Annotated in this window: 40 protein-coding genes, 1 tRNA gene and 1 pseudogene; 13 read left to right on the top strand and 29 right to left on the bottom strand. The window is 39.7% G+C overall.

Annotation, left to right across the window (positions count from 1 at the left end):
• The 5 genes from AN391_RS16770 to AN391_RS16750 all read right to left on the bottom strand — a co-directional run bounded on the left by AN391_RS16770 (position 1) and on the right by AN391_RS16750 (position 4,325).
• A tRNA-Ser gene (locus AN391_RS16770) sits at positions 1 to 87 on the bottom strand.
• A 128-nt stretch (positions 88 to 215) separates the two neighbouring features.
• On the bottom strand, positions 216 to 593 hold the full coding sequence (locus tag AN391_RS16765; protein ID WP_055016461.1) for a hypothetical protein: 378 nt from the start codon (positions 591 to 593) through the stop codon (positions 216 to 218).
• Between the two features lie 204 nt (positions 594 to 797).
• Complete coding sequence (locus AN391_RS16760) at positions 798 to 1,346, bottom strand: NAD(P)H nitroreductase (protein ID WP_055016460.1); 549 nt, start codon at positions 1,344 to 1,346, stop codon at positions 798 to 800.
• A gap of 243 nt (positions 1,347 to 1,589) precedes the next feature.
• Positions 1,590 to 2,273, bottom strand: coding sequence for a DoxX family protein (locus tag AN391_RS16755; RefSeq protein WP_055016459.1), 684 nt, complete (start codon positions 2,271 to 2,273; stop codon positions 1,590 to 1,592).
• Between the two features lie 90 nt (positions 2,274 to 2,363).
• Positions 2,364 to 4,325, bottom strand: coding sequence for an FAD-dependent oxidoreductase (locus tag AN391_RS16750; RefSeq protein WP_055016458.1), 1,962 nt, complete (start codon positions 4,323 to 4,325; stop codon positions 2,364 to 2,366).
• A 219-nt stretch (positions 4,326 to 4,544) separates the two neighbouring features.
• Here AN391_RS16750 and sppA point away from each other — a divergent pair, with 219 nt between their 5' ends.
• Together sppA and ansA are read left to right on the top strand one after the other, a co-directional pair.
• Positions 4,545 to 6,410 carry a signal peptide peptidase SppA gene (gene sppA / locus AN391_RS16745; RefSeq protein WP_055016457.1) on the top strand — a complete coding sequence of 622 codons (1,866 nt, stop codon included), beginning with the start codon at positions 4,545 to 4,547 and terminating at the stop codon, positions 6,408 to 6,410.
• An 81-nt stretch (positions 6,411 to 6,491) separates the two neighbouring features.
• Positions 6,492 to 7,502 (top strand): asparaginase, encoded by a 1,011-nt coding sequence (gene ansA, locus AN391_RS16740; RefSeq protein WP_024034079.1) that lies wholly within the window; start codon positions 6,492 to 6,494, stop codon positions 7,500 to 7,502.
• Between the two features lie 66 nt (positions 7,503 to 7,568).
• Here the strand turns inward: ansA and gndA are convergent, their stop codons facing one another.
• Positions 7,569 to 8,942 (bottom strand): NADP-dependent phosphogluconate dehydrogenase, encoded by a 1,374-nt coding sequence (gene gndA, locus AN391_RS16735; RefSeq protein ID WP_055016456.1) that lies wholly within the window; start codon positions 8,940 to 8,942, stop codon positions 7,569 to 7,571.
• Positions 8,943 to 9,326: 384 nt separating this feature from the next.
• On the opposite strand from gndA, the gene pyk reads away from it, so the two are divergent.
• The gene (gene pyk, locus AN391_RS16730; RefSeq protein WP_055016455.1) at positions 9,327 to 10,763 is read left to right on the top strand and encodes a pyruvate kinase; all 1,437 of its coding nucleotides are present in this window, start codon (positions 9,327 to 9,329) and stop codon (positions 10,761 to 10,763) included.
• 62 nt (positions 10,764 to 10,825) lie between these two features.
• Here pyk and AN391_RS16725 read toward each other — a convergent pair whose 3' ends face one another.
• From AN391_RS16725 to thrS, 10 genes are all read right to left on the bottom strand, one after another.
• Positions 10,826 to 11,650, bottom strand: a complete 825-nt coding sequence (locus AN391_RS16725) for a LytTR family DNA-binding domain-containing protein (protein WP_055016454.1) — start codon at positions 11,648 to 11,650, stop codon at positions 10,826 to 10,828.
• Positions 11,647 to 12,720, bottom strand: coding sequence for a sensor histidine kinase (locus AN391_RS16720; RefSeq protein ID WP_055016463.1), 1,074 nt, complete (start codon positions 12,718 to 12,720; stop codon positions 11,647 to 11,649). The genes AN391_RS16725 and AN391_RS16720 overlap by 4 nt, the downstream gene beginning before the upstream one ends.
• Positions 12,721 to 12,949: 229 nt before the next feature.
• The gene (locus tag AN391_RS16715; protein ID WP_055016453.1) at positions 12,950 to 14,506 is read right to left on the bottom strand and encodes a SulP family inorganic anion transporter; all 1,557 of its coding nucleotides are present in this window, start codon (positions 14,504 to 14,506) and stop codon (positions 12,950 to 12,952) included.
• Positions 14,507 to 14,635: 129 nt separating this feature from the next.
• Positions 14,636 to 15,094 (bottom strand): Lrp/AsnC family transcriptional regulator, encoded by a 459-nt coding sequence (locus AN391_RS16710; RefSeq protein ID WP_002960703.1) that lies wholly within the window; start codon positions 15,092 to 15,094, stop codon positions 14,636 to 14,638.
• Between the two features lie 90 nt (positions 15,095 to 15,184).
• Positions 15,185 to 15,826, bottom strand: a complete 642-nt coding sequence (locus tag AN391_RS16705) for an MBL fold metallo-hydrolase (protein ID WP_055016452.1) — start codon at positions 15,824 to 15,826, stop codon at positions 15,185 to 15,187.
• A 1-nt stretch (position 15,827) separates the two neighbouring features.
• Positions 15,828 to 17,645, bottom strand: coding sequence for a M14 family metallopeptidase (locus AN391_RS16700; protein ID WP_055016451.1), 1,818 nt, complete (start codon positions 17,643 to 17,645; stop codon positions 15,828 to 15,830).
• 334 nt (positions 17,646 to 17,979) lie between these two features.
• Complete coding sequence (gene rplT / locus AN391_RS16695; RefSeq protein ID WP_004587841.1) at positions 17,980 to 18,342, bottom strand: 50S ribosomal protein L20; 363 nt, start codon at positions 18,340 to 18,342, stop codon at positions 17,980 to 17,982.
• 15 nt (positions 18,343 to 18,357) lie between these two features.
• Positions 18,358 to 18,558 (bottom strand): 50S ribosomal protein L35, encoded by a 201-nt coding sequence (rpmI, locus tag AN391_RS16690; RefSeq protein ID WP_004587840.1) that lies wholly within the window; start codon positions 18,556 to 18,558, stop codon positions 18,358 to 18,360.
• A gap of 211 nt (positions 18,559 to 18,769) precedes the next feature.
• Entirely contained in the window at positions 18,770 to 19,330 is a 561-nt protein-coding gene (gene infC / locus AN391_RS16685; protein ID WP_024034072.1) for a translation initiation factor IF-3, read from the bottom strand.
• Between the two features lie 59 nt (positions 19,331 to 19,389).
• Positions 19,390 to 21,300 carry a threonine--tRNA ligase gene (gene thrS, locus AN391_RS16680; protein WP_004587838.1) on the bottom strand — a complete coding sequence of 637 codons (1,911 nt, stop codon included), beginning with the start codon at positions 21,298 to 21,300 and terminating at the stop codon, positions 19,390 to 19,392.
• Between the two features lie 383 nt (positions 21,301 to 21,683).
• Between thrS and AN391_RS16675 the strand changes: the two genes are divergently transcribed.
• Together AN391_RS16675 and AN391_RS16670 are read left to right on the top strand one after the other, a co-directional pair.
• The gene (locus AN391_RS16675) at positions 21,684 to 22,130 is read left to right on the top strand and encodes a DUF3010 family protein (protein WP_004587837.1); all 447 of its coding nucleotides are present in this window, start codon (positions 21,684 to 21,686) and stop codon (positions 22,128 to 22,130) included.
• Positions 22,131 to 22,435: 305 nt separating this feature from the next.
• On the top strand, positions 22,436 to 24,169 hold the full coding sequence (locus tag AN391_RS16670; RefSeq protein WP_055016450.1) for an AMP-binding protein: 1,734 nt from the start codon (positions 22,436 to 22,438) through the stop codon (positions 24,167 to 24,169).
• A gap of 62 nt (positions 24,170 to 24,231) precedes the next feature.
• Here the strand turns inward: AN391_RS16670 and AN391_RS16665 are convergent, their stop codons facing one another.
• The 5 genes from AN391_RS16665 to AN391_RS16645 form a co-directional block, all read right to left on the bottom strand.
• Entirely contained in the window at positions 24,232 to 24,696 is a 465-nt protein-coding gene (locus AN391_RS16665) for a DUF1456 family protein (protein ID WP_055016449.1), read from the bottom strand.
• A 113-nt stretch (positions 24,697 to 24,809) separates the two neighbouring features.
• Positions 24,810 to 26,054, bottom strand: coding sequence for a lipoprotein-releasing ABC transporter permease subunit (locus AN391_RS16660; protein ID WP_055016448.1), 1,245 nt, complete (start codon positions 26,052 to 26,054; stop codon positions 24,810 to 24,812).
• Positions 26,044 to 26,742: a lipoprotein-releasing ABC transporter ATP-binding protein LolD gene (lolD, locus tag AN391_RS16655; protein ID WP_055016447.1), complete on the bottom strand. Its 699-nt coding sequence runs from the start codon at positions 26,740 to 26,742 to the stop codon at positions 26,044 to 26,046. Before lolD ends, AN391_RS16660 begins: the two co-directional genes overlap by 11 nt.
• Positions 26,735 to 27,952 (bottom strand): lipoprotein-releasing ABC transporter permease subunit, encoded by a 1,218-nt coding sequence (locus AN391_RS16650; protein ID WP_055016446.1) that lies wholly within the window; start codon positions 27,950 to 27,952, stop codon positions 26,735 to 26,737. The genes lolD and AN391_RS16650 overlap by 8 nt, the downstream gene beginning before the upstream one ends.
• 125 nt (positions 27,953 to 28,077) lie before the next feature.
• Entirely contained in the window at positions 28,078 to 28,947 is an 870-nt protein-coding gene (locus AN391_RS16645) for a LysR family transcriptional regulator (RefSeq protein ID WP_055016462.1), read from the bottom strand.
• Between the two features lie 131 nt (positions 28,948 to 29,078).
• Between AN391_RS16645 and AN391_RS16640 the strand changes: the two genes are divergently transcribed.
• Together AN391_RS16640 and fghA are read left to right on the top strand one after the other, a co-directional pair.
• Positions 29,079 to 30,200, top strand: a complete 1,122-nt coding sequence (locus tag AN391_RS16640; RefSeq protein ID WP_055016445.1) for an S-(hydroxymethyl)glutathione dehydrogenase/class III alcohol dehydrogenase — start codon at positions 29,079 to 29,081, stop codon at positions 30,198 to 30,200.
• A gap of 68 nt (positions 30,201 to 30,268) precedes the next feature.
• Entirely contained in the window at positions 30,269 to 31,111 is an 843-nt protein-coding gene (fghA, locus tag AN391_RS16635; protein ID WP_055016444.1) for an S-formylglutathione hydrolase, read from the top strand.
• On the opposite strand, the gene AN391_RS16630 is transcribed toward fghA, so the two are convergent.
• A complete protein-coding gene (locus AN391_RS16630; RefSeq protein WP_055016443.1) occupies positions 31,065 to 31,439 on the bottom strand; it encodes a hypothetical protein in 375 nt (124 codons plus the stop codon). The genes fghA and AN391_RS16630 overlap by 47 nt on opposite strands.
• Positions 31,440 to 31,512: 73 nt before the next feature.
• Entirely contained in the window at positions 31,513 to 32,976 is a 1,464-nt protein-coding gene (locus AN391_RS16625; protein WP_235575952.1) for a BCCT family transporter, read from the bottom strand.
• Positions 32,977 to 33,498: 522 nt separating this feature from the next.
• On the opposite strand from AN391_RS16625, the gene AN391_RS16620 reads away from it, so the two are divergent.
• Positions 33,499 to 33,915: an MgtC/SapB family protein gene (locus AN391_RS16620; RefSeq protein WP_055016441.1), complete on the top strand. Its 417-nt coding sequence runs from the start codon at positions 33,499 to 33,501 to the stop codon at positions 33,913 to 33,915.
• A gap of 140 nt (positions 33,916 to 34,055) precedes the next feature.
• Entirely contained in the window at positions 34,056 to 35,240 is a 1,185-nt protein-coding gene (locus AN391_RS16615) for a DUF1624 domain-containing protein (RefSeq protein WP_055016440.1), read from the top strand.
• A 62-nt stretch (positions 35,241 to 35,302) separates the two neighbouring features.
• On the opposite strand, the gene AN391_RS16610 is transcribed toward AN391_RS16615, so the two are convergent.
• Both AN391_RS16610 and AN391_RS16605 read right to left on the bottom strand, forming a co-directional pair.
• Positions 35,303 to 36,328: an energy transducer TonB gene (locus AN391_RS16610; RefSeq protein ID WP_055016439.1), complete on the bottom strand. Its 1,026-nt coding sequence runs from the start codon at positions 36,326 to 36,328 to the stop codon at positions 35,303 to 35,305.
• Positions 36,329 to 36,642: 314 nt separating this feature from the next.
• Positions 36,643 to 38,550, bottom strand: coding sequence for a beta-ketoacyl synthase (locus AN391_RS16605; protein ID WP_055016438.1), 1,908 nt, complete (start codon positions 38,548 to 38,550; stop codon positions 36,643 to 36,645).
• 124 nt (positions 38,551 to 38,674) lie between these two features.
• Between AN391_RS16605 and AN391_RS16600 the strand changes: the two genes are divergently transcribed.
• The 3 genes from AN391_RS16600 to AN391_RS16590 all read left to right on the top strand — a co-directional run bounded on the left by AN391_RS16600 (position 38,675) and on the right by AN391_RS16590 (position 41,218).
• On the top strand, positions 38,675 to 39,685 hold the full coding sequence (locus AN391_RS16600) for a GlxA family transcriptional regulator (RefSeq protein WP_055016437.1): 1,011 nt from the start codon (positions 38,675 to 38,677) through the stop codon (positions 39,683 to 39,685).
• Positions 39,686 to 40,356: 671 nt separating this feature from the next.
• Positions 40,357 to 40,695 (top strand): hypothetical protein, encoded by a 339-nt coding sequence (locus tag AN391_RS16595; RefSeq protein ID WP_055016436.1) that lies wholly within the window; start codon positions 40,357 to 40,359, stop codon positions 40,693 to 40,695.
• On the top strand, positions 40,682 to 41,218 hold the full coding sequence (locus AN391_RS16590) for a hypothetical protein (protein WP_055016435.1): 537 nt from the start codon (positions 40,682 to 40,684) through the stop codon (positions 41,216 to 41,218). Before AN391_RS16595 ends, AN391_RS16590 begins: the two co-directional genes overlap by 14 nt.
• A 128-nt stretch (positions 41,219 to 41,346) precedes the next feature.
• Here AN391_RS16590 and AN391_RS16585 read toward each other — a convergent pair whose 3' ends face one another.
• Both AN391_RS16585 and AN391_RS16580 read right to left on the bottom strand, forming a co-directional pair.
• Positions 41,347 to 41,859 (bottom strand): MgtC/SapB family protein, encoded by a 513-nt coding sequence (locus tag AN391_RS16585; RefSeq protein ID WP_055016434.1) that lies wholly within the window; start codon positions 41,857 to 41,859, stop codon positions 41,347 to 41,349.
• 17 nt (positions 41,860 to 41,876) lie between these two features.
• Positions 41,877 to 42,951, bottom strand: a pseudogene (locus AN391_RS16580) (GNAT family N-acetyltransferase/peptidase C39 family protein); the annotation flags it as partial.
• Positions 42,952 to 43,218: 267 nt separating this feature from the next.
• On the opposite strand from AN391_RS16580, the gene AN391_RS16575 reads away from it, so the two are divergent.
• Positions 43,219 to 43,560 carry a zinc ribbon domain-containing protein YjdM gene (locus AN391_RS16575; protein WP_055016433.1) on the top strand — a complete coding sequence of 114 codons (342 nt, stop codon included), beginning with the start codon at positions 43,219 to 43,221 and terminating at the stop codon, positions 43,558 to 43,560.
• Positions 43,561 to 43,707: 147 nt separating this feature from the next.
• Here AN391_RS16575 and AN391_RS16570 read toward each other — a convergent pair whose 3' ends face one another.
• The gene (locus AN391_RS16570; RefSeq protein ID WP_055016432.1) at positions 43,708 to 44,211 is read right to left on the bottom strand and encodes an REP-associated tyrosine transposase; all 504 of its coding nucleotides are present in this window, start codon (positions 44,209 to 44,211) and stop codon (positions 43,708 to 43,710) included.
• Positions 44,212 to 44,411: 200 nt separating this feature from the next.
• On the bottom strand, positions 44,412 to 44,732 hold the full coding sequence (locus tag AN391_RS16565; protein WP_055016431.1) for a hypothetical protein: 321 nt from the start codon (positions 44,730 to 44,732) through the stop codon (positions 44,412 to 44,414).
• Between the last annotated feature and the right edge of the window lie 195 nt (positions 44,733 to 44,927).

The following is a 44,927-nucleotide window of genomic DNA, read 5'->3' as shown; positions in this document are numbered from 1 at the left end:
GGAGAGATAGGGATTTGAACCCTAGATAGGCTACAAACCTATGCCGGTTTTCAAGACCGGTGCATTCGACCACTCTGCCATCTCTCCGTACGGCGCGAATAATAGGGGGTATTGAGCAACTTGTAAAGAGCTAAATATAAATAATTAGCTAAAAAAGGCATTTGCTTCAAAAAAACACCAAAAACAACTAAAAACCTAGGTTGCTCATTAGTCTATTAGTAGTATTGCTTTGGTCTGCGTGCAATCCACGAGCAAATCAAACACAGTAATAAACTAAGCGCTAAAAATGTAACGCTTTGAAATATTAGATCAAAACGGTTTAAATCATCACTCGGTACAACCACAAATAAAAACGCAGGCAATACACTTAGCAACAACACATAAAAACAAATTTTAAATGCCCGGCCAAAATCGAATCGTTTAGTCTGCTGCATCCACCATGTCAATAAAACAAGCATTCCCATGGCAGAGCCTGCAATAAAATGTGCAGTATTGGTACTCATTGCAACGTACAGTGTAACAAAAGCACCTACTATTCCCCAAATTGACCATGCCAGCCAATTCTCTTTTTCTTGTAAAAATAAATTTCCCATCGTTTTCGTCTTCTTTATCGTTATTTTTATTAAGACTTTCCATACTTTAGCAAAAAACAACCGATTAAAAAACAAACTGAAGAAGAAAAAGTTAACCTAATATTGCTTCCGTGCGCTTCTCACAGCTAAATCAAAAAGGGCGAGCTTAACAGCAGCAACCTTAATGCTATATGACTGCACGAAGCTGCACTAGTTCAATATTAATTACAAATCGGTGAAGTAGTCCTCTGGTTTATGTTTAGCTGGCTTTTTGCACTCAACCTCTGGAGTACCAAGATACAAATACCCTACAATTTCATCTTGTTCGTCTAAATTAAGAGCATTTTTTACAGCAGTGCTTTGGGCAAAATAGCCTGTTCGCCATACACCACCCAAACCTTGTGCAAAAGCGGCTTGCTGCATTGCAAGTACACTGCAACCGGCGCTTTGTACTTGCTCAATACGCGGCACTTTTGGATGGGCTTGATACTTTGCAATAGCAATGATGATCATTGGTGCGCGCAGTACAAGCTCTCTTGCGCGTTTAATCACTTTTTCTTCTTGCTGCTCAGCAACGGCACTTTGATAGTATATTTCTCCAAGCTTTTGGCGAGCATCGCCCTGCACTACAATAAACTCCCAAGGTGCTATACATCCGTGATCAGGCACCCGTAATGCAGCTTGCTTTATAATATCGAGTTGCTCTGAATTTGGCCCTGGGGCAGTTAATTTAGCGTCTGATTGGCGGGTTAGTAAAAGCTCAATAGCATCCATAGCGTACTCTCATAATTCAAAACGTTAGAGTACCATTTATGCCTTTAATAAATAAACTCTGCTTAATTATCAATTTTATTAAAATCATACTACCCCCTTCGTATTAAAGCGCCCTTACTGTGTTAAATGATATTCAGATCCCCCTGTTTAAATACGAGAGAGGCGCTATACACTTAACACGCGTTACAAACAAAAAGGGCGTATAAAAAATATTTATACGCCCTTTTTAAACCAATTTGCTTGCTACTGTTTTACTACTGCACGCCTTAGCCAATAATCAACACTGACGTAGCGACCGCCACCTACAAAAAACAAGCCTAGTAACATGGCAAAATAAATAGCAGAAAATTCGATACCGTTATTTATTATGGAAGGTTTACCTTTTTCATATAAGTAATCTGTAAATCCGTGCTCTTTAACTATGTCCCTAATTTTACTTATACGCTCTTGTACTTCTAGTGAGTTTTCAAGGCTTTCTTTTGCCCCTGGTATCGCTAACCAATCAAGTACTTGAGCCGAGCTGGTCGTAGGGTTTGATGGCGCTATAGCAAACCAACCATTATGCCAATGCACAGTTGTTGCTGCCACAACCATTGTAAACATAAGCGGAATGCTCACTAAGCGAGTAAATAACCCAAATAATAAAAACCATCCGCCTAAAAATTCACTCCACCCAGCCAAAAAAGCCAGTAAATCAGGAAAGGGTAACCCTAAGCCCCATTCACTATTTCCAAACCATTGCACAACACTTGCATCAGCAAGAAAATAGCTAAAAAAGCCGTCAGTTTCTCCACTTAAGGCTAATTTATTGAAGCCCGCAATAATCATTACAGGGGCTAAGATTAAACGAAATAGTAATGCGGGTAATCCGTCGGCATAGGATAGATTACCCATAATTTTATTATACAAAAAAAATAATTTACTCATGTGTGGCCTGCTTTGTCAGTATATTTTGTAATGAACTCTATACTTACCAGACCCGAGACCATTGTAAATTATTTCATTTTATTAACACTGTTAAATAGCTCTGGCCACTTGAAGCGCTTCAAAAATTGCACGCTTGGCATCAATTGCTGCAGCTAATTTTGCGCCACCAATAACATGTACTTTTGCATTTTCGCGATGTTGCTCAAGCACTTCATTATTAGAAACTTGGCCTATACACGCAATAACCGTATCGACAGGTAATACTTGTTTTTCACCTGCAACAGTAATTGTAAGGCCGTTCTTATCAAAACTATGGTATTGGCAATCAGCAATTTGTTTAACACCATGCTGCTTAGCAACCTGACGATGTATCCAACCTGTGGTTTTACCTAGTCCGCTACCAAAGCGCCCTGCACTGCGTTTTAGCATATATAACTGTCGCTCGTCTTTATGTGGCTGTGCCTCGCACTCAATACCCCACTGCTTTTTAAACTCAGGAATAGTTTGCGATTTGTGCTCGCTTAAAAAAGCAACCATATCAAAGCCAATACCGCCGGCGCCTAAAATGGCGATTGATTTACCAAGCTCTACTTCACCGCGAATCACTTCATCATAGGCAAATACGCGTTTATCATCACTGCACTCAATTGATGCTTCACGGGGGCGAACACCTGTAGCAAATACGATGTCATCGTATTTTTGCAACATTGAATCATCGTAGGCTTTTCCAAGCTCAACATTTACGTTAAGCCTTTCAAGTTCATTGGTAAAATAGCTTAGCGTATGATTGAAGTCTTCTTTACCAGGTATTTGCATGGCTAAATTGAATTGGCCACCCATTTGTGTTTTTTGATCGATAAGCGTTACTGTGTGCCCTTTTTGAGCCAAATAACAACTTGCCGAAAGCCCTGCAGGACCCGCACCAACCACAAATACATTTTTAGCTTTAGAAGCTTTATCTAGAGGGTAATCAAGTTCAAAAGCAGCTTGTGGGTTGACTAAACAGGTTGCACGTTTATTTTTGAATACGTGATCTAAACAGCCTTGGTTACAGCCAATACAAATATTTATTTGTTTAGTTTGCTGATTTTGGTATTTGTTAAAAAATTCAGGATCGGCCAATAAAGGACGTGCCATTGAAATTAAATCGGCTTCATCATCGTTTAGAATTTGGTTGGCTATATCCGGTGTATTGATACGGTTTACAGCTATAACAGGTACATTCACTACCGACTTTAATCGTTTTGACGCTTCTTTAAATGCGCCTGGTGGCACCATACTGGCAATTGTCGGCACGCGTGCTTCATGCCACCCAATGCCGGTATTAAAAATATCAACACCAGCTTGCTCAAGTGCTTTAGCCTGAATAGTCACCTCATCAGGGGTTGAGCCATTCGGGATAAGATCCATAACAGATAATCTAAAAATAATTAAAAACGTATCAGATACTTTCGCTCTAACGGCTTTCACTATTTCAAGCGCTAATCGCATTCTATTTTCTAGGCTGCCGCCGAACTCGTCATCTCGCTTATTGGTGTGTGGCGCCATAAACTCGTTAATTAAGTAGCCTTCAGAGCCCATTATTTCCACACCATCGTAACCCGCTTTTTCTGCCATATAAGCAGAGTGAGCAAAGTCTTTTATCGTTTTTTTAATTGAGCTTAACGACATTTGTTTAGGCTTATACGGATTTATAGGCGCTTGGATAGCACTAGGTGCTTGGTTAAACGGGTGATAAGCGTATCGACCAGCGTGTAAAAGCTGCAAACATATTTTTCCACCATGTTTGTGAACGGCGCCTGTGTATGCACGGTGTTTAAATACATCATAATAACTATTAAATGATGAAGAAATAGGCGTTAATTTGCCACGCAAGTTAGGGCTGTACCCACCCGTAATGATCATGGCCGTGCCACCTTTAGCGCGCGCCTCATAAAAGGCACTTAATCTTTTTCGGTTATGCCACCCTTCTTCAAGGCCTGTATGCATTGAGCCCATTACTAAGCGGTTTCGTAATTGTGTGTGTTTTAATTCTAATTGTTGTTCTAACATCCTGTGCCCCGTTAACTGGTCTAACCTGTATACATTAGCTAATTTTGCTTTAATGGCAAGTAATTAGCAATATGTGCCTGCATTTAATTAAAAATACTATTAAAAACGTATATTTATGTAACCTTATAAACACTTCGTTACGATTTAGCAGTTAAAATTATTTTTATTCTAGGCTAAGATGGAACTAATGTATTAGCTGTACCAAATTAAGGAGCTATTTTGATAGCAAAGGTATTTAGAGGTATTTGGGCTGGAATCAACTTTTCTCGTCGTTTAATACTCAACATTTTGTTTTTATTACTGGTTGTTGTGTTTTTTATGTCACTTTCAAATGATGACGATACAATAATTGTAGAAGATGGCTCTGTACTTAGGCTTAATCTTAATGGGCCTATTGTAGAAGAAAAAACATACATAGACCCAGTTGAAGCAGCCATTAACGATGCAACATCAAGTTCAGAAGCACCTAGCGAAATTTTGCTTGATGATGTAGTTAAAGTAATTGATGAAGCCACTCAAGACGAGCGCATCAGCGTTATATTACTTGATTTACAAGAAATGCCTAAAGCCCACTTAAACAAGTTAAAGCGTATTACTAAATCGTTAGATGCCTTTAAGCTAGCGGGTAAAAAAGTGATTGCATCAGGCTACTATTACACTCAATCGCAATATTATATTGCCTCGCACGCCGATGAAATTGCAATGCATCCATATGGTTCGGTAGCTATTGAAGGCTATGGAATGTATCCACTCTACTTTAAAGATGCACTCGAAAAACTTAAAGTAACACAGCATATATTCCGTGTTGGCACATTTAAGTCGGCGGTAGAGCCGTTTATTCGTAACGATATGTCTGATGCAGCTAAAGAAGCTAACCGTGTTTGGCTTGGTGCGTTATGGAGCGAATATAAGCAAGATGTTGCTGCAGTGCGCCCTTTTGATGAATCTAACTTTGACGAAACCATGGATGCTTACCTTGCTAAAATGAAGGCTGCAAATGGCGATGCAGGTAAATATGCCCTCGACCATCAATGGGTCGATTCGCTTAAAACAACTCAGCAAATTCGCCAACAACTCATTGATTTAGTTGGCGCACAAGAAGACGGTAAAACATTTAAGCAAGTGTCTTTTCGGGAGTACTTAAGCTTAGTTAAGCCCCCTATCGAATTTGATAACCCAATTACAGAAAAAGTAGCTGTGGTTGTTGCAAAAGGCACCATAGTTGACGGTGAGCGCAAAGCAGGTGAAATTGGCGGTGACTCAACCGCAGCTTTACTTCGTAAAGCACGCCTTGATGATAAAGTAAAAGCTGTTGTTTTACGTATTGATTCGGGTGGCGGCAGCATGTTTGCCTCTGAGGTTATTCGCGCTGAAGTATTAGCACTTAAAGCCGCAGGTAAACCCGTTATAGCATCAATGAGCTCAGTCGCCGCATCTGGTGGTTATTGGATTGCCTCAGCAGCTAACGAAATTTGGGCAGCTCCAAGCACCATCACCGGCTCTATAGGCGTGTTTGGCACCTTCATGACTTTTGAAGATACGTTATCTGAAATTGGTGTGTACTCAGATGGTGTTGCCACAACAGAAATGGCTGGATTTTCTATTACTCGCCCTCTTAATGAAAAAATGGCGCAAGTTATTCAAATGAGTGTCGAAGAAGCGTATGGGCGCTTTTTAGATGTGGTAGCTGACGCGCGCAATATGACACCAGAGCAAGTTGATAAAATTGCACAGGGGCGTGTATGGATAGCTTCACAAGCACAAGAGCTTGGCCTAGTTGATAAGCTTGGCGATAAACAAGATGCGATTGATGCCGCTGCAGCACTTGCAAAACTAAATCACTACGAAGTGAAAACGATTAAGCAAGACCTGAGCCCACAAGAAAAAATGCTGCAAGATATTTTTGGCAGTGCATCGGTTAAATCTATGCTTGGTTTAAATACAAATACCACCTCGGTGTTAGCCACACAAGCGAACATTAATACGGTGATAAAGCGTCTAAGTAGTGAAGTAGCTGATCTTAAAGATTATAACGATCCGCAAGGTGTATACGCACGTTGTTTAGTGTGTAGCGTTGCACAATAAAAGTGCACGTATTTACATAAGCAGCTGTATTTAAAACAACTTAACGTTATACTAAGCCCAGTTTTTTTACTGGGCTTTTTTATGAAACGTAAACGCATTTATATCGCATACACTGGCGGCACCATAGGGATGAAAAAATCGAGCCGAGGATACATTCCTGCTGAAGGTTTTTTAACAGAAACAGTGGTCAATAACGCAGAATTTAACCGTGAAGAAATGCCTCTTTTTGATATTCACGAATACTGCCCATTAATCGATTCCTCAGATATGTCACCGGCGCACTGGCAACTTATAGCTGATGACATTAAAAGCAAATACCACGATTACGATGGTTTTGTGGTACTGCATGGCACCGATACAATGGCTTATACAGCCTCAGCCCTGTCGTTCATGTTCGAAAACTTAACTAAACCCGTTATTGTTACAGGCTCGCAAATTCCTTTATCGCAATTACGCTCTGATGGCCAAGTTAACTTATTAAACGCCATGTTTTTAGCGGCTAATTACCCGATAGCTGAAGTAAGCTTATTTTTTAATAACCAATTATTTAGAGGTAACCGAGCCACTAAAGCTCATGCTGATGGCTTTAATGCGTTTGCATCGCCTAATCTAGAGCCTTTAGCGTTATCTGGTATAAATATTCAGCTAATTAAAGGTCAACTTAGTCCTTACGTAGAAAACGAACTACAGGTAACCACCATTACACCCCAGCCCATTGGTGTCCTTTATTTATACCCTGGCATTAGCAAAGACGTGGTTAAAAGTTTGGTGAATGATAATATAAAAGCACTGGTATTGCTTAGCTTTGGTGTAGGTAATGCCCCACAAGACCCTGACTTTTTAGACGTACTAAGTGAGGCAAGTAAACGCGGCATGGTTATTGTTAATTTAACGCAGTGTTTAAAAGGCCATGTAAATATGGGCGGCTATGCTACGGGTAACGCGCTATTAAATATTGGTGTAATAAGTGGCTACGACATGACACTAGAGGCGTGTTTAACAAAGCTGCATTATTTGTTTAGCCAAAACCTAGAAATTGAAACGATTCGCCATTTAATGCAAGACAATTTACGCGGTGAATTAAGCCGCTAATTTGTGTTACCAAAGCGCAAAAGGCACGCTAAACAGCGTGCCTTTATTATTTTATAAACGCGGTAATTATCTTACTTTTGCGTCTATGCTCACTAAATCGGTTAAGTGACACACTTCACCTGAGTGAGTTTTAATACCATGCTCACCAAAGTAATCACGCTGAGCTTGCACTAAGTGCCCATTACTTGGTGTAGTTAATGTTGCTAAATACGTTTGAGTGGATGCAAGTACAGGGAACGCTAAACCGGTCATGATTGCTTGCCCAGTTACTTTACGTAGCGCATTGGATTCGTTTTCAAGTGTATCAATGTATTCAACACCTTGAGCAACGCTATCTAAATAATCAGCACGAATAATACAACCAGCACGCCATGTTTGCAGAGTTTTAGACAAATCGACTTTCCACTGGTGAGTGCGAGACGCCCCTTTTATTAATGCTAAACCTTGGCGATACGCTAATAAACTCGCCAATGTGAATGCATCTTTTAGCTCTTCAAGGTCGACATCAACTTTGTTGGTCGCTTTAGCAGCATACGTCATCTCTTGCGCAGCGGTAGTGTCACATACATTGGTTAAGTGACGAGCTTGCACCGCAGCAACCAATGAAGGAACTGCAATACCTAATTCAAGTGCATTTTGTGCAGTCCAAAGGCCTGTGCCTTTTGCACCTACTTTGTTATCAATTAAATCAACCAGCGGTTTTTGCTTGGTATTTTCAAGAGACAAAATATGACTAGAAATAGCAAGTAAATAGCTGTTTAAGTGACCGGTAGACCAGTCATCAAAAATTTCAGCCACTTCTTTAGGTGAGCGACCGGTGCCAATACGCAGTAATTGATACACTTCTGCAATAAGCTGCATGATTGCATACTCAATGCCGTTATGAACCATTTTTACAAAGTGACCACTGGCTGATTGACCCACGCGGGCAAAACACGACTCGCCATTGTAACTAGCTGCTACTTTTTCAAACCACGGTTCAATTCGCTCCCAACCGCCTTCTGAACCACTTGCCATCATTGCAGGACCATGGCGTGCGCCTTCGGCACCGCCAGAAATACCCATGGTGGCAAATTCAAATTTGTTTTGATACTTAAGTTTACGGTTAATGCCGTCTTTGTAGTTACTGTTACCACAATCTACAATCATATCGTTACACTGTACGCCAGCTTCAACAAGCTCATTACATACAGCATCAACCAATTCGCCCGCAGGCACTAATAATAAAATAGAGCGAGGTGCTTCTAAACGCCTTACCATGTCTCCTAAATCAGAAACAATATGAAGTCTATCGGCCATGCCTTGCGATTTAGCACAACTTAATAACTCTTCACCCGCATGTGGATTTTTATCATATGCGACTAATGTTATGCCTTTTTCAATCATGTTTAAGGCAAGGTTTTTGCCCATAACGCCTAACCCGACTAATGCAACTTGCATTTAGTGTCCTCCTCGGTAACAACTATTTGGTTAGTAAACTCAGTAATTCATAAAATAATACCGCGTGCATTATACTCATACCGCCATAAAATGCGAACGTTGAGCTAATACAGCATGCTTTTTTATTACGCTAATAAAAAGCACTGCAATTGTATCAAATATAAGGGCTTGGCGGTTACAAATACTCTACGCATTTTAAATTTAAGATCATTGACCTATTTTGACACCGGTGTCATAATGATGACATATTCGTTTTGTATAAAATAGTGGCAATACTAACTAGTTTGCCTATAACTAAAAATGTTTGTACATAAGTTATAAGTATTTTGAAGTCACAAAATAACCGTCAACCTGCTTATACATCTAAGCACACAGGAGAATTTGATGCTAAGACGCACAAAAATAGTCGCTACACTTGGGCCTGCAACAGATCGAGATAACAACTTAGAAAAAATTATTCGCGCTGGCGCTAATGTAGTACGTTTAAACTTCTCACATGGTGTTGCACAAGATCACAAAGACCGTGCACAAGCTGTACGCGAGATAGCCACAAAATTAAGTAAACATGTAGCTATACTTGCAGACCTTCAAGGCCCTAAAATTCGTGTTTCAACGTTTAAAGAAGGTAAAGTAAACCTTGAAGTAGGCGCTAAGTTCACCTTAGATGCAAAAATGGAAAAAGGTGAAGGCGATGTTAACGCGGTCGGTATTGATTACAAAGAATTACCACAAGATGTAAGCCCTGGGGATTTGTTACTATTAAATGATGGTCTTATTCAACTCACTGTTGAACAAGTTGACGGTCACTTAGTGCACTGCTCAGTAACTGTAGGTGGCGTTTTATCAAATAATAAAGGTATTAACCGTTTAGGTGGTGGTTTAACAGCCCCTGCATTTACAGAAAAAGACAAAGAAGATTTAATCACAGCCGCTGAAATAGACGTTGATTACATTGCAGTATCATTCCCACGCAGTGGCGATGATATGCGTTACGTACGCTCTTTAGCTGAAGCGGCTGGCTCTAAAGCACAGTTACTTGCAAAAATTGAACGTGCTGAAGCCGTAGAAACACAAGAAGCAGTAGATGACATTGTATTAGCATCAGATGCTGTTATGGTTGCCCGTGGTGACTTAGGTGTTGAAATTGGCGATGCTGCACTGATGGGTAAACAAAAACTCATTATACGTCGTGCTCGTTCATTAAACCGTACTGTTGTAACCGCAACACAAATGATGGAATCGATGATCGATAACCCAATGCCAACACGCGCAGAGGTTATGGATGTAGCAAATGCCGTGCTTGATGGCACAGATGCAGTTATGCTTTCAGCAGAAACCGCTGCCGGTGATTACCCTGAAGAAACAGTAGCCACAATGGCCCGTGTTTGTTTAGGCGCAGAATCACAAAAAGAGACTCATGTATCTAAGCACCGTTTAGACAGCCGGTTTTCTAACAATGCAGAATCTATCGCGCTTTCGGCTATGTACGCTGCAAACCATTTAGATTCGGTAAAAGCAATTGTTACTTTAACGGAGTCAGGCAGCACCGCTAAACTTATGTCGCGTATCAGCTCTGGTTTACCTATTTACTCGCTGTCACGTCATGCTAGTACGCTAGGTCAAACTGCGCTTTATCGTGGTGTTTACCCTGTGTTTTTTGACTCGACTAAAACTGAAAAAGACGGCATGGTAAAAGCAGCCCTTGATACCCTTGTAGCACAAGGCTCTTTGAAATCAGGTGAGACAGTCATTATTACTCACGGCGACTCAATGGAAACTGTGGGCGCAACCAACACAATGAAAATTGTAACTGTTGCGTAGTTTCTGCCTTATATAAAAAATGCGAGCTAAGCTCGCATTTTTTATGTCTGTAAAATAGTAAACTAGCTGGCCAGCGCTGCTTTTACTTTATCGCGGTAGCTTCGGCTTACTTTAAGCTCTTGTCCGTTTTCAAGCACTAATAAATACTCGCCACTTACTTGTGTCACCAGCTTGCTTATTTGTTTAGTATTTACAATGGCACTGCGATGAACGCGAACAAACAAATGTGGATCGAGCTCTTGCTCAAGCTCTTTCATTGTTTTGCGCAATATATGTGTTTGCCCGTCTTGGCAATGTAAACACATATAATCGCCCGCGGCATCTACCCACTGAATTGTCGCAACCGGCACACGAATAATTTCTCCCTGCTCTTTAACAGCTAATGATTCTGGGTAACGTTTGTCGGTTAGGGTATCGCCGGTGGCCAATTTTTTAAGTATTTCTTCACAATTATTACCTGTAATACCGGCAACAAAACTCGCTAGTTTTTTCTTATGGGCGTTGTCTTGCTGTGTTTTTAAGTAACTATGCACTTTTTCTACCGCCTGTTTTAGTCTGTTATCGTCAACGGGTTTTAAAATGTAATCCAAAGCATGTATTTCAAAGGCCTTTACTGCAAATTGATCAAACGCAGTAACAAACACAATTGCGGGTAACGCTTTAGTGCTTTCGCTTAAGGCACGGGCAACTTCAAAGCCATTCATTCCTGGCATCTGTATATCTAAAAAAACTAAGTCTACTGGGTGCTCTTTACATGCTTCTATTGCATCAGAGCCAGAACTACACAGTTTAACTACTTCTATATCTGTATATTCTTCAAGTCTTACTGCTAAGCCCTTTCTTGCTAATGGTTCATCATCAACAATGATGGTTTTAATTTTAGTCATTTCTTCACAGCCTTCTCAAACGGTACTCGCAGATTAACTTTCAATCCACTTGGCGTATTATGTGATAATACAAACGAATAATTATTTTCATAGAGCGTTTTTAATCTGTCTTTGGTATTTGCTACCCCTACCCCTTGTGCATTTACAAGTTGTCCGTCTATTAGTTCGGTACCGGGGCCATTATCACCTACTTCAAGTAGTAGCTCGTTGGCAAAAACCTGTGCTTTTATGTCTATCACACCGCCTTGTGACATATGCGCAATAGCGTATTTAATTGCGTTTTCTATTATCGGTTGCAAAATTAAGCTCGGCACAAGGGCCTCTTTTGCTTGCTCGCTTACATCTATATTTACTTTTAAGCGTTCATCAAATCTGACCCGCTCTATTTCTAAATACAGCATTAGTGCGTGTAGCTCTTGCTCTAAAGGCACTTTTTTAATGGGGTCGGTATTTAGCGTATAACGCAAAAAGTCACTCAACCTTGCCACCATTAAGTTAGCATCTTTGTTTTCTTTTACCAAAACTAATGTAGAAATAGCATTAAGCGTATTAAATAAAAAATGCGGGTTAAGTTGATATCTGAGCATTTTTAATTGCGCTTCATGGGCCATTGTAGTGGCTTTAAGCGCTTTTTGTCGCTCACTTTGTAATAGCTGATAATACTTTATGCCAAAGTATAAGCCACTCCAACACAAAATTATGTAAACAGAATCTAAGCCATGCTGTAAATAGTAAAACCAATCTTCTGGACGGTAACCGTGGCGGTATATTTCCCACAAATTAAATTTTTGTACAATTGCCCACAACGTACCTGTAATGTACGAGGCACCAAATACAACCACCATTAATATCCACGGTGATGCATTCCAAGTTTTTCTGTAAATATAACGAAGTGGGACTGTCATTAAACAGCCTGCATAGGCATTTAATAATATAACGAACACATAAATGTCACGCATTTCAAATACTTTAGAGCCGATATAATTTACAAGCGCATAACCGATCCAGCCTGCAATTTGCAATAGCCAAAAAAAGCGTTGCCTGTTATCAACTAAAGATTGCCAATTCAAAATAAAATACAACTCCGTATAAGTTAGCCAATAAGTTAAATTTACGTTAGCTAATTTAACCACTGGTTTGGTTATTATATCGATTATTACAAAGTGTTAGCAGTACCAACTATCTTAATTTTTAAGAGGCTTACCGCAAAGTTAAGCCAATAAAAAAGCGAAAGGCTTTAACCTTTCGCTTTTAAAATGCCGATTCAATCAGCTCGTATATACAAAGCCAGCTTGTAAACTAGGCAAGCTTATCTGAGGCTACTTTATAAGTTGGATCTTCAATTACGTTAACCTCTACTAAATCACGTGCTTTGTGTAACAACTGCTTACAATCTTTACTTAAGTGGCGTAAGTGAAGCTGCTTACCTGCTTTTGTGTATTTATCAGCTAGGCTGTCTATGGCTTCTATAGCACTGTGATCGGCAACGCGACTGTGTTTAAACTCAATAATTACATCTTTAGGGTCACTTTTAACATCAAATAACTCAGAGAAGTTTTTCACAGAGCCGAAAAATAACGGGCCATGAAGCTCATACACTTTAGCACCTTGCTCGTCAATGTAGTTAGTTGTGTAAATATGTTTTGCATGTTGCCAAGCAAAAACTAAGGCAGAAACAATAACACCAACACACACAGCAATGGCTAAATCTGTTATTACAGTCACACCAGATACTAATACAATCACAAAGGCATCAGACAGTGGTACGCGCTTCATCATTTTAAAGCTTGCCCATTCAAACGTACCAAGCACAACCATAAACATAACACCGACAAGCGCTGCCAATGGGATCATTTCAATTAAACTTGATGCGAATATAATAAAAGCAAGTAGCATTAATGCTGCACTTATACCCGACAAGCGCGAGCGTCCGCCCGAATTAATGTTAATCATCGATTGCCCAATCATGGCACAGCCACCCATAGCGCCAAAAAAGCCACACGTTACATTGGCAGCACCTTGGCCAATACACTCTTTATTTGAGTGACCACGGGTTTCGGTAATTTCATCAATTAGGCTCAGCGTTAACAACGACTCAATTAAGCCTATAGCCGCTAAAATTAATGCATACGGAAAAATGATATAAAAAGTGTCTAAGGTAAATGGAACCATTGGTATATGAAACTCTGGCAAGCCGCCGGCAATAGTCGCCGATTCATTACCTGTCATCCCTTTTAGAAAATCAAGTACAGTGCGTGAGTCTAAATCAAGACCTATTACTAACGCGGTTACTGTTACAATAGCCACTAAAGAAGAAGGCACCGCAGTAGTTAGCTTAGGTAAAAAGTGAATGATAGCCATGGTTAACGCGACTAAGCCTAACATAATGTAAAGGGCTTCGCCCGTCATCCATTGCTGGCCGCCTGCGCCATCGGGTACTTTAAACTGGCCAAGTTGTGCTAAAAATATAACTATCGCTAATCCATTTACGAAGCCGAGCATAACAGGATGCGGAACCATACGAATAAACTTACCAAGCTTAAATACCCCCGCGAGTATTTGCAATATCCCCATCAAGAGCACTGTGGCAAATAAATACTCAACACCGTGATCGAGTACCAAACTTACCATTACAACCGCTAATGCACCGGTAGCGCCCGAAATCATACCAGGGCGGCCACCAAAAATAGCCGTAATTAAACCAACGATAAACGCGGCATAGAGACCAACTAAAGGTTCGACATTTGCTACAAAAGCAAACGCAACAGCTTCTGGAACGAGAGCAAGTGCTACAGTTAAGCCAGATAAAATATCGTTTTTAGCAGAGCTAGGCGCTTTGCTGAGTAAGTTAAACATTGAGTTCCTCAGGGGGTTATTTGGTTAGGATCGAAAAAGCGCTAAATGTTACCAAATTAGCGCTCATTTAACAATTCGCACACAGCGTTATTAGCTTTGTTAGTATAGCTTAACTTTGTGTTGTTTATTTTATAGAGGAAGAGATGTACTGCGTTTTACACATGTCATGGTTACGTTAGAGTGAACCTCTTGAACGTATTCTAAGCTGAGTAAATTGTCACGTACAAAGTGCTCATAGCCTTCTATACCTTGTGAGATTATACGCAGCATAAAGTCCATAGTACCGGCCATTGTGTAACATTCTGTCACTTCGTCATAGCTCATAATTAGCTTTTCAAACTCAGCTAAGTTTTTCTTGCCATGGTTTGATAAGCGCACATGTGCGTATACAAGCATGTCAAAACCAAGCTTTTTCTCATCTAAAAGCGCCACTTTACTTTTGATGTAGCCATCTTGTTCAAGCTTAGCAATGCGTCGCCAACAAGGTGATTGAGATAAGCCTACTTTGTCTGCAATTTCAGCAGTTGAAAGACTTGCGTCCTGTTGTAAAAGTGCCAAAATTTGGCGATCTACGTGATTTAGAGACATTTTATTTCTTATTTATCTAATAAACTGGTTAAATTATACAGCCAATTTAAAATTCCGTCTGCAATAATTTTGCATTTTCATGGATTTTAATTAACCAAATTGGCCACTTATAAATGGATTAGTGCGTTTTTCTTGGCCTACAGTCGAATCTTCACCATGGCCGGCTAAAATACGCGTGTTATCTTCAAGCGTTAAAATATGGCTTTTAATAGACTCAATCAGCTGCTCTGTGTTGCCTTTAGGGAAATCTGTACGCCCTATAGCCCCTTTAAAAATAACATCGCCAACAATAACGCATTGCTGATCAGGTTCATAAAACACAATGTGACCAGGTGTGTGCCCCGGGCAATGCTTAACACTAAAGCTAAGTTTGCCAAGCGTTAATACATCATTATGATTAAGCCAAATATCAGGGTAAAAGGCTTTAATAGCTGGAAATCCAAACATTTGTGCTTGCATAGGCAGGTTTTCAAACCAAAATGACTCATCTTTTTGTGGGCCAATAATTTGTACATTGTAATGTGCGCGTAATTCATCAGCTGCACCTACATGGTCTAAATGCCCATGCGTAAGCCAAATAGCGCTCAATACTAATTTGTGTTCATTAAGCGTGGCTATAATTTTTTGTGTGTCGCCACCTGGGTCAATTACTACTGCTTGCTTTGTTTCTGTACAGCTAATTATTCTGCAATTTTGAGAAAAAGGAGTCACGGGTATCGTAATAACGTGCATATTAAATTTCTTTATCTTTTTGATCGGGGATAACGGCTACTTGCTCATACGACATTAAAATTGGGTATTTTAAATACGCTTCATCATAAAATGGGGTATGTGAATATAACCAGTTCAAACGTGCATTGGCATCGTGCGCAAATGCTTTATCTTTAAGTTTTTTATCAAACTCAAGGGCAAGTTTTGGGTTGTCTTTAAGCATTTTCCGTGCGTATGGGATTAACGCGTAATTTTCCATATACTCTGTTCGTTGAAAAATCGTATTAAATTCACCCCACGCAAAAAATGAATCAGGAGCTTCTGGGTGTAATAAATGAACCGCTAATTCCCCAGCCTTTTGTTGCGTGTTTACTTGATACCAACCGTCTAAATCTACATTTATCGCAGGCACATAATCAAAACTTGCTGAGACTCTAAAACGCCCTTCAAACGGGGCTTTATCAAACGAATAATCCAATACTTTAGCAAGCTTTAATGGTTGTGTATTCGCGCCTTTAAGTTTATTTACAGACACCCCATGTAACTTAAGCTTTTCTATTATATCGCTATACACGGGCGGTACAAAAAACGCCTGTGGCACATCAACAACTCGTTCAACCTGTTTTTGCCAATAAATCGGTAAGTCAGTGTAGGTATAGGCTTTTCCCAAATATTTAACTTCAGTTTGCCCCGAAAGCGCACTTACACTTGAAGTATACTCTACCCCCTTAAACTCACTAATTGTGTCTGCTTGTTTTGCATAAGATCGTTTAACAATTAGTTTATCAGGTACAAATTCTTGTTCTTTTTTTACGGCGTTAGCAAGCTCATGGCTGTACTGAGAAAGTGCGTTTATCGCCCCATCTAAAAATACATAGGTTCCTAATACGCGTTGCTGATAAGGTTTTAAAGAATGGTTTTCAACTAAAATTGTTGGTAATGATTTTAAATCGCCCCACCCGTTTGAAAATCGCGGTGTAGCCACCCAACCTGCAAGGCCTTTTTTAAAGTCGCGTTTATCCATAACAAACACTAATGGCCCTGGTATATGTCCTTGCTTTTGTAATGTTGCGTCAATAACCGGCTTTATATACTGATCTAAAGCATCCGATATCGCGGGCGATTCACTGGCAAAAACGGGATTATAACCATAGGTAACATCGTATTGATAATCTGCGCCATCAGTAACATGCACATCAATATACAAGTTGGGGTTATAATCATTAATAACCTTTAAAACACTTCTTACCTCGGGTGTATCTAACTTAGTGTAATCGCGATTAAGGTTTAGATTATTTGCATTGGTTCTAAAGCCCATTTTTGCAGGGCCGCGCTGATTTATACGATTAAATGCACTGCTACGCTCATGGCCATCTACGTTTAAGATAGGAATAAAAAGTATGTTTACCTTTTTTAAAATATCACGGCGCTTACCTGTTGCAATATCGCGCAGCAACATAAACATAGCGTCTTTTCCATCTATCTCACCTGCATGAATACCGGCTTGGATAAGAATAGTTGGCTTAGTACTGTTAGCCATCTGCCCTGCTTCAAAGAACCCTTGCTCACTGGCAACCAACATTTTAATAGCTCGATTGCTATTACTGTACCCTATTGTTTGAGATTGAAACTGTGTGGGGTTTGCAGCAACTAACCTATCTACAAACGCCATTGTGTCGGCATAATTTGGCGAAGCTTTGCTCTGAGATAACTCAAAATCAGTAGTTAATGGGCCTTGTTGTTGTAATAACGAAACGCTATTACCTTGCCAAGGAATAAGAGGCGGTAAATGACTGTTATCTGCCACAATTGCAGATAAAAATAACAGACTTGCAAACATAGTTTTCTCTAACAAACGCTTTAATAAAACAAATTATACCAAGTAAACATAGCGATATTATAAAAGTGCGGTGATTCAACAAAAAAGAAAGCCCGCTGATACCCATGCACTTTATTAGATGATCTATTTTGAGGATGGAAATACATGGTGCTAGCGAAACAAAAAATTTTGCTATTTAATTGTTCTAAACGAGACTTTTTTAACGCAGATAGCGACACATTTAGCCCTCAAATCAATAAAGTACTATTGATGGGAGATATTATTAGGTGAGTTTTAAATTGTAGACACAAAAAAAGGAGCCTAAGGCTCCTCTTTAATACTTATTTAAAAAAGCTTAAGCTGCCGCTAGGCCTTCTTTTGCTTTTTCAACAAGCGCTGCAAATGCAACTTGGTCGTAAACAGCGATATCTGCAAGGATCTTACGATCGATTTCTACAGAAGTCTTTTTAAGACCATTGATAAAACGGCTGTAAGACAGACCATTTTGACGTGAAGCTGCATTGATACGTGCAATCCATAATTGACGGAAAGTACGTTTCTTAGCACGACGGTCACGGTAAGCGTATTGACCCGCTTTAGTAACTGCCTGGAAAGCTACGCGGTAAACACGTGAACGTGCTCCGTAGTAACCTTTAGCTTGCTTTAAAACTTTTTTGTGACGTGCACGTGCGACAACGCCGCGTTTAACTCTTGCCATTTCTAAAAACCCCTATTAAGCGAATGGTAACATACGTGAAACTAGACCATGGTCATTTTTATGAACCATCATCTTAGGACGTAGGTGTAACTTACGCTTAGAAGTTTTCTTAGTCAGAATGTGACGAAGATGCGCTTGTTTACGCTTGAAACCGCCAGAAGCAGTTTTCTTGAAACGCTTAGCAGCGCCTCTGTGACTTTTTAGCTTATAAGCCATTGCAATAACTCCAAATGTATTGCTTAAAAATTAGTAAGCAGGCGTGAGATATATTTCTATAGCTCCACTTTTAGGCCTAACTTACTGCCATATTCCGGTGAAAACCCAGCATAAATGCCGCAATTTTACTTTAAAACCGGTTAGCACAGGTGAATATTTACATATTACTTGGGTACCTGGGCTAAATTCGGTGCGCATTATCGCTTAAAAATTATTTTTTAGCAACAGGCGCCATCATCATAACCATTTGACGGCCTTCAACACGATTTGGGAAAGACTCAACTACTGCAAGTTCTTCTAAATCAGCCTTAACACGGTTTAATAATTCGATACCAATTTCTTGGTGAGCCATTTCGCGGCCACGGAAGCGGATAGTGATCTTAGCTTTATCGCCAGCTTCTAAGAACTTACGTAAGTTGCGCAGCTTAACCTGATAGTCACCTTCATCCGTACCAGGACGGAATTTGATTTCTTTAATCTGGATTTGCTTTTGCTTCTTCTTCTGCTCTTTTAGTTCTTTGCTCTTTTCAAAGATGAACTTACCGTAGTCCATAACCTTACAAACAGGCGGCTCAGCGTTTGGGCTAATCTCTACAAGATCAACACCCGCTGCATCAGCCATAGCTTGTGCGTCTTTTAATGACTGAATTCCAGCTTGTTCGCCTTCGATGTCGATTAAACGAACTTCTTGAGCTGTAATTTCTTCGTTAATACGATTTTTTTGAGCTGTTTGTTGCCCTTTCTTGCCGCCTCTAATGGTACGTTCCTCCAAGAATATCAATAATATAAGCGTGTAGTTGGCTGTTTGTGATTGCCCTACACGCTCGATTTTTACTGTCGATTTTTAATTTCTTCGCTAATTTTAGCTACAAAATCATCAACATTAAATTTGCCTAGGTCTTCACCTGTGCGGGTACGTACTGCTACTTCCTGTTGTTCAACTTCTTTATCGCCAACAACCAGTAAGTAAGGAATACGCTTAAGTGTATGTTCTCGGATTTTAAAGCCAATCTTCTCATTTCTCAAGTCAGCAGCGGCTCTAATTCCAAGTTTATTTAATTTTTGTACAATTTCGTGCACGTAATCTGCTTGTTTATCGGTAATGTTCATAATTACCACTTGCTTTGGCGCAAGCCACGTTGGGAATAAACCAGCGTATTCTTCAGTTAAAATACCGATAAAGCGCTCAATTGAGCCTAAAATAGCACGGTGTATCATAACTGGGGTACGTCGTTCGTTGTTTTCAGCTACATAAGTAGCGCCTAAACGACCCGGTAATGCAAAGTCGAGTTGCACTGTACCACATTGCCACGCTCTGTCTAAACAATCGTACAAAGTAAATTCAATTTTAGGTCCGTAAAAGGCACCTTCACCTGGTAGGTAATCAAATTCAATGTCGTTTGCTTTAAGTGCATCGGCTAATGCAACCTCTGCTTTGTCCCAAATTTCATCGTCGCCGATGCGTTTTTCAGGGCGCGTAGAAAGCTTCACTACAATTTTGTCAAAACCGAATGTCTCATAGGTATCATAAACCATCTTAATACACGCTGACACTTCGTCCATTACTTGCTCTTCTGTACAGAACACGTGAGCATCATCTTGTGTAAAGCCACGTACACGCATTAAGCCGTGTAAAGCACCTGATGGTTCGTTACGGTGACAACAACCAAACTCAGCCATACGCAGTGGTAAATCACGGTACGATTTTAAACCTTGGTTAAAAATTTGTACGTGACCTGGGCAGTTCATTGGTTTTATAGCGTATTCGCGTTTTTCAGACTCTGTGGTAAACATGGCGTCTGAATATTTTTCCCAGTGGCCTGATTTTTCCCACAAAGAGCGGTCCATCATCATTGGACCTTTAACTTCTTCGTAGCTGTATTCACGCAGTTTTTCACGAACAAACTCTTCAAGCTCGCGGTAAATGCTCCAACCATCGTTATGCCAAAATACCATACCTGGCGCTTCTTCTTGCCAGTGCCATAAATCTAGCGCTTTACCAATACGGCGGTGATCGCGTTTTTCAGCCTCTTCTAAACGTTTAAGATACGCTTTGAGTTGCTTTTTATCGCCCCACGCTGTGCCGTAAATACGCTGTAGCATTTTGTTTTCAGAGTCGCCACGCCAGTATGCACCAGCCACTTTCATTATTTTGAAGTTTTGGCAGAATTTCATGTTTGGTACGTGTGGACCACGACACATGTCTACGTACTCTTCGTGATGGTATAATCCTGGTCTGTCATCTTTTGCGATGTTTTCGTCCAAAATTTCCATTTTGTACGTTTCGCCACGCGCTTCAAACGTATCGCGTGCTTCTTGCCAGCTTACATTTTTTTTCACTACGTCGTAGTTTGTTTTTGCAAGTTGTAACATACGCTTTTCAATGGCGTCTAAGTCTTCTTGAGACAGAGAATGTTCCATATCAATATCGTAGTAAAAACCGTTATCGATAGTTGGACCAATAGCCATTTTAGCGTCTGGGAAAAGCTGCTTAACTGCGTGACCGATTAAGTGAGCACACGAGTGACGAATAATTTCTAAGCCGTCGTCATCTTTTGCGGTGATGATCTCAAGGCGCGAATCTTCGTTGATCATATCGCACGCATCAACACGCTCGCCATTAACGCGTCCAGCAATGGTTGCTTTAGCAAGACCAGGGCCAATATCGTTAGCTACATCAAGAGTACTTACAGGGTTTTCAAAACTACGCTGACTGCCGTCAGGAAGAGTAATAACTGGCATTATAAATCCTTACATACAGTGGTGACACCTACAATGTATCACGTGTATTTTTAAATAAATTAAATGAGAATGACTCGACAACGCTTTTACGAATAAGCATTGACTATTTTTCGCCACAAATGACTAATGTAGATGCTGAGTCTGCTCAACTACAAAAAAGATATTGTCGCGTGATAGAGTATCAATTACAAGTTTAAAGCACGCTCATTACTTGAAATTTTACCTAAAATAGTCATTTTTTTGTTTTTCGCTCGCTAATTTAAATTAAGGATGTGACAACTTGAGTTTATTGATTATTAAAATGCACACGCAAAGCCTCGCTCTCGCAATTTATTCGATGTTTGGTATAATACCTAACAATTAAGTTATATTAGAGAACAGCAATGAGAACATGTGGTGTAGAAATTACCGGTAGCGATGTACTACTTTGTATTTTAAGTAAAGATAACGACGTATTTGATATTCGCGATGTGCGCCAAACACGCTTTACCTTAGGTAATGGTAACGACACTGAAATAATGCGTAAATTTCAATTTGATTTTGCAAAACTAATGCAAGATTACCAAATTGATTCTGTTGCCATTCGTGAGCGCCAACCTAAAGGTAAATTTGCAGGCAGTGCAAAGGGCTTTAAAATGGAAACAGCGATTCAATTAATCGAAGAGTTAGATGTTCGCGTGTTCTCAACGACCGAAATTAAAGAGCAGCTCAAACGCAACCCAATTCCTATTGCGTTTGAAGACACGGGCCTTAAAAAGTACCAAGAAAACGCTTTTGTTAATGCCTATGTATACATTATGAAAAAAACCTACCGCAGTGATGAGCTATAAGCCTTTAAGCGACTAAAACAAATTATAAAAACGCCTTTTAGTGGCGTTTTTTTTATGTCTGCATAAAACCTAGCTTTTTATAGCCCTTCTATAAAACATTTTCATTTAACTTCTCTTAACGCTTAGTACATTAGTCTACCCCCTCTTTCTTTGTCGACAATTTGTGTTTATTTTAACTACAGCTCATAACAATTCGCTTAACTATTTTAATTTTCTACACAGCTATTAGAGGCTACGTAAAATAATACTGACTCATCATCACGAATTGATATAAGTAACTGACACACATTAATACGGAGAAGCACATGATTACACCATCGCGCTCGGTAAAAGAAGTAGAACAAATAAACACATTACCGCTCACAAAAAGCTATTTTAAAGGTGCGCAAAGTACGCCGCTTACGGATAAAACAATTGGCGAATACTTTGACTTTATTGTCGACAAACACCCTGATTCGCTCGCTGTCGTTGTTAGCCATCAAAATGTACGCTTAACGTACAGAGCGTTTCAAAAAGAAGTGAACCAACTTGCTATGGGGCTATTAGCCATAGGTATTAAGCCAGGAGATCGGGTCGGAATATGGTCACCCAATAACATTGAGTGGTGTTTAACCCAATTTGCGAGTGCCAAGATAGGTGCCATTATGGTGTGCATCAACCCAGCCTATCGCCCTAACGAACTTCAATTTGCATTAAACAGTGTTGAGTGCTCAACACTCATTACCGCTTCGCAATTTAAGGGCAGTAACTATATAGATATGTTAAATAGTATAGCGCCAGAACTTAAGCAGTGTGAAAATGGGAAGCTGTCATCTCACGCTTTACCTAGCCTTAAAAATATAATACGGATTGGTGATGAAATAAGCCCTGGCATGTTTTCTTTTTCTGATATTATGAATATGGCCACGCCAGCTCATAAGCTAGAGCTCAACGCTATTGCTGCAAATTTAAGTGCCGAACAGGACATAAACATTCAATTTACCTCCGGCACCACGGGCAACCCTAAAGGTGCGACACTCACGCATAAAAACATACTTAATAATGCACTTTTTGTTGCTGATGCTATGCATTTTACAGCACAAGATAAACTATGTATTCCTGTGCCGCTGTATCATTGTTTTGGTATGGTGCTTGGCAGTCTTTTGTGTGTAACTAAAGGCGCCGCAGCTATATATCCTAGCGATGCATTTGATGCAAAAACCACGCTTGATGTAGTACAGCAAGAAGGCTGCACGGCGCTGCACGGTGTACCTACTATGTTTATTAGCCAGCTAGAGCTGCCTAGTTTTACTAACTATAACCTTAGCACGTTGCGCACCGGTGTTATGGCAGGTTCTACGTGCCCTGAGCAAGTCATGCGTAAAGTACAAACACAAATGAATATGCATCAGGTTTTAATTGCGTATGGGCAAACAGAATGCAGCCCAATCAATAATATAACCGAAACCGACTCATCTATAGAGCGTCAAGTAACAACCGTTGGCCGCGCGCTAGCTCACACTGAAGTTAAAATTATTGACGAACTAGGTAATATTCAAAAAGTAGGAGTACCCGGTGAGGTTTGTAGTAAAGGAGCCGGTATAATGCGCTGCTATTGGAATGACGAAGAAAAAACACAAGCCACTATAGATGATGAAGGTTGGTTACACTCTGGTGATTTAGGGGTAATGGACAGCGAAGGATTTGTTACTATTGTTGGCCGCATTAAAGACATGATTATTCGAGGTGGCGAAAACGTCTACCCACGCGAAATTGAAGAGGTTCTTTACACTTATCCAGGTGTTCAAGATGCCGCTATATTTGGTATTAGTGATGAAAAGTATGGTGAAGAAGTGTGCGCGTGGATCCAACCAAAAGAAGATGCAGTTCTTGATGAGCAAGCAATACGTGCATTTTTAAAAGACAAACTCGCCTATTTTAAAATGCCCCGTTATATTCGCTTTGTAGAGAGTTACCCAATGACAGTAACAGGCAAACTGCAAAAGTTTAAAATGCGAGAGCAAATGCAGCAATTACTTACTGATAAGGTCTTTTCTTAGCCGCAAATATTAACTACAAAAAAGCTCAGCAATTGCTGAGCTTTTAGCGATAAATAATTTATTTATTCTGCGGGGCGGTATTGCTGCTGAACACCTGTTAAAAACAAACGCAAAATTTGGTCATTACACACACGGTAATGTTTGTTTTCTACTTTGCGAGAAAACGCACTCAGCTCATGCTTACTTAATTCAAAGTCAACCTGTGCAAGTGTTGCTATAACATCTTCTGCTTTCATGTTTAGCGCAATACGCAGTTTCATAAAAATAATATTATTGGTTAACTTAGCCTCTAGCACAGGCTGAGGGCCTTCACGCTTGCCACGCTTAGTATTAATAAAGCCATTTAAAAACGTAGCAAACTCAGTGTCTGACATTTTAACAAACCCTTGCTCGCCCTCTTTTGTTAACCATGCAACAACTTGCTCAATGGTAACTGTTGCCTCTGCGGCGGCAAAAATACTGACCATGGCAGTATCGGTTAAATTAAAGGTATAGCGAACACGGCGTAAAATATCGTTATTTGTCAAAGTAATTTCCTGAGTAGAGAGCGAGGCTAAATTAGGGCGCCCACGTTAAATGAGCGCGCAGTTTAGCAGCTTAAGGCACGCTGCCCTATTGATATTTACGCTATAAAAAGTTGTTAATTACCCAACACTTTTGCAGGGTCGACTCGCGTTGCTTGCCACGCGGGGTAAATAGTAGCAAGTACAGCTAAAATAAAGGTAACTATCACTGTTATACCTATATCACTGAGTACTAATTTACTGGGTAAAAATTCAATAAAATAAACGCCTTCGAGTGGGTTAGCATCGAATAAATGACTCACCCATGTAAACAGCTCACTTATATTAAGCGCAAGTACAACCCCGACTAATGTACCAAGTAGTACCCCAACAAAAGCTTGCGTTAAACCTTGCATGACAAATGTAGCTAAAATAGTACTGTCTTTAGCGCCCATGGTTTTTAAAATAGCTATGTTGCCTTGCTTTTCGCGTACTTCCATTACCAAGGATGACACAATATTAAAACTGGCTACCGCTATAATTAAAAATACCACTATATAAACAATGGTACGTACCATTTGTATATCTTGGTACAAGCTACCTTGCGTTCTAAACCAACTAGACACGTACACATAATCACTAATAGTTTGACCAACTCGCAGTGCAATTTGATGCGCCTCGAATACGTCATCAACACTTAACCTAAGCCCAGTTACTTGGCTATTATCGTAACCTAAAACGCTTTGTGCTTTTTTTAAATGAATAAACGCAGCGGTGCTATCTATTGGGCCACCCATTTCTATAATGCCCGCAAGTGTTAACGTTACGCGTTTAGGGGCTAATAGTGACTTGCCTTGCTCACTAATTTTAGGAATGAGTAAAGTAATAGTGTCGCCTATATTAGCGCCTAATTGCTTAACAATTTGCTGGCCTAAAATAACGTCATTCGTGCGCAGCTGACTAACCAGTGTGCCTTGGGTAAATTGGTTTATGGCCGATACATTTCCTTCATAGCTTGGTTCAACGCCGCGTATCTCTACCGCTTTTAGCTGGCTTTTAAATTGCGCCATACCATTTACCGCTATAAATGGCGCAGCACCAGTAACATGTGGCTGATGCTGTAGCCGTTCAACTTTTTCAGCCCAATTGGCAATTGGCCTGCTTGGCGCTACGTATTCAACTTGCGGTACCACACTTAATAAACGATGCACAAGTTGCTGCTCAAAGCCATTAATAACCGAAAGCGCAACAATTAACACCGCCACCCCTAATAAAATACCAACAGTAGAAGCTTTGGCAATAAAGCTTACAAATGCGTTTTTTTCGTCTTTATGCCCAGAATACGCTCTAAAACGTTCACTTAAAAATAAACTAAGCAACATGGTGCGACTCTTTAATGGCAAGTTTTCCATCATCTAAATACGCAATTTCACCTAGCTTGTCTGCTAGCTCTAAGTCGTGAGTAACCACTACAAAACTGGTATTTAGGCTTTTATTTAGCTCATTAATTAAATCGTAAATTTTAATCGCATTTTGCTTATCAAGATTACCAGTGGGTTCGTCGGCTAACACTAATGCAGGTTTAGTCACCAGCGCTCGGGCAATAGCAACACGCTGGCGCTCTCCACCCGATAGCGCCGAAGGTTTATGCTCACTACGATGCGCAAGACCTACTTTATCTAACATTTGCAAAGCTTGCTCTTTCGCCTCTTTTGCGTTGAGCCCTTTAATTAACAGCGGCATAGCCACGTTTTCAACCGCACTAAATTCCATTAATAAATGGTGAAATTGATAAATAAAGCCCAAGTTTTGATTTCTAAACGCCGCTTGATCTGTTCGCGATAATTTAGCAACCTCTTGATTTTTTATTTTAGCGCTGCCCGATGTAGCCGTATCAAGGGTGCCTAAAATATGCAGTAAGGTACTTTTCCCTGAGCCCGAGCTGCCCACTATAGCCAGCATATCTCCTTGGTTAAGTGATAGGTCTACCCCTTTTAATACTTCTACTTGGTTTTGGCCATCTTGATAAACTTTACTTAAGTTTTGACAGCTAATAACTAAATCATTCATAACGCAATACCTCTGCTGGTTTTACTTTTGCGGCTTTGCGCGCAGGATATAAAGTGGCTAAAAAGCTCATTGCAATACTGCTAAGCGCAATAATAACGAGGCTTAACACATCAAACTTTACCGGAAGCTCTGCACCTGCGAGTAGGTTTAGCCCTACAGCAGCGAGTAGTTCATTAATATATATGCTAAACAATACACCTAAAAATGCCCCTATCGCGGTGCCAATAACGCCGTTATACAAGCCCTGCACCATAAATACTTTTTGTATTTGTGAAGGCGTTAAACCTAAGGTCTGTAATATCGCCACTTCCCCTTGTTTTTCACTCACCATCATTGTCAATGCTGAGACAATATTAAATACAGCCACTAATACAATCAGCCCTAACAACATAGACATAATACGTTTTTCCATGGCAACCGCGGCAAATAACGTGCCTTGGCTACTGCGCCAGTCACTTACTTGATAATCGCGTAAAATAAGTTGGCTGTCCTTTGTAAATTGCGCTAATTCAAAGGGTTCATGTAACGACACACTTAAGTTAGGCGCGGTATTTTTGTTAAGCTTTAATACCCGCTGTAAAGATGCACCGCTGGTAAATGCAAGGCCCATATCTATTTCTGAGCCGGTTTCGTATATTGCGGCTATTTTAAATAAACGCTGACTAGGTACGCGTCCAAGTGGCGTGTATGTAGAGGCATTAGGCATAATTACGCGCAATTTTTCTCCCATACCAACACCAAGTTTACGGCTTAAATAACGGCTAATAGCTATGCTGTAGCTATCATTTAAAACGTTTTGCCAATTGCCCTGCACAACTTTATCGGTAATTTTATATAACGAGCCGTTATCGCCATACAAGCCTTGCAGTAATACGCCGTGTAAGTCTTTATTGGTTTGCAAAATGGCTTCGCCATGGCGGTATAGGCTTACGTGATCTACGTAACCTGAGCGCTCTAAATCGACTTTTAACGCATTCATTTGCGCGCGGGTGTGTTTATTAGCTTGTATTTCTACGTGAGGAATGAGCCCTAACATATTAGTTTTTAAACTGTTTTCAAAGCCATTCATTACACTGCTTACAGTGAATAAGGCCATTAGACCTATGGCTATTCCGGCAATAGAAAAAAATGAAATAAACGATATAAACGCATTTCCTTTAGAGGAGCGGCTATATCTGAGCCCTATAAATAAGCTAACCGGTTGAAACATATTATTTAAAACATTTATGCTAAAAGTGTGCGGCTATAGTAGCACGAACTAAGATGAATTGAATATGACCATAAATGTAAGAAATAATTTATAAATCTTACACTTGGCTATATTTTAAGCGCACTTTATTCAAGTCCAGCCACTAAATAATCGAGTAATACTCTTACGTTAGTGGCAACAAACTGACGCGGCGGGTAAATTCCCCACACACCTTCTTGTTCCGGCTGATAAGGGGTTAATACGGGCACAAGCTCGCCTGTTCGTAGCTCATTTTCAATATAATAATTAGGTAGCTGGACTATTCCTAAGCCTTTTTTTGCGCCATCAACTAACGCCCATCCACTATTGCAGCGCAAGCGCCCTGCAATTTTAATGTGTTTATCACGGCCGTTTTCGTTTACTCGCCAGTAACTACTGTTACCAATTAAACATTGATGTTGTGTTAGCTCACCTAGGGTATGAGGCTCACCTACACGGGATAAATAATCTGGGGAGGCACACATTATAAAGCGCCGAGCACTTAAACGCCGTGCTCTGTGGCTTGAATCTTTTAAATGCCCTAACCGTATGGCTAAATCAAACCCGCCTTCGAGTAGGTTTTCTTGCTCGTTAGAAAGTGTAGCAATAACTTCAACCTCAGGGTGTTCATGCATAAAATTGTGCACAATAGGCATAATAAAAGTTTCACCATACATAACCGGAGCTGTTAATTTAATTTTACCTTTAGGCGTTGTTTGCTGCGTTGCTAAACTTTGCGTTGCATCGTCCATAGCATGTTGTAATTGCTTAGTTTGATGTAAAAAGGCTTCACCCTCTTTGGTTAATACCACTTTTCGGGTGGTACGGGTGAGTAATTGGGTATTTAAACGCTGCTCCAACGCCGTTACATGGCGACTTATATGAGCAACCGACAACCCCAGTACATTAGCCGCTGCTGTAAAACTGCCCTCTTCACCCACGGCTATAAACTCGTCTATGCCATCCCAACGTGCCATTATTACCATACTGTAAAAGTGTTTTAATAAATCAGAGATTATCATTATTTGAGAAACAAATACAATAGAGCCATCACCCAAACACTTTGGGTCTACAATTGTTATTTAAAACCACTACAAAGGATAAGCACATGTCTGAATTTATAAAATCAAAAGCAGCTATTGCATGGGGTCCAAACCAACCCTTAAGCGTTGAAGAAGTTGATGTGATGATGCCTAAAAAAGGCGAAGTAATGGTAAAAATTACTGCAACAGGTGTTTGTCACACTGATGCATTTACTTTATCAGGTGAAGATCCGGAAGGTATCTTCCCAGCAATTTTAGGCCACGAAGGTGCAGGCGTTGTGTATGCAGTGGGCGAAGGCGTAACCAGTGTTGAAGTAGGCGATCACGTTATTCCTTTATACACTGCTGAATGTGGTGAATGTAAAATGTGTACTTCGGGCAAAACTAACCTATGTTCAGCAGTGCGCGAAACACAAGGTAAAGGCCTAATGCCAGATGGCACTACACGCTTTTTTAAAGACGGCCAACCAATTTATCACTACATGGGCACGTCTACTTTTTCTGAGTACACCGTACTGCCAGAAATTTCACTTGCAAAAGTAAATAAAGAAGCGTCGCTCGAAGAGATTTGTTTATTAGGCTGTGGTGTAACCACAGGCATGGGCGCGGTAACAAACACTGCAAACGTAAAACCAGGCGATACCGTGGCTATTTTTGGCTTAGGTGGCATTGGTTTATCGGCCATTATTGGTGCAAAAATGGCCGGCGCTGGTCGCATTATTGGTGTTGATATCAATACCAGCAAATTTGACCTTGCAACAAAACTTGGCGCAACCGATTTAATTAATCCAAAAGATTTCGACAAACCAATTCAAGAAGTAATTGTTGATATGACTGATGGCGGTGTTGATTATTCGTTTGAGTGTATTGGTAACGTTGATGTAATGCGCTCAGCACTTGAGTGTTGTCATAAAGGTTGGGGTGAGTCGGTTATTATTGGTGTGGCCGGTGCTGGCCAAGAAATTTCAACCCGACCTTTCCAGCTTGTAACAGGGCGTGTATGGCGTGGTAGCGCATTTGGTGGCGTTAAAGGCCGTTCGCAATTACCTGAAATTGTTGAGCGTTACATGGCAGGCGAATTTGCGCTTAACGACTTTATTACCCATACAATGAGCCTTGAAGAAATTAACGATGCGTTTGATTTAATGCACGAAGGTAAAAGTATTCGTACAGTAATTCACTACTAATACGCTATTGGTAACTTATGTATTAAAAAGCCGTATTACTTAATTGTTTGCGGCTTTTAAGGATTTTTATGTTAGAAAATATCTCAAGTACAAAAGTAGCAGGTGGTTGGCACAAACAATATACCCACACTGCAACCAGTACCCATTGCACAATGCGTTTTGCAGTATTTTTACCACCAGGCGCAAGCGAGACTAATAAAGTGCCAGTGCTTTATTGGCTATCGGGTTTAACCTGTACAGACGAAAACTTTATGCAAAAAGCCGGCGCATTTAAAAAAGCAGCTGAGCTGGGTATTGCTATTGTAGCGCCTGATACAAGCCCACGTGGTGATAGTGTTCCTGATGACGATAACTACGACTTTGGCCAAGGCGCGGGTTTTTACGTAAACGCAACGCAAGCACCGTTCAATACACATTTTAATATGTATGACTATGTAGTTGATGAACTACCTATGCTTATTGAGCAACACTTCCCGGTAACAAGCACTAAAGCTATTAGTGGTCACTCTATGGGCGGCCACGGCGCTTTAATGGTGGCACTTAAAAACCCTAAAGCGTATGTTAGCGCATCGGCCTTTAGCCCTATTGTTAATCCAATTGACTGCCCGTGGGGCGTGAAAGCATTTACGGGTTACTTAGGCACCGACAAAGCGCTTTGGGCTCAATACGATTCGTGCGAGTTGATGAAAAAAGCGCAGCAGGCTGATTTTCTCCCTATGCTTGTAACACAGGGCGATGCCGATGGGTTTTTAGAGGAGCAACTTAAGCCGCAAAACTTAGCGGCTGTTGCTAAAAATAAAGGCTATCCGCTTAGTATTGAAATGCAAGCAGGTTATGATCATAGTTACTTTTTTATAAGCAGCTTTATTGACCAACACTTATCATTTCATAGTCAGTTTTTAACTGCGTAATCTCATTAGTGTGTAGATCAGATTTCTCTACTTCTACACACTCTTTTAATACTTTACTCACTTGCCTGCAAACTTGTACCGTATTTCCCTCACCTTTTACTAAATTGATTAGCAATGAATCTATTTTCAATCCTAAATCGGTAAAACTGAACCCGTTTTTGTTTTTAGGTATAGGTTCGAGTAGATTTTTATAAGGCTCTGAACGAGCAGGACTATTACTATATTTATTATCACGTGCATTTAACTGTGCCTGTTCATCAATTATAACACCAGCGACTGTGCAGCCACTTAGATAAATAACACATAAAAATACAGTTAGCGTTCTCATGATGTATCCTGAACAAAAATATTACTTAAATAATATACAATTTTAAAAATAGCATTGTAAAAATATGTAAGCGCTAGTGCTTAAATTCACTTAAAAACTCTTTAATAAAACCCACCAGCTGCAAGATAAAAATAACCAAAAAGGGGAGCGCACCAATAATGGCAACACTTCTATTGAGTGGCTCGTTATTTTGAGCAAGTAATATAAAGGCACATAAGCCTAAAGCAAATGACCAACCATATAAATTTACGGTGTTATTAGTATGCGCGTTTTTATTGGAAGAGCTTAATTCCTTTATTATAAGTATTGCTGAGTCTGCCGATGTTGCTACAAAAATGAGCAAAAGCAGCAAGCTTGACCAAATTAAAATACTTCCTTGCCACCCTAATTGTTCAAAAAATACAAATAACCCTTGGGTGTAATCAGCTTTAATAGCCGCTAAAATACCTGCATTATGCGTTTGATCCCACGCTATGGCCGACCCCGAAAAAACACTAAACCATATTATGGTTACTAAGGTAGGCACAAACACTACACCTATAATGTATTGCCACACAGGCCTACCTTGGCTTATTTTAGCTAAAAACACACCCACGAATGGCCCCCAAGCTAAACACCAAAAATAGTAATTATATGTCCAACCATTAGCCCATTCAGGATCTTTAAGTACGCTTTCTAATTGCCAAGTACCAGTAGTAATGAGCTGAATGTAATCCCAAGTCCCCCCTATCGCTATATCAATAATTGGTTTTAATGGCACATAAAACATTAACCATATAATCATGCCAAAAGCTAAGAGCACATTAAACTTACTCAGCGCTTGCACCCCGTTTTTCAGGCCTAGCTTTGCTGAAACCGTATACAAAACCACGATTAAACTAATTATAATTAAACCCGAAAGCAATACTGACTCAATGCCTAGCTTTAATTCCAACCCCTTACGAAGTAATAGCGTAGAGTTTGCAATAGTCCCCACGACGCCAAAAAATATTGCGAATATGGCTATAAGTTTAATACTAAAGCTCAACTTAAATTGCCAACCGCTATTTATAACCCCTTTGGTTACATTAATAACGGGCGCGGCTATATCGCCAGCCTCACCACTTTTAGTACTAAGCCCTCCTAAAACTAAGCCAAACACCGCATATAGCGCCCATGCATGTGCTCCCCAATTTACAAGTGTAAGCGCCAAGCCACTCGTTTGAGTGTTTGCATATAAACTTTGTTTTAGTACAGGATTAACTGAGTGAAGTGCAGGTTCTGCTACGCCCCAAAAAATGAGCCCCGATCCCATTCCTGCTGCAAAAAGCATAGACAGCCAACCAAATAAGCCAAATTCAACACGGGCAGCGTCCCCGCCAACTTTTCGCCTACCAAGCGGGCTTATGGCAATAACAATGACGGCAAGTAGTAAAAAATTGACTAACAAAAAAAACGGCGCCCCTAAAAAGCTTAAGGCGCTATTGATGAGCGGTTGCAAATGATCAGTAAGTAGTTGAGGAGCCAAAAATGCAATAGCACTAAGAGTAAAGCACACTAATAATGCAGTTATTTCAAGCTTGGTTATATGTAAATGCAATTAAAATACACTCTATTGAGGCCTGTTGACCTTTCAGGATTAAAATTTGTTCAATCTAGGGGCTTATTTAATCGTGGTGCGAGGTTTGTAACCTAGTGGGCTAAGTCAAAACCGAGTAAAAAAGAGTAAATGGCCCCTAGACAGAACCTGTTTGGCATTTATACGACGTTATCGCCTATTTACGGGGAGTAACCATACTACACAGGCTCTGCCTTGGCTAAATACCAAACAAACTGCTGTAAATTTAACTTCGAAAGATAAACAGGCCCTAGTCTTTAATAATAAAATAATACGCACTTTGCAAAATTAATTAAACGCATAGGTAGGATTTACTTGTAAAAGCGTTAACTAATCATGTAAATATTACCAATTAAATAATAAGCGCCCACCTATAAAATATTTAATTCACTGAATATCAACAATAAAATCATTGGCCTGTCGTTTGCTATCAATATACACCTTTTACCATTAGAGACCATTATGGAAATTGATTTACAGTGGAATGAGATCATCGATAATTTAATTCACCTTGGTATAGCCTATTTGCTTGCCCTACCTATGGCTTATGACAGAGAGAGAAGTAATGACGGAGCAGGCTTAAGAACATTTCCTCTAGTTGCTGTAGCCTCGTGTGGCTATGCTGTTATTGCAATGTCGGTGCTAGAAGGTGCTGAGGCGCAATCTAAAATGTTACAAGGAATAATAACAGGCATAGGTTTTATTGGTGGCGGCGCAATTTTAAAAAATAATAAATCTACGTCGGGCACAGCAACAGCAGCAAGTATTTGGAATATGGGTTTAATTGGTATAGCTGTGGCATATAACCGTTATGAAATCGCCATAGTACTAGCTGTCATTAATTTTATAACTCTCAGATACGTTAAAAAGTTCAAGTAATACATATTTGGGGAGTTACGCTTAAGCGGTGCTAATAAACCACAGATTGTCATTTCCTAAATTTCAGACGCTCACTCTCGCGTGACGTTATTTTATAACATATAATACCGACATATTTTATCTCCCTTTTGAGCTTAGTTATGTCAATCCCAGCTACGCCTCCTCGATTACATCATATTGATTTACTTCGAGGTATTATCATTATTTTTATGGTCATAGACCACGGCATGTATTACTGCCTAAATTATTCAGTCACCGATCCGATGACGGTTCCTGGTACTGATCCCCTCACCTTTTTTACCCGTTTTGTTTCGCACTTTTGCGCTCCTTTATTTGTTTTTTTAGCGGGGCTTTCGGCAGCCATAACTGAGCATAAATACACTTCCACTAAAGCATTTTCACAAAGCTTAATTATTCGTGGTTTAGTACTTATTTTGTTTGAATTTACTATCGTCTCATGGTCGTGGAGTTTCAACCCCGCTTTCCCGATGCTATACGCGCAGGTTATTTGGGCAATTGGCTGGGGCTTTGTTATGCTTGGGTTACTTCGTTTAATTGGCTTATATGCTGTATTTATAGCAGGTTTGCTATTAGTGTTCGGCCACAATTTATTTGACGGGGTAAGTTTTGAGCCAAATACGCTGGCAAATACACTGTGGTCTATAGCACATCAAAAAAATGTACTCGAACTGCCTTTCGGTTTTAAAATAAGAACAACCTACCCTGTAGCTCCCATTATAGGCTTAATGGCAATGGCTTATTGCGCTGGCGTTTATTACAAAGCAAAAAAGTACAGTGCAAAAGCAATAAACCATGCAGCTTTACTGGGCGTTAATTGCTTAGCTTTATATACAATACTACGCGGTTTTAATTTATATGGTGATACATCAACATTTACTATTCACAGTAATACTCTTGATACCATTATGTCGTTTTTAAACCCAACCAAATATCCGCTGTCGTTACAGTTTATGTTGCTAACAGTAGGCCTTGGGCTTATCGCACTTAAATTTTTAAGCCGTCTAAAAACCGATTTTTCACGTGGTTTTTTACAGGTACTTGGCAAAACCAGTATGTTTTCATACCTTGTACATCTGTATTTATTGCATGCACTAGCGTGGTTGCTTATCCCTATTTTAGGGCTTAATTATAGCGATATGACCTACGGTGAAACCCTTGTTGGTTTACCGCCAGGATATGGAATGAGCTACGTAGCTACACTTACTTTTATAGCTGTTGTTATTGGGCTTACCACTTTACTTGCTAAGCACTACATTACTTGGAAACGGAATAACAAACACAGCTTAATTGCTAAATACATTTAAAAAAACAAAAAACCCCGCTTAATACTGCGGGGTTTTAGTTGGTAAGCATACTCAGTAATAATCTATAAAAAGCTTTTACCGCTTTGTTTAAGAGTCACAGTTTGAGCGATAGTACTTTTAATTAATAAACCGCATCGCACATCATTTTTAGAAATTTCAATTTTATCAATAGTGCTTAAATCATAATTAACTACTTTGTTTTCACACCTAAGCTGTACTTTAGATAACGGCTTGTCTGATTTGAGTTCTACTTCACTTTTAGACAATAGCGGTAAAACAGCCTGCTCAGATTCAAGTGAAATTTGCTGACTTATTTCACCCGAATTTTTATATATATCGTTCACTTGCGCTAATAACTGTGCTTTATTTTGCTCTGAAAAGGTTATTGAATCTATATTATCTAGTGCATCAATCGCATCGTAAGCGCGCACAAAATCTTGTTTTGATATAAACCATTGCAGTGCATTTTTAATTACACGCTTTTTTATTTGATCTGGTAAGTTATCTCTAAACAAAAAAGCTTCATAAATATGCTTATCAAATTTTTCCCAGTCTTTTACAAAGTAGCTATGTTGGCTTTTTAGCCACGCCAATAAAACTATTTCAACGGTGTTTTTAGTATGCTCGTTTTCAAGTTCTGTAATATATGTTTTAGCCTCATCGTATTTTTTATCATCAATAAGCTGGCTGGCTTTTTTATAATCGTCAAAAAAGCCAGGAGATGCTTGATCATTAGAAAAACTAGCGTGCACATTTTGTGAGCTTACCTTAATTGTTTTAGCTGTAGGTACAGCATTACCATTTATGCGCGCGCTTTTATAATTGAGTTTAGAAACGTAATCGATGGCTTCTCTTTGATATTTTTTTTGTCCTGCCGTGGCCACAATTTCAATATCACTTACCTGCCCGTTTTCATCAACCACGTAGCTGCTTAAGTTAATGCCTTCTAACCTTGATGCGCGTGATGAGGTATTAGTAAGTTGATCGTAATTTTTATTTATTACCTGTGCAGGTACAAAGTCATCCGCTGATACTGGTGGTAGAGTAAAGGTTGAAACTAAAGAAAGTGCGAGTAAACGTTTTTTCATCGAGTTATCCATCCTAGATTATGTTTCTAATATAAAAACAAAGGTACTCCATAAATCCAAATAAATCCATAAAAACACGTCATTTTTTAATCAATTTTATACCAATCCGTTTAATTAATTTCTCTATTGTGAGATTGGAAAAATGTGTTGCTAACCAGCAAAATAATCTTATTTAGTTGTTCTAAATAATATTTTAACGCCGATAATGGGTCGTTTAGGCACGAAAAATGATTGAGTATGGCGAGTGGGTATTATAAAACTCAAGCATAAAAAAAGGCGCCTTTCATAGCGCCTTTGGATTCAAGTATGTGTGCTTAGGACATATCTTGATAGGAGTGGGTTGTATTAAACGAAATAGCTTTATCAAAGCCAGGAAGCTCTATTCCTGCTTCGCCAATTACAATGTCGTTATCGTCAATGGCGCCATCACCAAAACGATAGACTAATTCGTACTTACCAAGGTCAGCTTGCGCTTTATAGGTATTTTGCGCGGCAATAACGTTAGTGTTTTTATCAGCGTAATCACTCATCACTTTTTCACCATGGCGTTTAGCAAGCATTTGCAGTGTTACTTTAGCGCTCAGTACAGTGGCTGTGGCATTATTTCCGCCAAAACCTTTTGAGTTTATAAAGGCTATGTCCATATCGCCACAGTCGTAGTGGCTGTTACGTATATCTAAATGATCTGCATAAACATCGTCAGCAACTTTATCTATAGTCGTAATACCCGGCATAATATTATGGCTAAATACACCCAGCGCAATCGCAAGCTGATCGCCACTGGCAGGGGCAATTGTATGCCCTACATAGGCTTTAGGCGCCGTTACTTTCCAGCTATCAATGGCAAAGGTTTGCGCTACTTTATGGTAAATAAGTGACTCTGTGACTCTATTTTGCGGTGTGCTTGATCCATGCGCTAAAATAAAGCTGCGCTTTTGCAGCGCCTCTTTACCTAATATGCTTTTTGCAAGCGCTACAGATTTAGCCATGGTAATGTAATTACCAGGGCCAGGAGAGGTGATTGATTTTTTAATGCCATCAGCATTTACAAATACATCAGGTACAGAGCCCATAATGTCTGCGCCTAGTTCAAGTGCTAACGCATCCTCCATTAAAATAGCCACTTGTGCACCTTCACCTAATGTAAAGCCGCAGTTTTCACCAAATGGGCGGCTACTTTTACGGTAATCGGGCTCTTGTTCACTGCTTAAATTATCTAAACGGCGCAGGCCTTCAACATTGGCAAGGGCGCTCATATTGCCAAAACCTTCGACCACTTCTGGCGTAATAGCGCATTCAACACTTGCTACCACCGCAACACGGGTGCGTCCTGCTTGAATATCGTTTACTGCAGCGCGTAAGTTATATAAAAATGTCGCACATGCGCCCGAGGTAGAAAACGTAGTCCCTACATTACCTGTAACGTACGCGTTTATAAAATCGGTCGACATCGTATTTAAACCAAGTGCTAATTGCTTAGTACTAACACGATCGCCCTGCTGGCGCGCTTTAACTAAACCACCTAATCCTTTATCGTCCATTTGACCAATAACAGAGGCTGAATAGGTACCAATTTTATCTGGCTCTACGCTATTCATTATGCGTTGCCAGTCAAGGCCCGTTGATTTAATGGCATCATTTGCTGCAAATATAGTCGCTTGCAAACCACGCGGCTGGTAACGGCTGTTATACATAATTGATGGATCAAACCCAGTAGGAAACTGACCTGCCGATTTAATTGGATTATCACGTGTAGAATCAAGCTTTACGTCTAAATCTGCGGCTATTGTTACTTTTACTTTTTTGCCTTCAAGCGCTTGTACTTCCCAGCTTGCAGGCACTGGGGTTGGTAAGTCGCGCGCGCGAGTTTCAAATACTATTGCGTTTTCTTCAGACGATTTTAACGTCATTTTTTGCTGCCAAGGGGTGGCATCTGCGTCAAAATGCTCTTTTTCAATTTTACGAATAAGCGTGCCAGCTATAATTTGCTCACCAAAGCGTGCTTCTATGTCGCTTTGCTCAACATTATTACCGTTTGTGTCTTGTAATTGACCATCAACAACGCGTACTAAGTTCATTAATGTGGCAAGGCCTAAAAATGTTTCACTACGGGCTTGTGCGTTTAATGCATCTAACACGATACGGCGGTAACCTTGATGAAAAGAAGTTCGGCCTGCAGCGTTAATACCGCCCATGCCTACAATTACAGGTAATGCTGTCATAATTAACCTTTAAAGCGTGTTATTTGAGAAGCAAACAGTTTAAATGGATTACCCCCCGTCCTTTGTGCTTTAATAGCCAAATGTTCAGCATTAAAGGCCAAAAACTACTGGTCGGAGCATTTGCATGCAAAACAAAACTGTCAATCCAGCATTAAATATAGCGATAGCTGTGTACCCGCACTTACTCATTACCAGCTTAACACTGCCTATAGAAATGCTTAGAGCCGGTGAAGCCTATGCTAAAGGCCACTTAAACCAGGCTGATTTTAGACCGCTTAGTATAAATTTAATTGCTAAAAATAATGAGCCAATACAAAACCGTACAGGCCTTGCCATAGTGCCCGACTGCACTACACACAACGCGCCCTACAACGATTTAATTATAGTACCCGGCATATGGCGAAATCCTCGCCCTGTCGTTCGTACTAATAAAGAAGTGGTTGAATGGCTACAAGAAAGCTTTGAAACAGGCAGCCACATAATTGGCGTAGGTACAGGTAATTGCCTAGTTGCAGAAGCAGGCTTACTTAATGGTCACCCTGCTACAACCCACTGGCATTATGCAAAACAATTTAGCCACGACTACCCATTGGTAGATTTAAAGCCCGACTTTTTTATCACCCAATCTGAGCGCATGTATACGGTGGCAAGTTTAAATGCGCTTGCGGATGTAATCGTTCATATTATTAGCCAATATTATGGCAAAGCAGCTGCGCAACACGTAGAGCGTAACTTCTCGCATGAAGTACGAAAACCCTACGAAGATCAGCGCTACCTTGAAGGCGCAGTTGACCGCCATCCAGATGAACTTATCGCGCAAATTCAGTTTTGGCTTAAAACCAATTTAGCCAGCGAGTTAAGCTTACAAGAAGTAGCCGCCCAATTTAGTTTAAGCTACCGTACCTTTACACGGCGCTTTAAACTTGCCACTAACCAAAGTCCGATAGAATATTGGCAACAATTACGGGTAGAAGGCGCTAAAGAGTTATTAGCATCGTCTAATTTAACGATTCAGGAAGTGGCGCTTGAGGTTGGCTATAACGACCAAGGGCATTTAACACGCGTATTTAAAAAAGTCCTAAGCCAAACGCCAAGCGAGTATAGAAAAGTAGTGAGAAAAAAATTATTTGGCTAATATTCAAAAAATGTAAAATCAACATAATAGAACCAGCTAAAAATAAGTACTCATATAAATATAACTAACTTACTCACATTTTTTCTACTTGTGCGGTAGCCACTTCTGCCTATTTTTCTTATAAAGATATCAAGGCAAGTAAAAATAATATTTTCCTTAAGGATAAAAATAAATTAGCCATTACCATTAATGATTTATATTATTCTTATGGGAGAGAATTTTATAACTTTAAAATATCAAAGTATAAAGATGTGCGACGTATAATATCTGAATCTAAACTTTATGTTTCTGCTATCTTATATGATAACTTTTTAAAAGCATCAAATGCGTTGGAAGATTTTTAAACTATTAAAATAACTGAAGAACAAATAGGTACAGAAGCAGTTAGATTAAATAATATGATTAGAGATATTAGCTGTATATTCAGATTAGACAAAAATAGCTTAGAAGATTACTTAGCCTACCAGTTTTTATGGTAACTCTATAGCTGAGTCAGTATTTAAAGCTAAATCGTGATACTTAAAGTCATTAGTGCAGGTAAAAGAGTAAAGCCAAATTTTTTCTGGTTCTACTTAGCAATTAAGGCCTAGTTACAGAGGATTATTGTATTGTTTGACTAAATATATTTATCTGTGCTAATTTCATCAAACTAAATAATAAGGATATATTTAATGAAAACATGTGAACCACTAAATGGGTTACAGTTTGACGCTGTGAGTAAAAAAACTATAGAGATAATAAATAATAAAAAAGAAATTAATGATATTCTAGCCGCATTTATTACTCTAGGGGTTTTTTCGAGTATATTCACAAAAAGCAAACCACCTCAAGCAGGTTTCAATATTACACAAACTGATTGGTCTCTTTATGCAAAAGCAATGAAATCTCTCCCTGTAATAACAAACAGAATGATACAAAGCCATGCCGATGATATGGTTATCCATTACCATATGCACAATAATCCTAAACTATTAAAGTTTTGGTTGGGAGTTTCTAGTGGCTGTAAATAATAAATTAGTATTTTTTTTACCAATTTTAATGTCTGTATATTCTAATCAGTGTTTAGGGTCAGATAGTCCGATTTTGGAAATGCTAAACAAGGATGTATTAAATAAAATAACTCTTTTAGCTGATTCTGTATCTAAGTGCAAAGATATTGCAGAGTCTTCTGAATTAGAGCTAGATCTAAGTAGATTCATAACGCTCGGTGTCACGAAAGAAGAATTCCTTAAATCGTTGTTTTATTTGAGGATGCGTAATAGGGATATGTGTGACAATGAGGAACGCGGTAATCTTATTTTTGCAATTGGTCAACTTGACTTCACTCGTGCTGAACTCGGTTTAGAAGCTTCTAAATACGGAAATAGTAGTGGACAACTTTTATATGAACCAAAAAAGTTCTTACAGTACAAAGTCAACTATATGAATCTCGCTGAAGATGTACGTCTTGAGTTTGAAAAGCAAGTAGGGACACAGCCTTTTATATACACAGCTATTTTACAGAATTTAAATCTTAATATTTTTGATAAGTAATAGAGCATATAAGCACGAGATGTAGAGAGATAACAGTGTGTCATTACACTGATAGGGTTCATATTTGAGCTTTCAAACAAGCTTAAATATCTACCTATTTCAATAACACTGAAAAAAGCGCCACTTAATTAGTGGCGTTCTGTGTCGTTAAACTCTTTTCGGTAGTAACGTTTTTGATAATTTTTTACTTTAGTGTGCACGCCTTTACTTAAGCTTTTAAATTTTACCTCTAGTACATCTACGCCGTATAAAATACCGACCACCAGCACCGAAAGTTTAATAGCAGCAGCCAAATTGTCTGTGGCTATCATTACGCCAATTGAGGCAAGCACCCATATTGTTGCAGCTGAGGTAACCCCTACTACGGCGCCGTCTTTTGCAAGCATAACGCCAGCGCCTAAAAAGCCAATGCCTGTAATTATTTGCCCCACAACGCGCGAATGGTCAATTACATCGCCTTGTAAGTTAAACGCAGTCGATAAAAACAAATACGTGCCTAGGGTTATTAAAGCCGAGGTACGAATACCCACAGGTTTACCGCGCAACTGGCGCTCTAACCCTATGATGGCACCGCAAAAAGCGGCAGTACCAATAGCTGCCCACGAATAAGGGGCTACATCAATTAAATCTAAAAAATTCACTCTTTACATTAAACCTATTAATCATTAGCAATGGCCACTGCGGTTCTTAGCCGTTGGCCACCAAATGCTGACATTTTACTAAAATCACTGCGCGCTATAGGTACGTACTGGCAATCTATAGCAAGTTGTTTGTCGCTTCCTGGCTCGCAAAATGGATCGTGTACATACACGCAGTGCTCATCAAGGTGGGTAACGCACACCCAATGCGGTGATTTTTTACCATCAAAACTGTATGTGCTAATCAATAAGAGTACGCTAAAGCCTTGGCTTAACCACTGTTCAATATGCTCAAGTTCAACACTTTATAGCTAAGCGGTATATTAGCCTGTGCAATACCATCAACAAATTGTTGGTGTACTGTTGTAAGTACCACTTTTTTGTTCTCATTGCGTACGCCATCTAAAAACAAAGGCTCTGTGGTATTAACCATTACCTCGCTTTTAAAGCCGCGTTTGTTAGCGGCAAGTGCTAGACCAAACGGGTGGCAACCACCATGCCCCGAGGTCATAAAAATGGTGGTGCCTTCGCGCCACAGTGCCAGCTCGTGTGATTGGCTAAGCTCCGTTGCTGGCTTAAGTGCCCACATTGCCATTAATAACGCCGCAGGCCCACAGGTAAACTCGGTCGTTTGCTGATACCATGGCGTTAATCGCGCTACTTTTAGCTCATTCGTTTGGCGAATATTTTTTTGCATTCGCAATGCATCACTATGATCATCGTAATAATCGCTGTATTGGCCAAATACTCTGTAACCCAAACTTTTATAAAGCCCAATACTCTGTAACCCAAACTTTTATAAAGCCCAATAGCACTTTTGTTATTTACGGCCACTTCTAAACGAAGGTAAATTCGCCCACGCTCGCTGGTTTGCTTTTCAAGCGCAGCTAATAGCATTTTGGCAATGCCTTTACCTTGCATTGTGGGTTTTACAGCTAGCGAATATAAACGCGCTAAACGTGTGCCTTTATGGCACCACACAAGCCCATAGCCGCATACTTGCTCGCCATTTTCTGCAATTAGCAAAATACCGTGCTTAGCACTTAACCAGCGCTTTAAGCTACGCGGGCTCAATTTATCGTTATTAAAGCATGCCTAATAAAATACTCAGCACTATAAATAGAAACACCCAGCGTACTAAGTGGGCATTGCGCGTATCACTTAATACGATGGGTGCTTTAACAAATACCTACTGTAAGTGTTAGCGCTTAAATTGCTTAAGCGACATCTGCTTTATATGCCCTTTTTAAAAACCACACAAACGAGATATTTTTAGCGTAAAGATAAAAAGTATTGATTAACTATATTTTCCTATTAATGCAGATTAAAATACGCAAAATTACTATTTTATGAGCGTTATAAATGTCACACCCAGCCTGCCCACAGTGCCAATCTGAATATGTTTACGAAGACCAGCAACTACTTATTTGCCCTGAATGTGCCTATGAATGGAACCCAAATACGACAAGCGATGAAGACGCAATTTTAGTTAAAGATGCCAACGGCACTCTACTTAATGATGGCGATAAAGTAACCGTAGCCAAAGATTTAAAAATAAAAGGCAGCTCACAAGTGATTAAAATTGGTACCAAAGCGGTCGTTAGACGTGTGCTTAATAAAAAAGATCACGAGCTAGATTGTAAAGTAGATGGTATTGGCGAAATGATGGTAACAGCGAAGTTTGTGAAAAAGGCTAACTCGTAGGTCGGATAAGTGGCGAAGCCATGCCATCCGACACGCCATAAAGCCGAGTTTATTTCATTCAACAATAGAGTTTTATACAAGGCTAAAATGTATTATGTAGCTATGGCTTCGTCGGATGGCGCTTCGCTTATCCGACCTACAAATAATTTATATTATTTCGCCGCACCAATTATTTGTATAAACACCTTGTTTCACGGCTCTGTGAAAACTTGAATAAGGCCAATCAACTACTCGACTAACTAAACCGTGCTTTAAGGGATTAAAGTGAACATAGTTAACATGATGCCAATAATCATCATTATTTTTAATCGTGTGCTCCCAAAATCGGCGTTGCCAAATTCCGCGCTCATTTTTACGTTTTCGTGTTTGAGTTAAAAACTCTGTTTTTGGGAGAGATTTTGAAAATCGCTTTTTAATTTCTCGCCAGCGACTTGAATAATCCACATCACCATCTGGTAAGGTTAAAACCGCATGAAGGTGTTCGGGTAGCACAACCCATGCATCTATATAAAATGGTCTTTGGAGTTTAACAACACGGATAGACTCTCTTAATAAATCGATATTCTCAACCAACAACGATTTATTCCTATCGAACAAATTAACGGTAAAAAAGTACGTCCCACCTTTTACATAATTACGACGATATTGCATTACATATCCACTGTATTATTTGTTACGCATTAGCTAAATAAAGCGTAATTTTAGGATATATACAACATTGACGTAGGTCGGATAAGTGGCGGAGCCATGCCATCCGACAGTTAATTTATGAGTTTTAAGAAGCGCGTTTATTGTGTTGGTAGTTTGGATCGGTGTCATGCTGATTGTTTTGTTTTGGGATGACTTGTTTGTTATACATTGCCATATTTTTCCAATATTTCAGTGCATGCAGCGTGTACTTGCGTTGAATAATAATTAATAGTTTCTTGTATTTCACTGTCAGATTTAGATAATAACTCATCGCTACAATGTTGCCTGACTTTTTTAAGTGGCAAATGATCAGTTTCTGATGTAATTAACCCAAAGATATGAAACTCTGTTTCCCAACATTGACCATGAATATTATTTCCTAGAAATGACAAAGCTAAGACAGTATCCAAATAGTCTTCATTGCTAGTTAACAACGCCTTCGCAAGCTCACAAGACTTTCTCTTACTTGACTCATCATTCATAATCGATGCAACCTAACTCCGTAACGAAAACCAAACTTGAGAATAAAACCAAACTTGACACCCACTTTAATTTAACAGACGAACCTATGCGTAAACTGCAAAATTTAGGATGGGTGTCTTGTTTATTTTTTTCTTGACGGTCATACTCCACCTTTTATATGAAAAAAGCAGGCTCTATTTACTCGAGTCGTTTAC

This window comes from Pseudoalteromonas sp. P1-13-1a, assembly GCF_001401875.1.
Classification (GTDB): domain Bacteria; phylum Pseudomonadota; class Gammaproteobacteria; order Enterobacterales; family Alteromonadaceae; genus Pseudoalteromonas.
Note: the sequence above shows the minus strand (reverse complement) of the source record. Positions and strands in the feature narration are given on the sequence as shown.

What these genes read in the sequence shown, in the direction of transcription:
- AN391_RS16725 (WP_055016454.1), bottom strand. Translation starts at nt 11,650, where the DNA reads ATGACTAAAATTAAAACCATCATTGTTGATGATGAACCATTAGCAAGA.
- AN391_RS16660 (WP_055016448.1), bottom strand. Translation starts at nt 26,054, where the DNA reads ATGTTGCTTAGTTTATTTTTAAGTGAACGTTTTAGAGCGTATTCTGGG.
- pyk (WP_055016455.1), top strand. Translation starts at nt 9,327, where the DNA reads ATGCTAAGACGCACAAAAATAGTCGCTACACTTGGGCCTGCAACAGAT.
- AN391_RS16565 (WP_055016431.1), bottom strand. Translation starts at nt 44,732, where the DNA reads ATGAATGATGAGTCAAGTAAGAGAAAGTCTTGTGAGCTTGCGAAGGCG.
- AN391_RS16710 (WP_002960703.1), bottom strand. Translation starts at nt 15,094, where the DNA reads ATGTCTCTAAATCACGTAGATCGCCAAATTTTGGCACTTTTACAACAG.
- ansA (WP_024034079.1), top strand. Translation starts at nt 6,492, where the DNA reads ATGAAACGTAAACGCATTTATATCGCATACACTGGCGGCACCATAGGG.
- AN391_RS16610 (WP_055016439.1), bottom strand. Translation starts at nt 36,328, where the DNA reads ATGAAAAAACGTTTACTCGCACTTTCTTTAGTTTCAACCTTTACTCTA.
- AN391_RS16765 (WP_055016461.1), bottom strand. Translation starts at nt 593, where the DNA reads ATGGGAAATTTATTTTTACAAGAAAAAGAGAATTGGCTGGCATGGTCA.
- AN391_RS16750 (WP_055016458.1), bottom strand. Translation starts at nt 4,325, where the DNA reads ATGTTAGAACAACAATTAGAATTAAAACACACACAATTACGAAACCGC.
- AN391_RS16575 (WP_055016433.1), top strand. Translation starts at nt 43,219, where the DNA reads ATGTCACACCCAGCCTGCCCACAGTGCCAATCTGAATATGTTTACGAA.
- AN391_RS16605 (WP_055016438.1), bottom strand. Translation starts at nt 38,550, where the DNA reads ATGACAGCATTACCTGTAATTGTAGGCATGGGCGGTATTAACGCTGCA.
- AN391_RS16760 (WP_055016460.1), bottom strand. Translation starts at nt 1,346, where the DNA reads ATGGATGCTATTGAGCTTTTACTAACCCGCCAATCAGACGCTAAATTA.
- gndA (WP_055016456.1), bottom strand. Translation starts at nt 8,942, where the DNA reads ATGCAAGTTGCATTAGTCGGGTTAGGCGTTATGGGCAAAAACCTTGCC.
- AN391_RS16650 (WP_055016446.1), bottom strand. Translation starts at nt 27,952, where the DNA reads ATGTTTCAACCGGTTAGCTTATTTATAGGGCTCAGATATAGCCGCTCC.
- thrS (WP_004587838.1), bottom strand. Translation starts at nt 21,300, where the DNA reads ATGCCAGTTATTACTCTTCCTGACGGCAGTCAGCGTAGTTTTGAAAAC.
- AN391_RS16600 (WP_055016437.1), top strand. Translation starts at nt 38,675, where the DNA reads ATGCAAAACAAAACTGTCAATCCAGCATTAAATATAGCGATAGCTGTG.
- AN391_RS16620 (WP_055016441.1), top strand. Translation starts at nt 33,499, where the DNA reads ATGGAAATTGATTTACAGTGGAATGAGATCATCGATAATTTAATTCAC.
- AN391_RS16675 (WP_004587837.1), top strand. Translation starts at nt 21,684, where the DNA reads ATGAGAACATGTGGTGTAGAAATTACCGGTAGCGATGTACTACTTTGT.
- AN391_RS16670 (WP_055016450.1), top strand. Translation starts at nt 22,436, where the DNA reads ATGATTACACCATCGCGCTCGGTAAAAGAAGTAGAACAAATAAACACA.
- AN391_RS16630 (WP_055016443.1), bottom strand. Translation starts at nt 31,439, where the DNA reads ATGAGAACGCTAACTGTATTTTTATGTGTTATTTATCTAAGTGGCTGC.
- AN391_RS16700 (WP_055016451.1), bottom strand. Translation starts at nt 17,645, where the DNA reads ATGTTTGCAAGTCTGTTATTTTTATCTGCAATTGTGGCAGATAACAGT.
- fghA (WP_055016444.1), top strand. Translation starts at nt 30,269, where the DNA reads ATGTTAGAAAATATCTCAAGTACAAAAGTAGCAGGTGGTTGGCACAAA.
- rplT (WP_004587841.1), bottom strand. Translation starts at nt 18,342, where the DNA reads ATGGCAAGAGTTAAACGCGGCGTTGTCGCACGTGCACGTCACAAAAAA.
- AN391_RS16715 (WP_055016453.1), bottom strand. Translation starts at nt 14,506, where the DNA reads ATGTTTAACTTACTCAGCAAAGCGCCTAGCTCTGCTAAAAACGATATT.
- AN391_RS16595 (WP_055016436.1), top strand. Translation starts at nt 40,357, where the DNA reads ATGAAAACATGTGAACCACTAAATGGGTTACAGTTTGACGCTGTGAGT.
- rpmI (WP_004587840.1), bottom strand. Translation starts at nt 18,558, where the DNA reads ATGGCTTATAAGCTAAAAAGTCACAGAGGCGCTGCTAAGCGTTTCAAG.
- AN391_RS16705 (WP_055016452.1), bottom strand. Translation starts at nt 15,826, where the DNA reads ATGCACGTTATTACGATACCCGTGACTCCTTTTTCTCAAAATTGCAGA.
- AN391_RS16615 (WP_055016440.1), top strand. Translation starts at nt 34,056, where the DNA reads ATGTCAATCCCAGCTACGCCTCCTCGATTACATCATATTGATTTACTT.
- AN391_RS16755 (WP_055016459.1), bottom strand. Translation starts at nt 2,273, where the DNA reads ATGAGTAAATTATTTTTTTTGTATAATAAAATTATGGGTAATCTATCC.
- AN391_RS16640 (WP_055016445.1), top strand. Translation starts at nt 29,079, where the DNA reads ATGTCTGAATTTATAAAATCAAAAGCAGCTATTGCATGGGGTCCAAAC.
- AN391_RS16570 (WP_055016432.1), bottom strand. Translation starts at nt 44,211, where the DNA reads ATGCAATATCGTCGTAATTATGTAAAAGGTGGGACGTACTTTTTTACC.
- AN391_RS16645 (WP_055016462.1), bottom strand. Translation starts at nt 28,947, where the DNA reads ATGGCACGTTGGGATGGCATAGACGAGTTTATAGCCGTGGGTGAAGAG.
- lolD (WP_055016447.1), bottom strand. Translation starts at nt 26,742, where the DNA reads ATGAATGATTTAGTTATTAGCTGTCAAAACTTAAGTAAAGTTTATCAA.